Below are 57,671 nucleotides of genomic sequence, written 5' to 3'. Positions count from 1 at the left end.
CAGCGCCACGACCCATCTTGCCGACTTCTGACGCGAAACTGGACATCAAAAGTTCCCGTTGAGGAGGGATCAAGGGCCAGTTTGATGGCTTTGTCAACCCGCTCCTGGTCTTCCTGGCTCACTAACTGCCGCCAATGCTGATAGCTCACCACGGGGCCTCCTGCTGAGCCGTAGAGTTCCTGACACCGCTGGTCCCACCACACTTGTTGCCCATTAACGTCCAGATTCCAGGTGCCCACCTGAGCCGCCTGGATCGCATAGCGCAGGCGTTCCTGCTCGGCCAGGCTACCTGAGCGGAAGGGAAATGGCATCGACTGATCGGTCATAGAGTCACGGCACACGGGTGTATAAAAACCAAACAAATTTACGTGCCGTTTGAATCCCAATCGGGCTTAATGCGGGGAATAAATCGACCAGTTGGTAGGCTTAAGGAGTCCGGTGAAGGCTATTGAGCTCAAAGAAACCCTTGAGCATCCGGACAATAACGGGTTGTTCGGTATCCCCGGCAGCCGCCGATTGGGCATCGATTGGAATAAGGGAACGTACTTCCTCATACTGACGAGTGCTTAGGATCTCGTAACCCATATGCCAGCGGTCGAATAACCGTTGCGAAATGGGTTGGCGAATAACCGTTCGAACGTCAGTGTGACGGGGGTCGGCCTGAATGCTCTTGTATACCTCCTCAACCAGGTCCTGCTGGCCTTCGAGCACCTGCACAATATGACCATTGATGTAGAGTAACACGCCGGTAATACCCAGACGGGCATTTTTCTGCCGGCTTACGTTGATAATGTCTAGAACAACCTGTTCAGTCGTCGAGCTGACGGCTGAACTGAAGTAGGTGATGCAATACTCCATTGGCAAAAAAACGGTTTCTTGGCAAAGATAAACCAGGGCTAGCTGATTGAACAACGATTTGGCTCAGAAGTTGCTTAATCAGCCATGCCGGTAACGGTCCGTGACGAGGCATCCCGTCTTAAGCTGATGGGTGGCTTCTGGCAAACGCGCCTTGAGTCTCAGCCACAGCCCTTATTGACAACCGGTTTGGTCCGGCTTCATTTGACCCGATGTCAGGCTCGAAGGGGAGACCCTTGCCGATTTAACTCTTTTTAGATTACCAATCAAAAGTCTTTAGGCAGCATTCGTCACGGATGAGTGAGCGTGCCAATGAATAGGGGCCGAAAACGATAATTTTGCCCAGGTGTGTTTATTCTTACTCACTCAATGATCCTACTTGGGACGAAGGAGCGTTATGGCATTTAATAACTGACCAACCCTATCCGTCCCCTACGACTCCGTATGCTACGAACTGAAATTGACAGTTATTAAGATATCTAACTGCAATCCTAAAACAAACAGTTGCAAAAAAGGCTCCTAAATGAGACGTAAGTTATTTCTTTTTTCCTATTTGCATACAGGAAAAGGCATGTATACAGGTCAATGGAATGAAGCAAGTTTCTTTACAATAATTGCATTATTCCTGTGAACCAATCTGATCGCATTACTTGTAAAGTAGAGCCATAAGTAGCCTAAAGTAATTAACTTTCAAAATGCAGCGTACCAGTCAGTTTTTTAGTTCTATTTTATTGTAGAGTTAGGTCGTTCTCTTTACTTTATTAAACCATAACACTTTAGCCATACAAGGAACCTAGTTATCGAATAACACTTAATCTGCTTCACATCTATGCAAGTCCTCACTCATTTTCTAAATAGTCTACTCACCATTAGTCTGCTAAGTCAGACATTAAGTTGGGCGCAATCCGGTACGCGCTCAAGTGCTTACAATGGGGGAATGCGTTTTACTTTAGCTCATGGACGTGATGTCCGTCAGGACAGTACTGGCCAAGTATATACTCTATTCAACTTGGGTAAAAAAAACCAGCAAATTATGAAGGGCACTCCTTACTGGGCTTATCCCACTTGGCAGCATGGTAGTATTCAGCTAAAAACAGGCATGGCCGAAACCCCTTGTCAGATCGCTTATAATGTGGCTACGAATGAAATTTTGTGCCGCTTTAATCAAGATACAACCACTTATCAATTGGAGCCAGTTGCTTTTAAGATTTGGGACGCCAAATTTGTTCGCTTGACCCAACATGGTTACCCAACCTATTACCAAATTCTTTACCAGGGGGATGCCCAGTTGTTTAGCAGTTACAAGCGGCAGATGAAGTTACTACTACCTCAACCCTACGGGAGCGCCTACCTAATTGGTTACTTTTTGGGCCTAGAACGCTATTACTACCTCAAGCTACCAAACGGCTTATTTCACACTTTTCAGCTAACTCGTAAATCGTTTTTGCAAGCAATGGGTGACAATGTGAATCGAAGCCTTATACCCCCCGGCGAGACACTAACTGTTGACGATGTCGTACGAGTTCTCACTGATTATGATGCTCACTAATTTTGTTACATGAGTGGCGTGGCTGTTGCAAAAGTCTGGAATGGGATAAAAGAGCCCGGTTTATCAATTAAATCGCAAGCCATTCGACGGCCAGAAACTGCCTGACTAAGGAGCCCTTGTGAATAAGTGGCGACTTTTGCAACAGCCACTGGAATTATGTCATGAAATTACTGTCAACTTATGCCCGTATATTACATATAAGACGGACTATGAAAAATAGTATATAACTCTTAGCAGTTCACCATCGTCAAAGCCTGTAGTTACTGCTTTAGCTTTGCTCAAAAAGGAGTCAAGGTAGTCCGGGGTAGATTGGTACGTCTTTATCATTTCTACTACTTTATCCTGTACCTGCTTCCAGTCTTCTTCGTGAGATTTTACACACAAGGTGAAGTACCTCTCTTGCGGAATATAATCTTCTTCAGTAGCCCAGTCATTATCTTCTGAATCATAAACTTTTAATCCAGCGATGTACAATTTATAACCCACTTGCTGGTCCTCAAAAATTCCAAAATTGAACGCTATTACGTCTGCACCTGGCATATCAGACAGTGTTATTCGGTTCAGCCATTGATTAAAAGCCTCTTGAGTTCTCATGTTGTATAAGTGGTAATTATGTTAAGAGGCTTATGATATAAAGGCTATTCAGCAAAACCTGCCCCCTCTACTGTGTAACTATCTAGGTAGCTCAAGATCGCTTTTAAGTCAGACTCTTTGAGCTTGGGAAAGCCAGGCATGACAACCGGAGCATAATCCTTCACTAACTGGTTCGCGTAGGCATCTCCCGATTGAAGCACCTCTGAAGGATTCTGAATCCATCTCATAAGCCACGCTGGACTGGGTGCTCGTACAGTAACGCCTAGTAAACCCGGGCCAATCCGTTTCGTACTGGTCATCTCATGACAAGACTGACAATGATTGATAAAGAGCGATTGACCTCTCTTTAATGTAGGCGTTGAAATGGGAGCTGACTTAATTCTAAAAGTAGGTTGATCGCCACACTGGGACTGAACTGCGTGACTAGGTGGCTCCACCCCGTCTAGCCAAGCCCAGCTACCTACTAGTAGTATTAGGCTTAACAGGATCAAACCAGTTAACCACTGTAAAGGCTTAATCAGTAAATGAAGCTTCGAGGAAGTGAATAGCATACGAGACAGATTTTGTTATATAATCCTTGCGGCTGTTGCAAAAGTAACTCATTGAGGAATAGATAGGTTGTTAGCGTATGCTAGGCTATCCATCCATCGAATACCTCGCTGGTTAAACTTGTGCCAGCCCATCACTTTTACCAGCTTTTTTTACAGGACGTGGACTTTGGCTTTGTCAGACCCCTATTTGAGCCTTTCTACAGCCTGATTGGGGCAGACAAACGGCACCTCGCCTAACAGCTTCCGTTGGTCGCCTACAGCACATTCAACGCTTTCATAAAAATATCAAGAAGCGTATGCTACTTATTTGGGTATACGCTGATCTATTGGTATACTCACATATATTAAACTCTTTGTCAAACGTTTAGCACTAAAAGAGCCGATTATTACTACAATTTAGTTTAGTTCTAACCCCTTCACTTATATGCAACGCTTCTTGCTCATTGGTTTTCTAGCCTGTAGTTTAACCAGCTTCGCTCAAAATTCTCAAGATGAGGAGGCAATCAAAAAGTCGATAGTTCGATTCAACTTTGCAGCCAAAAACAGCAATCATAACCGCCTAATTTCTTTTATTTCTCCTCTACCCTACACACGGATCTTATTTTTCCAAGAGACAAAGGATGGCATGAAAGCTATAGCCTATGAGGGTTGGGCCCAAATAGAAAAGTTTATTCAAACCAACCCTGATTCTGTATTGAAACGGGCGGATCGAGTCGAGTATGGGAATTGGCAATTCACACCAATGAGCAGCGACTACTACACCGTTACTTGCTCGGTCAAGTATAGCGCCAGACTAGATATGTGGGCTCAAAAAACCCGGCAAACCCTACTGATGCAGCGAATGGGGGACTCTTGGAAACTTATTTCTTTAACGAGTGTACCGCTCTCAAATCAAAGTTAATAAGACTACTATGTGCCGATCTTGCCAGAGTCATTTATGAGGATAGTGATTCATCATTGCATAAAGTTGTACCTAGGGCATGAGCTGTAGCACAGGTCTGAGGATAATGCAAATGACAATCATAAAATCGTTTGCATTATCCTCAGACCTGTTGTATAACTAGAGTGGCTGTTGCAAAAGTCGGAACAAATCTCGTTCGGCTTGTAAAACGAGTAATGATTGGTCATTACTAGAGCCTTCCATAGCTTACAGTCGTTATCCATAAAAGCCATTCCAGACTTTTGCAACAGCCACATTAGTTATACAACTACTATCAAACGAGTACCACTTTTTGCTCAACGACTTAGTTTTATTTTTACTTTAAGTGTTATGTAATAGACGAACGTCTAATTTCAACAACTTACTCAACTTTTATGAAAAACAAGATTACTTTTTTGAGCATTCTTATAATCAGTTGGTTGTTGCCGCTTGGTGTAAAAGCTCAGGGTCGAATTACATATGCATTGACGTTTTCGCCAACCTGGCATCACCGTGATATAACTATTAAACCATCAGCTTTACAGAACCCATCAAATCCGGCAGTTGGATCCCATCAAGGCTACTCCATTGGATTAACTACTAACTATGCCTTTACTGCAAAGTGGTCAATATCCGCTGGTTTATTGTTTAACAACTCTTCAGGTTCCTTCTATCTTGGCCCAGCAGAAAGCTACTCGGAAAAGTTTCGTAGGTTTCAACTACCCCTTTTAGTCAATTATATCCCCTCTACTCGTCGTTTATCCCCCTATATTTCGGCAGGTCTATTGCTTGATTACGCTTATTACGTCAAACGAATGACTGTTCAAGGAGCCAGGCCGGGCTTTGTTTATGAAGAGAATATAAAACTTGATGATCTGTCGGCTATAAAGCCTTATGTGATGCTCGGCTTAGGGGTAAAATACCAAGTAATGCCTAAACTAACTATCATTGTTCAGCCTGTGGCAGCTTATAGTGTGCAAAAAGTTTCTGACCATGTCAGCAGTGACCATGAATATCAACTAGGGATCCAGACACAAATTAAGTTCTCTTTCTAAATCAATATCACTGTTTTCTTATAAAAGTATCATCCAGTTATCAAGCAAAAAGTGGTATTCGTTTGATAGTAGTTGTATAACTACGAATATGTAAAGGGAAATAAAGTATTAACAATGCAAGCGAAGGTATAAGCTGTCAAAAGATAAATCCAATATTCACTGATGCCAAGCCAACTATATCCCCAACCTGCCAACTGTTGTCGGCTGAAAATCCTCCGGTAGCAACGGTTTGTGACGTTGAAGGGAAAAAGGTGTAGTCCGTTCTCTCAGACCTCGAACGGAAAAAGGAATAACTCAATTTGCTCTCAGCACCAATTGTTAAATGCTTACCTACAAGGTACTTACAGCCAAATAATCCGCTGAAGCCTAATACTCTATCATGGCTGTACTGTTGAAACATCTGATTTACTTTATAGGACCCCGTATCTGTGTATTGGTAAAAATAAGAGACTTCGGGCCCATAATAGAATAAGAATTTGTCAACAGGTTTATACCACTCATAACCTAAATTAATTTGTCCATAAACGTAGTCAGAGGCTACAGTAAATTCGCTTGATTTAGATCCTCCTCTAAGTTGTAATCGTAGAGCTGTAGTGCCTTTTGAATTAGTTATAAATCGCCTTAGCGTCAGGTTCTGTGCTGTTGTTTCTTTATTAATAAGGGGCAATGCATCATAGGAAATTTCCCATTTATAGGACTGAAGGATAGATGATTGGGCTTGTGAAGTAGTAATTCCAATAATTGCCAAAAACGTAGAAAAAAGTGTAAAAAGAGAAAAGGTGCGCAGCATAAAAATTTTGTTTTATAAGTGGCATTATGGTAAGCAAAGTCGACTTGATAATCTACGCTTCGTTTATCGATGAATATGAGTAACCTGACGAAGATCGACTCATTAGCAAATAATAATCGTTTTAATAAGCTCATTAACTTGGTTTAAAATGAATTTGACATTAAAAAAGCAGATTATAGTATATCTCAATTACTTTATATAAGCAACTACAATGAGATGTAAGTACTTAATGTTAACGCTTGAGTTCGTAGCGTTTCTTCGCCAGTATATTGCTTAGCTATTGGAGGGCGAATATCAAGAATACCTTGCTGAAATAATAGCCCGATGCCTAACCGATTGCGCTGATTAACCTTTGTGCTAGCAGTAGCTCCAACTACTAATCCGTAATTAATGTCCATTGTACTGTTAATTGACTTTGATCGGCTGATTAGGAATTCTATTGATAGTAACATCGTCTAATTTCTTTGCTCCAAAAATCCCCCCTTGTAATTCAAAACGGTGAGGGTTAGTTATTTTCGACACTAAATAACTCACCGTTACTTGTATTGATAAATAAGGAACTTGTCTAATAGCTGTAGCTTCTCCGACAGGAAGGCTATACTTGCTTTTTGATCCGAATACTTGATAGTTAATTGTTGGAACAAGTCTTGCTCGGATATCAAGTGGAATTGATACCCCTAACTCTGCATAGGGACTTATCAATGGTTTAGTACGAGCGTATTTATTCAAGTGAGAAATGCTAGCCCCAAGCGAAACCTCTAACCGCACTTTTTCTAGCACAACGGGTCTAATATTCCCCTTTTGAAGAGTAGAAGCTATTTCAACAGTTTGTGCCTTTAAGCTCAAAGAAAACAAAATTAGAAGTAGTACAATTCTCATAAATCATCAATATGCAAGCCCACTTACAATGTTATAATTTGCATTTATGTAAGTCAATTTAAATTATGTTAATTGTAAAGAGAATGTAGTATATAGGGTGTGGCTGTTGCAAAAATCGGAAAGGGGGTTGGATAAGCCGTTATAAGAGCCGATTTCGGCACTGTCTTGGCTAGAAAACAGGAGGTCAAAAAAGAGAATCTAATCAATGTCGCCTTTTACAACAGCAACTTACTTTATGTTAACCCCTTGAGTTATGAAAGTACTCATAAGCATAACCCTCAATGTTGCCTGAGCCTGTAATCTCCTTCCCTTCCTCACTATAAAGTTTGTACATTTCTTGACAGTTTCCGATGGATGCTCACCGTCTAAACCTAGGAGAATCGTATACATAGTATCAGTAATGGCAGCATCTAACACGTTGTACAAAGTTACCGAATCATTTGGGGCTAGATTCAATTGTCGAATCATGTCTGCCACCATAGTCTTATCATGTTGGGGCTCAAAATAACTAGCAAGTAGTTCTTGCTTTAGTTGGAAAAAGCCTTTTACAAAGTCTTCTGTAGACATTTACTTGTATGGTTAATCCTGTTTCAGAGTTATTTTACTTACAATTGATCAGGCCAATCTACTGATATTCCATCAACACAATAATGTTCTTCTCCTTTTCAACGTACAATCCGATCTGTTTTCATTGCTTCTGTGGGGTGGGTGATCTTAGAATAGTTTATTAATATAATGACCCTCATGCAACGTAACTGAGAATAATGCAACTATCTTCAAGACGTTTGCTTCATTCAATTCGCCTACAGACACGCCTTTAGCTGAATAAAAATAGAAAAATGAACCCCTCGTCATCTCAGAATATGGAGCGTTCAAATGAGAATTTAAATACATTGGTACTAGGATGTCTATTTATAAAACTGCGTGATGCAAAGCCTGACAAATAATAGTATGGCTGAAGCGGCTATATGTCGTGTGAATCTACTTACTGCCCTAAGCCGACCTCTTTGGGGATCAATGAACTGCACCCAAATGCTCCAGCATTGTCGGCAGGTAAATCAAGCGATTCTAATGGGGCAAGTCAGCAATCGTCGACCTACGCTGAACGAGCGAATGCTAAAGTTTGTAATTTTAGGAGTCTTAGGTCGTCTCCCTAATGGTGGCTCTTTGTGCTGGCGGGTTTGCTGGCGATAGGTATTGCGCTGCTGACGGTGAGTTTTCAAAGTGTAAAGGCCGCTTTGACGAACCCGGCTAAAAGCTTGCGTAGCAAGTAACCTATAAGCAAACAGGAACAATCTATCGACCCACAAGATTGTTCCTGTTTGCTTATAGATAACTGATTAGGCGTTCTACGCTTATTTCTTGATCGGATCATCATTATGGGAAGACTACCTGAAATCCTTCCCATTCATAGGCCAATCCTCTACGTAAGAAATGTAACGAACTCAATTAAGAACAAGAAGTTACTACCATCCGTCAGACACCTACATTAGCTAACCTGAATACGGCTGGTTAAGTCTAAGCAAAAACGACGTTGTCCCGATCAACTAAAGCTGTTTACGTGCTTCTGGAAGATGGCTTCGTACCGGCTAACCGCAGCGGACTGATTGGCTCGTCGGCACGCGTCGACAATTGCCTGTAGAATGTATAGATCGGAACTGGGGTTACCAAACTGACCTTTGCCACTTTTCGCGTAGGTTAGATTCTGATCGGCCCGGGTAGCCATCGTATCAGCAATGGTTAGTGCTTTTTTTGCCTCGTTCAGACTGAACAGAAGCGATACGTAATGGGACGAGATGTAGTCGTACGGAATACTTTTATCAGGCATTACCTTTAAGGAGTAGTCCAGGACTTGCCGGGCTTTAGCAGGTTTTCCCTCTCGTAGCAAATGTTCGCCTAACCGCAAAAAAGCAATCCGGGCTGAAATGACGGGTGGCCCGGTGTACGTTTCATCGTAGTACACCGCCGGGTTGTCGAGTTCACGCCATTGCGCTTTATGGAGTAGGGTATCGTACATTTTATCCGAATTTACGTAGCCGTCGGTGGCATCGGGCACCGCTACGGGCATGAGCCGGTAGGCGTACCCTTCCAGTTGCATGTAGTTTTTCAGATTCAGATAATGTTCACTGGCTAACGTACTGGAAAAATAGAGTGGCCGCTGCCAGTTGTTGGTAGCAATTACGTCCAGCATAATCAGATCAGGTTTATACAGATCCTTCTTGCCAATTGTCCATTGCAGCGTGTCGCTCAGGAAAGGACGTAATGAAGCGGGAACGAATCTGGCTGCGTCAACGGCCTTTTTATCAATGGGTAAAAACAGAACGGACGCGGGTAGAATGTTGGTCATTTCACCCGTCGTCAGGGGCACCTGAATCGCTGGACTGTTCGCCTTGACCAGGCTCAGGTACTGTTTGAGGTCGATACCGTTTTTGACCCCGGCCACTTCGTAAAACGGGACGATATCATTCTTACCCTTGTCAAACTGATCGAACTCCAGCGACATGGGCACCGCATCCGACTCGTAGGTTTTGCGCTTCATTTGCTGAATGTACCACTCGGTGCCCAGCAGGCTCAGATTACAGACGCGCACGTCCCGCCGGAAACCCTCCACTTCCTGCACGTACCAGAGTGGAAACGTATCATTATCCCCTTCGGTAAACAGAATGCCATTATAGGCGCAGGAGCTAAGCATATTTTTGGCGAAATCGACGGAATGAAACCGGTGATCCCGGTTATGATTATCCCAGCTTTTGACGCACAACATAATGGGGATCAGCAGGCACAGCCCCAGCACAACCTCGTGACGGAAGGCAACGGATTTAAACCGCCCCAGAAAAGAACGGGCAAAATTTACTAAGGCCATTACCCCCAGTCCCAGCCAGATGGCAAAGAAATAGTAAGACCCCACGTAAATATAATCCCGTTCCCGCGGTTCGGAAGGGGGCGAATTAAGAAACACCTGAAGGGCTACACCCGTCAGCAGAAAGAGCACGCCAACCACCAGAAAGTCATGCCGTCGATGGCGGTACTGGAAGACGATGCCCAACAGCGCCAGCAGAAACGGCAGCATATAAAAGTTATCACGGGCTTTGTTCGCCTTCAATAAATCCGGCACACCCTGATTCGACGACCAGGGCAGCAGATACCCCGCCCCCTCCTGATCGCTTTCCCGACCCGAGAAGTTCCACATCAGGTAACGCCACCACATATGGCTCAACTGGTAGCCAAACAGGAATTTAAGGTTATCACCCATGGTTGGTTTCTGCCCTTCCGCCAGACCCAGTATCTGGCGGTAGAGCTGGGGATGATTAAGGTGACGACTATAGATGCGGGGAAACAGAATCTCGTCCCCCGGCGCATAGACGTACTCCGGATAATAGTCGGCGATCACGTAGGTATCCTTACCCCGTTTCCAGATCGGCGCTCCTCGCTTCTGATCGATGGGTTGAGCGGTGAATACCGGTCCATACAGCAGCGAGCGACTTTCGTACTGTTCCCGGTTCTGGTAAGCGCGAAACTTTAGGATGTCGCTGGGATTGTTTTCGTTCAGCGGAGGATTGAAATTAGCCCGCACCAGGACCTGGATGTACGATCCATAGCCAATCAGCAGGAAAGACACCGCCAGCAGAGCGGTATTCCAGCCTGCCCGCTGCTGACGAATTGACCAGACGATGCCATAACCAAGAGCACTGAGTAAGGCTACGACAAAGAAAATCGTCCCGGAGTTGAAGGGTAAACCAACCGAGTTGACAAACAGCCGCTCCACCACGAAGGCCAGCGCCGGTAAACTCGGAATAGCCGCGTTAATAATGCCTAACAGGACAAACCCAATACCCAGGGCCAGGCTGCCTCCCCAGAAAGTGGGTTTTGTAGATTTGTGGAAATAATAGACCAGCGTGAGGGCCGGGATGATTACCAGGTTCAACAGGTGGACCCCAATGGATAAGCCCGTCAAATAAGCAATCAGGATAAGCCAGCGATTGGCCGCTGCATCATCCTCGATACGTTCCCATTTGAAGGCGGCCCAGACAACGATCGCAGTAAAAAAAGAGGACGTTCCGTACACTTCGGCTTCAACGGCCGAAAACCAGAAGGTGTCCGAGAAGGTGTAGGTCAGAGCACCCACCGCACTGGTGCCCACGATGAGCCAGCTGTCGGTTGGGGTATACGCGTGTTCTGGCTTACCGAGTAACTTCTGAGCCAACAGGCTGATGGTCCAGCATAAAAACAGAATCGTGAACGCACTAGCCACGACCGAACCCATGTTCACCCAGTAAGCAACCCGGGTTAAGTCGCCCAGAGACAGCATGGACAGTAGCCGACCAATCAGGAGAAAGAAGGGTGCACCCGGGGGGTGCGGAATCTGGAGCTTAAACGAGGAAGCGATAAACTCACCACAGTCCCAGAAACTGGCCGTTCGCTCGACGGTCATCGAGTACGTAACGAGTGCAATGATGAAGACCAGCCAGCCGACCAGCCGATTGAGTAGTTTAAACGAAGTCATAAGCGGTAAAGTTAGTCGCATGTGTTTTGTGTAAGGAATTGCCAAAACTACAGGACATGGCCGCTATACTAGGGTGTTATACCTGTTAAGATATGTTAACCAACCGACTGTTTTATAGATATTTAACGTAACGGTTGACTCGGCAGTATGAGCCTTTTATAACCGCGACGTTTTAACTAATCAATCAAGGGGCACCCAGCTCATGCGGAAGCAGGCATCGATTCGACTTTCTTTAGGGCAGAATCAAATACGCTGGGTCGTTGATGATTGCCTTTAACCGACTCCCTAGTTGGCTCTGCTGAAGTTGTTTCGACATTGCACCCAACAGGTTGAGCGTTTGCTGTCTGCCTAATTCTTTGTGATGAGTCAATAAGAGAAAGAGAGCGGCCCACGACTCGTTTTGTGCCTGCATAAAAGCCAAAAAAGAAGTGTGTTGCTTAACCCGGATCGTGTAATAATCCTGGTAATTCTGCTTCACCCTGAGCGTATCATTCTGCGCTCGGCCCTGAGAAAGCGCCTGACTAATTTCATTGAGTCGCTTATCATAGATCATCGTCACGGTATCAGAAAAGCTTTTCAGGGCTTCATTAACGGGTGACTCCTCGACGAGTGACTGGTTGAGATCATCCGATCGAAGAGAGATAACGACATTCGTATCCCAAATAAAATAGAATTGCCCGGGTGCGTTGCTCAAGGCGAGAATATAACCAGCGGGTTCCTTTAATTCTCTTTGGAAGGAAAAGAACGAGCTCTTCAGGCAAACCGAGTCAACAAGTTTGGCCGCCTGATTAAGCACCCTAGATTCGTAGAGGTAAACCGTACCTCTCGGTCGGCCGATAACTTGTCCCCGAATCGTACAAGTGTTTTGGGCCAGGCTTGACGACCAGCAGAAAAGTAAGGTCAGGAGCACCACCGTTAATTTCCTATCAATCATAGTCTTTTTGCAATTAATGCCTCTTGATACGATTAACTACTAAAAAAGCAGGATAAAAGACCCGCTCATTGACAACTGACCAACGGTTATTTTACCCACAGCAGGTGGCCCGAAAAGGATTACTAATTTCATAAGTAAAACTACAAAACAGAATGTCTACCCAAACGCGCCGAGTAAGGACTCAAGATATGGATTGTCCCCTCGTCTCAGGTGGGAGCATTATCTGAGAATATCTAGTTGGTAATGCTATTCGCTTCGTAAGGACTTCACTGGATTTATCAAAGCCGCTTTGATACTCTGGTAACTCACCGTTACTAACGCAAGCAGTAACGCCCCCACCCCCGAGCCCACAAAAATCCACCCCGAGATCGGCGTACGATAGCTGTAGCTTTGCAACCAATCATGCAGAAAATACCAGGCAATGGGCGGCGCCAGAAAACAACCCAATACGACCAGTCCCACAAAGTCCTTGGCCAGCAAAGCCCATACTGTCAGCACCGTTGCCCCCAGTACTTTGCGAATACCAATTTCTTTGCGACGTTGTTCGGCCGTGAATGAGGCTAGACCAAACATGCCCAAGCAAGAGATGAAAATGGCCAAGCTGGCAAACAACGTGGCTAGTTTACCAATCCGCTCTTCAGCGCTAAACTTTTTACTATACTCCTCATCCACAAATTTGTAGACGAAGGGCGTACTGGGATCATACTGATGGAAGATGCCCGCAATTTTAGTTAGCGCCACGCTGGTGGCTATCGTAGGGGAGAGTTTGAGCGTCAGCACCCCCGCCGACGCATCGTATAAGACAAAGAGCGAGGGCGTAACCTGCCCAAAGGGGCTGTCCTTAATCAGGTCATTGACTATGCCAATAATGGGTAAATCGCGACCGTTCCAATTGATCATCGTATGCAGGGGGTCTTTCAGGCCCATCAATTTTAAGGCAGACTGGTTCAGCACCACCCCCGCCGAATCGCCCCTGAAAGCCCTGGAAAAGTCACGGCCTGCGCTTAGTTGCCAGCCGATGGTCTTACCAAATTGCTGGGAGATTTGATTGGTCATGAATAAGGGATGTAAATCGGGCGATTTACCGGGCCAGGAGACATTGGTTACCCCCGTCTGATCCACCGTCACGGACCCGTTGGAAACGGCTATTTCTTGAACGGCCCCTGTAGCCAGCAAGTCGGTTCGCAACGCGTCGAAATGACCCATTAGGGCCGGCGTACGCATGTTGACCTCGATGAGCCCCTGACGACTATAGCCCGTAGGCCGGTCTTTGGCATAATTGATCTGGCGGAGCACAATGACCGTACCAATGATGAGCGTTACGGAGACGGTAAACTGAAAAACAACGAGTGCTTTACGGGGGAGGCTACTCCGCCCACCAGTGCTGAAACTGCCTTTCAGGACCCGGATGGGCTGAAACGAGGATAAGAAGAGCGCGGGGTAACTGGCAGCAACCAGGCCAGTTAGCAAACTAAAGCTGACGCCGATCCCCCAGAAGTAAGGATTGGCCCAAGGAAGATAAATTTGTTTGTCGGCCAGTTGATTGAAGAAGGACAAGCTCAGCTGCACTCCTACGAGCGCCAAGAGGAAAGCCAGACTGGTAATCAACAGGGATTCGCCCACAAACTGGGCAATCAGTTGGCCTCGCAAGGAACCGACTACTTTGCGCAAACCCACTTCTTTAGCCCGCTGCTGGGAGCGGGCCGTGGAGAGGTTCATAAAATTGACGCAGGCCAGCAGCAGCACAAATCCTCCAATCAAACTAAACAGCCACACAAATTGAATCAGTCCCCCGATATTGACTCCATTGTCAAAGTCGGAATACAGGTGCCATTTGGTCATCGGATGCAGGAAGAATTCGGGCTTATAAGGCGGTGGGTTGTCGCGTTTGATCCGCACATCTTTGATCTTCGTCGAAGCCTGTTCCAGGGAAGCCCCCGGCTTCAGTTGGGCGAAGACTTGATAGGAGTTTTCATCCCAATTATCCTGGGCTTTCTTCGCCCCTGGATTAATTCCCAGGAATAAGGACCAGGGGGCCAGGTAGTGCACGGCACTCCATGTACTGTTGGGGGGAAAATCCTGGTAAATGCCCGTCACCCGCAGGCTCACTTTACTATCGAGCTGAACCAGCTGATTGAGTGGATTGGTAGCGCCGAAGAGCGTTCGGGCGAGCGAACTGGACAAGATGATCGTGTTGACATCCGCTAAGTTCTGGGGTGGTCCCTGTAGCATCTGAACCCCCATCATGGGCAAAAAATCAGCCTCTACGAATCGACCCGTTGGTGTGAACTGGTTTTCTCCCGTCGTCAACGCCACCTCCCGGTCAGCAGTCGCCAGGGCTACACGAGTAAAGTCAGGATAGTTCTGGCGCAGTTCTTCCGCCAGCGGAATGGATGCTACGTTGTAGGCCGCCTTTTCGCCATCAAATTGGACGATCTGCCAAACTTGGGCAATGCGATCTGCGTTCGGATTCTGTCGATCAAAGGAGAGTTCGTCGTAGACCCAAAGCCCAATCAGGATGGTGACAGCCATGCCCGTGGCTAATCCAACGATATTGATGACCGAGAATGCTTTATAACGGGCCAGGTTTCGCCAGGCGATTTTGACGTAACTGCGTACCATAGTCGTTCTTTAGTAAGCGTTCTGATTGGTCATTGAGAAGTCATGGTCAATTATTGTACCACTCTGCTTAACAGGCCTATCAGGCACAGATACGCCAATTCGTCAAAATTGCCTGTCCATTTTTGGACATTGACCGTTCAGAAATGGACACTATAAAGCGTCTGTTTAAACGCCCCATTTAAGACGCAGTTGCGTGAAGTTTCCTTCATCTCAGGGGGAGCGTTTTTTTCGAGATTCAACACCTAAGAGAGGTAGGGGATACCCAAGGAATGGAATCCCCAAAAGCCCTAACCCCACTGGCAACCATGAATCAAAGCCCGTCTTATAAGGCTAAATCTTGCCACAAAGAATCAGGACCTCACTTTATAACCGGTTTGTGAGTCCCCTTTAACGGACTGATTCCAGAATAGCCGCGCAGATCTCGTCAGGTGCGTTTTCTTGGATAAAGTGCTTCGCATTGGGCAGAAGCTGGACCCGATGATTGGGAAAGTAACCAAGCAGCCGAAGTCGTTCCGATTGACCGAAAGCCCCGTCGGCTTCGCCCCATACCACTAGCGCTGGTTTGTCTCGTAACCGAGCTAAGCCCGCTTCGACTTCGGTCAGATACGCCTTACTGGCTCGAATTTGCTTTGGAAATACCCACGTAGGCAGCCGAGAAGCCGGCGTCGAAAAGGGGGCCATATACGCGCAACGTTCCGCTTTGGTAAGTTGACGATTTGTGCCCGCTGGAATGAGCCACTTCGCCAGAATATTGTAGCGGGTAATCAAGAAACGAGCCAATAAATTGCCAAATACCAGCGAGAAACCCACCATCCCGCCCTTGGCGGGCCAGGCCCAGGTGTTGCCTATAATTAAGGAGCGGACTAAGTCGGGGCGACGACCGGCAAAGCCCAGGCCAATAGGCCCACCCCAGTCTTGGACCATAATACACAGATCCCGGAGCCTGAGTTGATCGACCAATGCCTCCACCACCCCTGAATGCTCACGGGGCGTAAAGCCGTAGCCTGCTTTAGCTGTACTCAGTCCAAACCCGGGATAATCCAGGGCAATACACCGGAAGTAAGGAGCAAGCTGTCGAATCATATGCCGATACAGAAATGACCAGGTGGGATTACCATGCAGTAGTAACAAAGTGGGGCCCTCTCCTTCATCCACGTAATGGACCAAATTACCATCAATGCTCAAGTAATGACTGGTAAAAGGAAACAAGTTGCGGTCAAGCTCCTGTTTGCGACGCGTCCACTTGAGCGGATTTACTAACGGGAACGGATAGGTAACGCCCAGTTCAACGCCCCAACTAGCCAGATCCTGAGCACTGTTGAGCGATAGCAGGTGCAGCTTATCCGCCGGTACCTGCGCCAGTTCGGGACACCAACGCTTGACGTATTCACCCTGAGGGTCATAGCGGGTAGCCTGGGTATAAATATTAAAGTACCGGTCGCCATGGGCATCCGCCCCGACTTCAGCCACCATGTTCCAGTTGCCCCAATTGCTGGCCGGATCGTAGTCAATCAGCTGACTCTCCAAGTAAGCCGCCCCCCACGGCCACCATACGCTCAGATCTGGCTTTTCACCCCGATGGAGCAGTAGACTGGCCACGTTCTGACGACCCCGATTGGACATAAAGCCTGTAGCGTTGAGCTCCCGCATATTGGCGTCGACGAACGGGATACCGGTTTGACCAGCAGCCCATTTCGCAAATCGATCGTAATCTTTTTTCCAACCTCTGGTTGGAACGTTCCGAGGGCCACTGGCCAGGAAGATACGGAACCCCTGCCGAGCGGCCTGAAACCGAAGATAATCCCGCCAGATTAGTTCAAAGATGAGCCAGTAGGTCGATATGTTCTTTTTCCGTTCCGCTTCGTAGCGCCTGACTTCCCAGTAAACCCGACGCGGTGATAGACACCCGTTGGCTAACCAGACCGAAAACTTACTCGAATAATCCTCGCCAAGTAGCTGATTACGGGTGTACTTATAATTTCGAAGCTGATCGCGTTCCCAGAAATAGGTCGCTACCCGATGCAGAGCAGAGGTTTCTCCCCCGACAAAATGAATGACGGCTCGCCGGTCAGTCTTGGGGGGCTTTAAGCCCATAACTTTTAGGGTGGGCAGCCGGCCCACTGCGATTTGCGGCAAAGTGGGTAAGCTAGGCATGGGCACTTCGTCCCGTACTGTGGCCTGCTTTTCACAACCCTTCCGAAAATCCCGGTAGGCATCCGGGAGCTCCGATACGTCGAAGGGCAAATCGTCCAGATGGTATAGCGAGAGCATCCAGAATAATTTCAGTGGCACACCAAGGGGTTGCAATGCCTGTTGGACCCGCTCTTCGAGTTGGATCTCCTCGGAAGTGGCTTCCTGACCAGCGTAAATGGCGCTGACTTGATGCTGACGGACCAGCTCGGCCAGCACCTGACCTGGGTCGCCCAAGCGAATCACTAAGTCGGAGCCCTGGAGTCGCAGACTACGGCGTAGATCGGCTAAACTTTCCAACAAGAAGCGCGTCCGGTGACTCCCAGCCTTGGGCACGTTAATATCCGGTAGGACTTCTATCGAAGCGGGATCAAAAATAAAGACGGGCAGCACGCGTTGAGCATCCTGACAGGCTTGATACAAAGCTGCATTATCGTGCAGCCGCAGGTCATTGCGAAACCAATGAATGATGGTTGTTTGCATACGCATGTTAGCTTATAAAACGATTAGCCCCTTAATCTTCCGCCTTTTTACGGACCGATTTCGCTTTTTTTGTGTTGGACACAACTTGCTCGCCCTTTTTGGAGCCTGCCTGTTTTTTGTCATTGGTTGCTTTTTGCTCAGCCGGTGAGAGTTTCGCCCAGGCTTCCTTGGGTAAATACCGCGTGGTGCCGCCTGCCCGCTGGGCGGGTTTGCCATCGGCGGTCTGCCATGCTTGATCGGTCCACTCAGCGAGGTGTTGCTGCTGGTCGGTACGCTCCTCGCTGAGATACCCACCCCCCGCTTTCTCGTACTCGTGGGTCAGCAGTTGAGCCTTACGGGCGCTCCATTGACCGGGTTTCCCCCCCTTGTCGTCGGCAGTGATTTGCTGCTTGAGTTGCTGGCGTAGGTCAGGCTTATCATAGTTGTCAGCCTGTTTTTGGGGACGTCTGGTTTTAGGTTTGTCGGGCGACGGATCGGTTTTCGTTGCCATGCGTGCATAGGTTTAGAGGATGATACGCTAACGCCTTGTAGGGTTAAAGGTTATGGGTTAGTCAGTAATAGCTTGATAAATCGGTTCAATAAACGGTTGGTCGAATGGCCGCTATTTATTGGGCAGTGAACTAGTCTTCCTATTTCTACAAGTCCTTAAAAGCATTCACAAGAAGGTTACCTTCGCGGAACGGTTACTATGAAAAATACAAAACGCTGGAAAGGGGTCGAAGGCTGCGTAATCAATGTGTTCATTGAATTTCGCTTGCAGTAGATGAGTCTATTATTAATTAGCTCTTAGTTACGTTCTCGTTCTACGGTCAAAACAGACTGTTGTCGAAGACGTTTACCCATCACCACGGGTGCACGTATCAATACGGATGGGGCGAAACACTGTTTTTTAGCTGGCTATCCGTAGGTTTCTGCCTGACGGTGATGGTATCCGATTGGTCGATCTGTATCAGGCCCAAGTCTGCAAATGCGTTCAACCAGCGCTGCATGGGCAACACATGCCATTTTTGCTTATACCGGGTTGCGTTCTCAATAATCGACTCAAAATGGTTTACCGGCGGATCGTGCTTGTCGTGATATTGGTGTAATACGTAGTCGTGTACAAAGATCAGCTCGACACCCGCCCGATAAAACAGCATGGCAAAATCGGTATCTTCGGCCCCATACCCTGTAAAGGATTCGTCAAAGCCACCAATCGTGTCGAACGTTTGCTTTTGAATCGCGAATATCAACGACCAGAATTGAAGATGATCAACCGGCTGGCCGACCGGTATGCGCTCCCGGGCGGGATGCGGTACCGCCTGGTCCTGTAAATCACCATAATTGCCCGTATCCGGCACGATTGGCAAATACAAGGGGTACGCTGCAAGTATCGTTTCAGGTTCCAGACTCATCAGCATCGTGGCAAACAGGGTTGGCGAAACAATGCAGTCTACATCGATAAAAATGACGTTGTCCGTTTTTGTCGCGGCAATCCCCCTGTTCCGGGCGGCAGCCAGTGGTAACTCATGGGTTTCTTTACTGACATGGATGCTCACGGGCAAACCTTTGGGAATTGTAATTCCGTCCGGGTCGTCCATACAAACGATTTGTATATCGTAGGGGAGGATCGTCGAGGCTTTTACCGCGTACAAAAGATTGGCTAACTGCTTTCGCCTTCCTTTAACAATCGTTACCACACTGAATTCAGGCATACCAGTCTCTTAGTTGATGCGCTATGGCTTCGGGTGCTGACGCATTCACCAGATTTTCGTACGAAGGGGTCAATACGTTCGCTTTTTGCCGTATGTTTTGCCACTGCTCAGGGCTGAACGTTTCCTGCGCTAACAGGGCAATATGCTGATTCGCCAACACCGTTGCATGGACCGCTTGCTCGTCATAGGGTCTGGGCTCCGGAAGCAGGATCAACCGTTTGTTAAGCGACAACAGTTCGGCAATGGTATTTTGACCGGCGGCCGAAATCACGATGTCTCCGGTAATCGCTTCGCTGATGTCTTTAACCGGGCCGAGCAGTACACAGTTTTCAGCTAAATCGTAATCCAGCTTATTGCCGATAATCGTAAACGGTGTGTGCTGATCGTTCGTCATCGCTTGTAGCACCGATCTATCGTAATTATCGTAGCCTAGTAAAATTGTTACGTTGTTGATAGCCAATCGATTGTCTGGCTTCAATCCACGGCCAGCGTACTGTGACATGTAGCCGCTGTAGTACGTTTTGGCCGCAAATGGGTAGTTTGCCTGTTCCAGCGAAGCCGGAAAATGAGCGACGATATGATCCGCCAGTTCATGCGCAAAGACCTGTGTCGGATCGTTCATGACATGCCCGGGCAGGTGGACCAACACGACAGGGACGCCCATGCCCCGAACCATGATGGCCAATTCAGGAACACCGTCGCAGTAGAAAGCTCTTGGCCGGTAGCGCTCGATCGCTTCGGCCAGTGCTTTGGCCCGCCCGGCCGGTTCAATCGCGTACGGGGTCACTTCAAACGCTTTCGTAAACGTATGCGCTGGTATGGCGTAGCCAGCCGGGTATTTTGGCGGCAGCTCTAGCACGTCAACGTCGTGTTTTTGACGCAAATACTCCGTGACTTCGTTGTTCGTCGTTAGCGCGATAACCTCAAAAAAGACGGACAATGCCGGGTACAGCAGATTGAAGGTTGCCCGATGACCGTTCCCGTGCGCATGGACGAAATAGAATATTGTTGGCTTTTTCATCAGATCCTGGCTGGTTGTATCACGCGTTCGTAAACGGTTACATACGCTGCCGACATGCTTGCCATATCGAATGTGGCTGCAAATTCCCGACACGCTTCCGGTTCCGACTGTTTAGCAATAGCCAACGGCCCTATCAGATCCCGCCAGTCCTGGGAGTCAACGGCTATGGATACGTTTTTGTGGCGCATTTCCGGAGGGATGGCGGTCGTAAACCCGACCACGGGTAAACCGCTGGCCAGCATTTCCACCGTACTCAGGCCGAAAGGCTCCTCCCAGCTAGCGGTTGCCAGATAGGCCGAAGCGCCTGCCGCCAGTTTACTTAATTGCTGCTGGGTGGCATGTGGTATATAGTCAATATGTTCGTTTAGCTGCGGCTGCACGTGGTCACGGAAATAGGGTTTGTCAAACACGGGGCCGACAATCTTGAGTGGCTGTTTTAAATAAGTAGCCAGCTGGATCGCGGCTTCCACGTTCTTTTCTCTGGCAATTCGCCCGCTCCACAACAAATACCCGTCAGCCTTTCTTGCGTGCAATGGCCACTTGTGGAGTACGATTCCATTTAAGATGACGTCTACATCACTGCCGAGGGCAGCCATCCATTGTTCGCCCATTCGATTTGAAATACCGATCGGTACGACTGGCGCATGCTTCATGAAAAATGTATACATCAGGACAAATTTCTCGGTTGGCGGCAAGTGCAGTGTGAGTACGCTTGGCGTTTTAACGAGTGCACCGACGGCATAGATTTCGGGTATAAATGAATTGTAGTGGATGACGTCGTACCGACTAACGTCGAACAGTCCGTACTGTAGCGTCTGATAGTGCTGCTGTCCAAGTAATTCCGGAGTTGGTCGGTACGAATCATCTTTCATGCTGAGCGGGCTTTCGCGAAATTCAATTACCTGAAACAGATTTCTTTCGTCGGCATCTTTGGCTATGACATCAACGGTATGCCCCAGGCGTACTAATTCGTTGGCGAGCTCAACAATGAATGCTTCCGTGCCGCCATTATAGGGCTCACGTAGCGAGATGAACGGACCGGCAACCAGGAGTATTTTCATCGTACGTTCTCAAAATACGTTGTGTAGCGCTCAGCCATTATTTTCAGCGAAAATGTTTCGGCGTGGCGCCTTACGTTGGCGCTCTCCAGGGGTATCGCAGCGACGATTGCTTTAGCGAGCGATTTCACGTTTTTCTGCTCGGCCACAACCCCGCTTTCCGCATTTACCAGTTCCCGAAAAGCACCGCGGTCGAACCCGGCTACCGGCACGCCCGACGACATGGCTTCGATGGTCGTGAGGCCAAACGGCTCTTCCCAGCGGACAGCATTGACCATAGCGGCTGCCCCTTCCAGATGCATCCGTAGTTCAGCCTGGTTTAAATGACCAAGGTAGGTATCGGTTTCCGTCATGCGTGGCCTGATCTGTTCCTCAAAATACGTTTTATCATCGAGCGGTCCGGCAAACTTTACCGGCATGTTCAGCTCGTGGGCCGCGTCGATCACGATGTCCAGCCCTTTTGCGTGCACGATCCGGCCAAACCAGAACAGGTAGTGCCGGTTTTTGCGGACCAGCGGCCACTCTGCCAGGTCGACACCGTTAGGAATGATGGTAGAGCCATTATGCAGGTAGGGCTGCCACGTAGCATCAAACGATTGTGAAGGCACAACGAAATGAAGATTTTTGGAACCCGAGCAAAGCGTAATCGCTGCTTTTAATTTACTGATGGGGGGCGTATGGATGGTTGTGACTACCGGCATCTGGGCCTTCATTCCCCATAGTATGGGTAATTCATGCGTCGAATTGTTATGAACGACATCAAAATCATGTTGCTCAATATCCGCCAGTATGGATAGGTATTCGTCGGTCTCATAGAGGTCGAATAGTTTGCTTTCCCGGTGCGCATCGCCATAAAATCCTTTCACATTCAGCTCAGGGTCGCTATCGGCATGGGCATACAGCGTGATGTGGTGACCGAGACGTATGTACGCTGTGCACAGTGCGTGGGTGAACGCTTCCAGGCCTCCTCGAAATGGCTCCGCTATCGCCAGTCTCGTTTTAGCTATAACCGCAATGTTCATAGGCCTACGTTAAGGGTTGCGGTTGGTGAGCGGCCCCTGGTAATCCACGTTCTTCCACAAGAATAGCTTTTTCGCCAGTCTCTTGTTGCTGCAATACGGCTCTGTAGAGCTTCACGTAGTTCGACGTCATGTGTTGGATATTCATGTTCGAGGCAAAGGCGGCACAAGTACCCGGGCTGATCGCATGACTTTTTTCGACCAGCTCTACTAAGTCTTGCCAACGGAGCGACGACGTTGTGGATACACTTTCATGCGCCCAACTGGGCGGAACAGCCGTATCAAATCCTACGACGGGCACACCGCTTGCCAGCATCTCCAGAGCCGCTAACCCAAACGGCTCCTGCCAGGTTGCCGTTGCCAGGTAAGCAGACGCTTTTTTGGCCAGGCTGCTCAGTTCACGCTGCGTTACGTGCCCGACATACTCAATTTGATTGTCCAGATGCGGTTTAACCCGCTTATCAAAGTAATGCTGGTCCGCAATTCGGCCAGCGATCTTCAGCGGCAGCTGCATGTGTTTTGCTAGGCGAATGGCCGCTGCAACATTTTTCTCTTCGTTGATTCGGGCCGACCACAGCAGGTACTCACGGCCCCTGGAGCTGCTCGTCGGCCAAAGGTTCATGTCTATACCGTTGTGTATGAGTGGTATGTCTATGCCGAGCGCCTGGTCCCATTCCCGTTTGACCCTGTCCGATATGGCAACGAATGTCATATTGCTTCGCCGGGAAAGTTCTTTATACACAGCTATTCGGTTTTTGTCAGCCGGTGAATGCAGCGTCAGAAACAAAGGTTTATTGAATGACAAGCCTGCCCTTAACAGATGCGGGTAAAACATATTATAGTGAATCACGTCATAGGAGTCGACATCCAGCTTTTTGAACTGACGCTTTTCCCTGAAGCGTTCAAAAAAATTAGGTTTATCGGTAGCCGATCCGGGAAACGGATTGATAAGTGTAAATTCAGCGCCGGATGCTGCCTCGCCTGCAACAACATCTACCACATGCCCTTCATTAACCAGTTGGCTGGCCAGTGAAACGATAAACGCTTCTATACCGCTGTTATAAGGTTCTTTGAGTGATATACCAGGACCTGAAACAAGTAAAATAGTCATAATAAAAACAGCACTGTAGGAACACCACATTTAATACGAGTTAAGAGCGTGTTGGGGGATTATGTTTGGTAGCGGGTTGTGTATCGGAGTCATGACCGTAGCGAAATAGCCTGATCCAGTCATGGCGTTTTGCTGCCGGTACGTGTGGGGTAATAGTCTGTGTAGGCATTCTACATCAAATAAGGGGCTCTTTGTGCAAACGTGGGGCGGCAGCCGCGGCTGACCGTCCGTGCCGACGTTTTTACACATTAGCTCGCTAATAAATTAGTTAGTGCCGGTTAGCTGTTGGGTATCAAATTGGAGTTACTTCGCTTCCGCGATCCGACTTGATCAATTAAAATATTTCTTCCAATTGAATGGATTCAGCCTTTTCCGGCCAATTTTTACACACCATACGGCCTTTAGGTTTGAGGGCTGGTAAGAAACCAAGATTGGGTAGCGCAGTGCTCCACTAACTTTCGGTCAGAGGTAATGTTCTGAAGGTAGCTGATGAGCATGAATTTGAAGAAGACCACCGAGTCAATCGAGGGATTGCCTGTTGAGCGATAACAGACTTTGGTATGTTCATAAAGGAAAGCCAAATGGAGCGTATCCTTCAGCCGATGGTAGAAATTATCCTTCGGAATGCGGCTGGAAAGTTGGAAATGAGTGAGGAGTTTTTGGGGGTCTCGTTTTCTGCCTTGCAGGGATGAAGATATAAAACTCAACCCATTTAACGACTTTGTGCACAAGCGGAGTTGTGCAACAGCCACGCCCCATTTGAGGAACAGATTTCGCCAGGTTATGAGTCAATAGTTTCGTAGCATGGTCGTCAAGGTTTACTCGGATCGCAGTGATTTGACGGGGTTGACCAGGGCAGCCCGGATACTTTGAAAACTCACCGTTAGCAGGGCAATACCAACCGCTAGTAGACCGGCCAGCCCGAATAGCCACCACGATAGAGTTACCCGATAGGCGAAGTCCTGGAGCCAGCGACTCATGGCCCACCAGGCAATAGGGGAGGCTATGAGAATGGCAACGACTACCAGTTTCAAAAAGTCCTGGGCAAGCAGAGCGACAATACTGGGGACGGATGCGCCAAGCACTTTTCGGACACCAATTTCTTTGGTACGCTGCTCAGCCGTGAAGGTGACCAGCCCAAACAGACCCAGACAGGCGATAAAGATGGCCATGCCGGAGAAAGCCAGAAACAGGTTGCCTTTCCGCTCGTCGGCGCGATACTGATCGGCGAACGTCTGGTCTAAGAACGTGTACTCGAAGGGTTGATCTGGGTTGATTGTTTTGTACGTTTTCTCAATGTACGCTAAGGCGGTTGCGACGTTCTGCGGCTTTATCCGAATCAGCAGCTTATCACCCTGGTCTTCGTGTAGCACCAGGACTAACGGCTCAATCTGACTCCGTAGCGAGCGCAAATGAAAATCACGAATGACACCTGCAACGGGTATGCGTTTGTCGTTGAACTCCACTAAACCGGCGGTTCGGTCTTTCCAGCCCAGCCGCTTGAGCATCGCTTCATTGACCAGCACCGCTCCCGTCGAATCACTACCTAATTTGGGAGAGAAGTTGCGCCCCTCTCTCAGGCCGATCTGTAAGACGTCGAGAAAACTATGATCTACCGAAAAATATTCGGTGTTAATGGGCTGTTCTTTACCACGGGCCGAGTAAAAACTAAACGTGGTTTTATTATTCATGTCGCCACCAACCGATCCGCTCGTTAAGCTGACCCGTTCGATGGCAGAGTTCTGGCTTAATGTCGCTTTCAGCACACCCACTGACCGTTGAACAGCGGGGGATTTAAGCGGTAGCGCAATGACCTGTTCCTGATTAAAACCCAACTGCGTATGCTGCATGTACTGCAACTGGCGATAAACAACCAGTGTCCCTACAATCATGATGATCGACACCGTGAACTGCAAAACGACCAGCGACTTTCGTAAGAAAAGTCCGCTGCTGCCCGTTGAGAATGTGCCCTTTAGCACCAGTACCGGATTGAATCGAGCCAGTACGAAAGCGGGGTAAAGACCGCTAACCAAGCCAATCAGTAAGCCGAACCCAGCAAGCAGGCCACTAAGTTGGGGATTCCAAAGATTGAGGGATAACGACTTGGCGGCTGCGGCATTGAAGAACGGCAAAATGAGTTGCAGTAGAAGCAGACTAAGGAGAAGAGCCAGCATCGTCAACAGGGTCGATTCGGCCAGAAACTGCCCAACCAACTGGCGACGTAAGGACCCCACTGCCTTTCGGACGCCAATTTCCCGGGCGCGACCCGCCGACCGGGCCGTGGCCAGATTGACGTAATTGACAATAGCGATCAGCAGAATAAACAGACCAATGATCGAGAACGTATACACGTACGCAATGTTTCCCCCGTTTCCGGCACCAACGCCCAGCAAGTGAGACGAGTGCAGGTGCATACTGGCCAGTGGTTGAAAGCTCATCAGGAATGTAACCCCTTTCCCCGTATCATCCCCAATGGCCCGGGCAATGTACTTCCGGTAGAAAGCCGGCATCTTGCTTTCCAGCTGCCGCGCATCGCTGTTAGGATGGAGCAGGACGTAGGTAGCTGAACCAAAATTATCCCACTTGTCCAGCTTGATGGCGTTGAGCTGCGTATTGCTGTAGGGAATAATAGCCTCGAAATTCAGATGATGGTTGGCCGGCACGTCGCCGATCACACCAGCCACTGTTAGTACTTGCTCGTCTTTTACGCGAACGGGTTTCCCCAGTAGCTCTGTGGTTCGCCCAAACAGGGCCATCGCCAATTTACGGGTCAGCACGATGCTATTGGGCGTCAATGTGGAGGTCCGTGGATTTCCCTCGATGAAGGCATAGTCAAAAAAGGAGAACAGGCTCGAATCGGCGTAAATGACATTATTGGCATACAAAGCTTTCGTGCCGACCCGAACCAGTAATCCGTTGTCGGTTTTGATCCGCAGGACGTTCCTGATCTCGGGGTATTCCTGGCGAAGGGCAGGTCCCATCGGGGCTGAACCGATGGCCATATTCATGTCATTATCATCCCACTTGACCTGTACGTTCAGCCGGTAGATGTTGGCCGCATTGGTATGGTACTGGTCGAAAGTTAGCTCATCATAAACATAAAGCCCCAGCAGAAGAGAACAGGTCATGCCACTAGCCAGCCCTAACAGCGTCAGGAGGCTGTAGGTCTTCTGGCGAATCAGATTCCGCCAGGCGATCTTGATGTAGTTACTGATCATGGATAGGCCCGGTTAAAACAATGCTACTCATCGGCCAAATATCATACCAAGTCGAAGAAAAACCGCTGATGAGTAGCAGGGGCCTGTTAACCAAAACAGTACTGTACGATTTCGGACACGATTGTCCGGTTTAGGCGTATCTGTTACGATGTAGACTAGGGCAATACCTGTAACTTAGTGGAATGCCGTAATTTTATCCAAATGTGTCATCACGAACGATTACTGAAGACGTCATAAAGCCTGTTTTTCGTTTCGATAGGGGTATACACCAGTTAAACGCTGTTTTATGAAACGCTCCAATTGAGGAGCAGATGCATGAATTTGTAACGGTTGCCGGTCTAACGTTGGCCTGCCTCACCTTAAACTGTAGTGCCGGATGCTTTGGCCCAGCTAAACCCACTAGCCTTTGTTTTGGTGGCGTACCAGTCAACTTACAGGGCTGAAAATTTCTTGGGCTTAATTCCCATGTGCTCGGTAAACACTCTCGAAAAATGACTCAGGTTGGTAAACCCCAATTGATGACCTACTTCGGACACGGACCGCTTTTCCGCTGTTAACAAACGAGCGGCCTCATTGATCCGCAACGCCTGATAGTAGCTAAAGATACTGTTGCCGAATATTTGCCTGAATAACCGTTTCAGTTTCGTGGGGCTCATGTGAGCGCTTTGGGCTAATTCGCTGATCACCGGCGGAGTGTCCAGCCGTTCAAGCATCCGTTCCTTTAGCTGGTAAATTGTCTGAATGTCCTGACCGTTTAACGCATAGAGCTGCTGCTTATCCCGCCTTTCCAAAGCCATTAACAACCGGCAAATCAGTTCCTCGGCCTTTACTCGTCGAAAGAACAGGGCAAACGTTTCATCAACCGCTTCGTTCACCAAATCATCGACCAGGATCTGCAACGAGGGAAAGATCATTTCTTCGAAAAACAAAGGCTGCGTATTGTCTAACAGGCTCTGTAAGACGGGCGATTTCCTGGTTGAGCTAAAGAGCCCTTTTAGGTACGTAGCCTCTACCTCAATATTGATCATGGCCCTACGGCGTTGGATCGGAATAAGCAGATTAGGATTTATCCGACTGGTTACAATCAAAACAGATGGGCTTTCCCGGCCTTCAGAGAGGGTGTTTGGTGTAGCGATCACGTTCTGAAACTTAAACAGGACCCTTCCCCCCCAGGTATCAACATCTGGATTGTCGATGACCAGATCGTGCTTGAGTTCATAATTGAAGATCATCAACCGGATCGACTCATTGAACACAAAGCCGGTGCAGTAACCGGTCCCGAATTGTTCGGGGATGTCCAACCGCCAGTTTTTTACGTCTGTCCCTAATCGGTGAGCCAGCTTAATCAGTACACTCGGTACGGTTGATCGGTTGTCTTCGCTCATGGAAAGTCTTTTATGACTATTTATGAGTCTAAGATAGCTATTTTATCGCAAAGAGACCCCGTAGTTTTGTGTCACACTTAATCAACGCACACGCATGATACTTAACCACAAACGAGTTGCCATCATCGGGGCAGGACCCGTTGGCCTGACGCTGGCCCGCTTACTACAACAAGAAGGCATTCACGTAACGGTCTACGAGCGGGACCAAAACGCCCAGGCCAGAATTTGGGGCGGTACGCTTGACCTGCACAAGGAGTCGGGGCAGGTCGCCCTGAAAAAGGCGGGCCTGTTGGCGAATTATTTTGCCCGGGCAAAACCGATGGGAAGAACGGTAGCGGACCAGCACGGTACTGTGTTATTGACCAACAGACCGACCCTTGAGAACCAGTACGATAATCCTGAAATCAGCCGAAACGATTTACGAACACTGCTCGTGGATAGTTTAGCCAGCGATACCGTTGTCTGGGATCGAAAACTGACAGGACTTGACCAACAGAGCGGGTTGTGGCGGCTGCACTTCGATGGCAAGCCGGATGCGACAGCGGACGTAGTGATTGGGGCCAATGGCGGAATGTCCAAGGTAAGATCCTACGTAACGGATACACCGGTCGAAGATACGGGCACCTTTATTATCCAGGGCGAAGTACGCCAGCCCGAACTGAAATGCCCCGCCTTTTACCACTTGTGCCAGGACACTATTTTGATGAGTTCGTACAACGGCAACTTACTCGTGGCAAACCCCAATAATCACGGGGCATTGGCGTATGGCGTAACGTTTCGAAGGCCCGACGAATGGGCCGATGGTCCTGGACTGGATTTTCAGAATCCGGAACGCATCCGCCTATTTCTTTCCGAGCGATTCGTGGATTGGGATGAGCGTTACCATCAACTATTCGACGCTACTTCAGGCTTTATAGGTTTGCCCACCCGAAAGCTACCGTTGAATAAGCCCTGGAAAGCGGATCGACCGTTGCCTATTACCCTGATTGGTGATGCCGCTCACTTGATGCCGCCCTTTGCTGGTCAGGGCGTAAATACCGGCCTGATGGATGCCTTTGTTCTGGCGGGCAACCTGACGGTAGGGAACTATGAAACGATAGAGGCCGCTATTCAGGCTTACGAGCAGACCATGTTTTCCTACGCGCGGGAAGCACAACGGGCATCCAGTGACAACGAGCTGGCGATGCGTCATCCCGACTTTACATTCCAACGATTCATTCACTAAACGCTGTTCTGGTTTGCGTACCCAGTCACTAACCGGGCTGTTAATCAGGGTGATCTCAACTTACGTCTGAACGAATTAATTGGCTTATATTGACGGTGCCATGTAACGGTGCAGAAATTTAGTTTTGGGCCATTGAACAAACTCAAGAATTGATCCGCCTGCATCAACACGATCGAGTAGCGATCAGACGTATGGCTAAGTAGTTCAATCAATACGACTTTAATACTCGGTTAGGTAAATTATTTCGGTTCAAGACCGTCAGCCGAGTAGTGGCCAGTAAAACGATTGACCAGCTGCGGTGAATCTGGTAGGTACGTCATATTTACAACGAGATCGAGTCAACTTGCTTTTCTTTTAACTCAATTCTTGTTGAGGGAGTTATCTAATCATACAGCTCAGAAGGCAAGCCTAGTTACAGGTACGTATGATGGATACTTTCGACCAATTTCACCAAGCCCTATTGGCGCTTAATCCACGCATCACGCCCCAGGAGTGGAACTACTTCCGGCAGGGACTAACCCAACATAGTCTGGTACCCAAAGCCTTCTTTATTGAAGCGGGTAAGCCTAATCAACTCATTGGATTCCTAACCAGTGGGCTCATTCGAGGCTACTACCTCAACCAGGCAGGGGAGGAGATAACGACCGCCTTCGTACCTGAGAACAGTTGGGTCACCGACTATCCCTCCTTACTGATGGGCAAGCCTAGCCGCTATTATTTCCAGTGTCTGGAACCGACCACGCTCATTACGGTCACCTACCAACACATTCAGCAGGGCTATGATCAATTTATGGGCTTTGAGCGCAATGGACGACTGATTGCCGAAGCGATTCTTCATGAACAACAGCGTCGTATTGAAAGCTTTCAGTTCGATTCCGCTGAGCAACGTTATCTGGACTTCATTCAGGAGAACCCCAGCCTGTTCAATCGCATCTCGCTAACCCACCTCTCGTCTTACCTGGGCGTTGAGCGGCCTTCGCTGAGTCGTATCCGGCGAAAAATCGTAGGCTTGTAGCGCTTTGTAACATAGGTTACAGAGGAAGGGCAGTGACCAAAATACCTTTGTGCATCACCTAAACGAAACGGTCATGTACAACTACATTGTGAAACAACTGGTAAAGAAATCATTTGCGCTGGTCAATGAACGACGGTTTGATGAGCTGGTCAATAGCATGGTGCTCAACGTGCGTCATAGCTTTGCGGGCGACCACGCACTGGGGGGTGTTCGCCACGATCAGGCGGCTGTACGGGCCTGGTTAGGTCGCCTGGCTCGTATAATGCCTACGCTGCACATTACCGTCAATGACATCATTGTGAAAGGCTGGCCCCATCATACGCTGGCTATTGTCCGTTGGACGGCTACGGCTACGCTGCTGAATGGGGATTCATACGTGAACAAGGGAGTACACTTCATCACGTTGACATGGGGGAAGGTCACCGAGCTGGACGTCTATGAGGACACGCTGGCAGTTTATAATGGGCTGGAGAAACAGTATGCTGCCGGTATTGAGGAAGCGCACGCCCCTCAGATTATTAGCTAGTTATAACGCTTAGTAAGGCCGATAATCCTCATACTCCCACCAGGCAATTCGGCTTAATTTTTCAGTCAACTTTTCCCATGAATCCTCTTCCAGGGAGCGTACATACTGGTCAACTGCATTGTAAATCTGAATAAAGTCGTACTCGAATACTAGCAGCGTATGGCGTAACAGAATTGCCGATTGATAAGGATGCTGTTGTTGAAGGAAGGCAGGCGTTGCTACCTGCAATTGAAAATTATTACTCCATTCTTCTCCTTGCTGGCCAATGGTGAAGTTCATCCAGAACCCAAAATTGGTTGGATTCGCCGGGACATAACTATACAGGTCCTCAATGTCGGCACAGTCAAAACCTCTGATAAACGCTTTCATTATGCGTTACTAAATTGACGACTAAAGAGTTAAACCAAGCGTTTTTTTATTATTTTCAGCAACGTATTTTTAGTCATAAAATACGGCTTCCTAAAGTACAACGCTAACCCATCAAGTAGCTTGGTCTGGCGTTGTACTTTGGGGGAAAATCTATTTGTTGGGATTACCTGTTTTCCTCGCGTCTCTTATCAGCAGGAAGATTGCGGCTACGAATACTACTGCGTATAAACTATCCAGCGCTGGCTTTTCGAATTGTAACGTTTTAGAGTCGAAGTGTCTGAATAGGGATACCCCTAGTATGACAGCGATAATGATCAAAAAGAATCTCATAGGCTTGTTGTATAGGTGCGATTTGATAAGAGTTAAAATGCGGTTGTGTGGCCTCTGCCAGGCAACGTGGCGTAACCTGATTGGTGCGTTATATGATTATTGATGCCGTTTATGCAGTAAATCTACGGATTGTTGTCTGCTTTCAGATCGACAGGTTGATTGGATACCACGAAAAAAGTCTATCACGGAACGGGGCAATAACGCGAATAGAACCCAGGCCAGCTGTAAACGTAGCCTGATTAAAAAAGACAAGCGCAGACAGAAGTTTAGCGAGTGAAAGAAAACTAGTGCTAAGTTTAAGGTACCTGAACCGAATAACCTAAACCGTTTATAGTTGCTTACTTATAGCTATGAAGCTTGGAATCAGATTCGCTCAATCTATACTTTTCGTCCTTCTTTGGGTACCATCATTAGCCCAATCGAGGCTTAATCAACTTCAGAACGCATTACCATCCATGATGGACAGCACGGGTATACCTGGCTTGTCCATCGCTCTGATCGAAAATGGCAAAGTAGCCTGGAGTGGTGGAGTAGGCGTTAAAAACAAGGGCACAAAAGAACCCGTTTCTACCCAGACACTATTTCGGGGGGCTTCCTTGGGAAAGCCCCTGTTTGCCTATGCTGTTCTCAAACTTAGTGAGCAAAAGAAAATTGCGTTAGATACCCCATTAATAAGCTACGTTCCGCCCTCGTACGTAGACACTCACTTTTTGAAAAGTCCAATGGGCGACGAGCGAATAAAGCTCATTACAGCGCGTATGGTCTTGAACCATACCACCGGCTTACCCAATTGGCGTTCCGAGGGCAAACCGCTAACGACTATGTTCGTACCGGGTAGTCGGTACAGCTACTCAGGTGAAGGCTATTATCTGTTGCAAACGGTAGTTGAATACCTGGTAAAAGAACCAATCGAATCGTTCATGCAACGAACGGTATTCAAGCCAATGGGCATGACACATACCAGTTACCTATATCAAGCGGCTGACTCCCTCCAGTACGCCCGATCTTATGACATGGCCGGTACGCTTGTTGCCGATAAACAGGAGATGGTAAACGTAGCACACACCTTGCGAACGACTGCCGATGACTATGCCCGGTTCATCGTTGCGGCCATGATGAAACCGGGGTCTGAAGAGCAAACGGCAAAGGCGTTACTAAGCTCACAGGTCAAGACGGATATATGTCAGCCGGAGCAGGTTTCGTGGGGATTAGGCTTTGCCGTGCAACATACGGCAACTGGAGACTTATTTTGTCAATGGGCCAAAAGCCCGACCGCCAGTGGTTACGTCATTGGTTCAACCGACCAAAAAACAGCGGTAGTTTACTTCGTCAACGTAGCGAATCAAGGGTTACGAATTGCCGAACGGATCGTTAAATTAGGACTGAATTACAATGATCCTTTATTCGCCTGCTTTGGGGTTCGCCCGTATAATGCCCGACAGTAGTAAACTATTGATCTTGCACTTTTGGGGGGTATGCATAACGACCTTTCTTTTCGATTTCGATGCTATGTCTATTAATAGAGTCACAGCTATAAAACGAGTCTGGAAAATGTGAAAACGTATACTTTCAGCCCTGGTCTTTACAATTGTACGTCTATGATAAAAGCGATGTCAATAACGGATTGGTTACGGTTATTCTTTGCGCTAACCATGACGGGCTTATTACTTTATTACGGATCCGAAATTACGAAAGAAGTAGCTAACCTGTTGAACGTAAGTAGCCCATTGAGCTATCAGTACAAAGGTTTACGATGGATAGTACTGTTTGTGTCTGTTTCGTTCTTAGGCATCGCTCTACCTAAAAAACGGTTCATCGAAACCATGACCCTAGCTGGATATACAATTGGTATTCAATTTCTTATGGAATTTGTATTTTCTAGATAGCCAAATGAAACGGTAATGGCAGTCAACCAATACCCGCTCTATAGCTAGATTGATGTAAAGGGATTATTTTTAGAAGAAACTCGAAGACTTACGTTATAGCATGCTTGAATCCGCACAAGTTAGTTTTCGTAGACTGTACTTTGTTGCTCAGACCTGTTTGCTAGCCAATCGTTCAGTTACATAAGCTACGTGGCTGTTGCAAAAGTCTGGAAGCGGTCAACTATGAACCGGAAGTCCTGGTTTTTGTCGGGAAAATCAGCGCAATCAAACGCGTTTACGTGATGAAGCTATCCCATAACCCATTTTTGTAACAGCCACCTACCTTATAAGAGGCTAAGATGAGCAGTCATTTTATCTGTCCGGACAAGCTAGCACTCCATCTGCTGGTTATCCTAAAAGCTATGCCCGATTGATAGACCTACCCAAGGATTAAAACGATTAGAAAAATCAGTTTGTCCTAAAGGTATCAAAGGCGTAAACCCAATTCGGGCCATTAATCCTCCGGTTGGCTTTTGGTACCGATAGCCTATTCGGGGTACTAGTGCGTATGTGCTTTTGAATCGTTGGTTATTATCCTCGCCAGTCAGGGGCGTAGTACTGGTCAAGCCGATACCAAAATCAGCGTGCAGATTGTCTTCGCCAATTAGAGCAAATAACTCCCCAATTAGCACTAAACTACCGGAACGGCCTCCTAGGTAAGCCGTGCCTGCCCGAATGCCATAGGCAAGCTCTTCTTTGAGTCCTAACAGGCGCTCGTAGTTAATCGAATACACTAATCCTGATCCTAAGGCTTCGACATACACGCTGTTACGTGCTGTAAAGGGACTTACCCTTTTGATTGGTTGAGCCAGTGCGGAAAAAGAGAGGCATAAGCAGAGAAAAGCTAAAGCGTGTTTCATCGGTAGTTGGCTTATTCGCAACTATTTGTTATTGCTCAGACAAACTACGCTATAAGTAACTAAAGTATGAATACGTTAACATTATTTAACGAAAAGGAATAGTCACCAACCTGTTATATAGGTAGCAATATATGAACTGCTTACGCTAATGGGGTCAATCTACGTCTTTTTCAAAGTATAAATAGATGTAAATGGCCGATCCGAAACTGACTGTATTGGTTGATGCAAGCTGGTAGCCCTGCTGAGCGTACTCATCGAGTTTGGCTTGCACGTCAACCTGGGAATCGGTCAAAATGTGCTTGGAATCGAGCGTAAGTTTGGAGTAATAGATTAGGCCTTCTACCTTGTAACGTTTCATACCTAATGGTTTTATTTATCGATCAAGGCTCAAAAGAACAACTTAACGAGTAATCTCACAAGCGGGCTGGATTACTTGCTAACAATAGGGTCGTGCACCAATGGTTTACAGCGGAATAGGACAGGCTTGGATACGGAATTGGGTTGATGACTTCTCCGCACCAAAAGCCGTATCAGGAGGAAAAGTTATGAAACGTTCCTTTGTCTTAATCAGGATCGTTCTTTGAGAAAAAGAACTCGTGGCTTCAGATCAGGGAAACGTTCAACTGGTTGATGAATGTGCAACAAACACCAGTGACTTCACTGACTAATCAATCTTATGTTTGGGTGGTCGGCCAGGATGCTCAGTATCGTGTCAAAATACGTTTCGCCAGTGCCGTTCTCCAAAGCGATCAACTTTTCTTCAAACAGTCTCTTGTTGTAAGGTGATTTAGGCTTAAGCTTATCCAAGTAGTAATTGCGGGTCGTTTGATAGCCTAGCGCGTTGCGGCTATGGTCCATATCGTGCCAGACAAGGTCAATTGATTGGGCGCTTTGCAGGGCGCCATAGCCTCCATACAATAAATCATCGAGCGCGTCGAGACTAGGACCGATCGTCCAGCTTTCTCCAACCATAAATACCCTGTTGATCTCCGCATAAAAAGAGGCAATGTCGTTGATAGCGTTTCCCTCAATCTCTATTCGTTTAACCATCGTTCAACGCTGGGCCCGTACCATGCAGGCCGTATTATTCTTCGTCTAAAATAACTTGTTTTCTCTGCCATTCATCCCGCCAAACTGACGCGAAAGACTCCGACTGCTCGTGTTGACATCGAGAAAATAAACGGCGTACTTTCTGGCGATTGCCTGAGTAAAACCTACTTTACTATCATCGTTAACCCGCAACTAAAAATCAAGACTAACGGCATTATTGGTCAGCAACTACTAAACTGAACGAATCAATGCCCAGATCGTAACATGATAGATGTAGGTAAGTTCGTCAGGAGCCTGACTAGCCGAGAAAATCACAAATGAATCCAACCGTTTCAACGGGTCTCTCTTCCTGCACAAAATGGCCTGCTCCCGTTACTTCTTTTACGTCCAGTTGGTCAATGTAAGGGGGTAACGCATACGAAAGCATCTGGTAGCCAGCGGGACCCGCTATGCCCAGCGTTGGTGCGTCAACTTTCTTGCCCTTTATAGCCTGGATGTCTTCCGCAAAGGTCTGATACCAGCCATTGGAGGCCCGTATGGCGTCCCGACTGTTATACGCCTGAGCATAGACTTGCCGGTCGAAGGCGCTGATGGCTGTCTTATCTTCCAGCAGTTGGTCGAAAAGCCAGTCTTGCAGTAAGTGGAACCGGTCTTCCAGTATTTGTTCCGGCAAGTTCCTGACCTGGTTAAACGCGACCCACCACGGATGAACACCCGCGCCCGTCGGGAGCATGGGAAGCTTGTACAGGTTCTCGTCCGGATGGGGTGTATCCAGCAAAACCAGCTTTTCGGTCTTTTGAGGATAATGGGCCGCGAAGCTAAACGCCACAGCAGCCCCGATGTCATGACCGGCGATGCTGGTTCGTTCGATGCCCAACTTGTCGAGTAAAGCGGCCACATCACCCGCCATCTCTTTTTTCGAATAACCCGCCATCGGTTTATCCGAGCTTCCCATGCCGCGCAGCTCAACCACGATGACCTGATATCGGTCAGCCAGCAACGGCATGATTTTGTGATAGCTCCACCAGGTTTGGGGCCAACCGGGTAACAAGACCAGCGGCTTACCCTGACCGCCCAGGATGTAGTGCAACCGAACGTCATTGACCATTAAGTAGTTGCTGGTAAAGCCGGGCAGCCGTTTGACTAATTCACTATCGACATAGGTGTCGGCTGTGTTGGGTGATTGCATCTGTTCGATTATTGGTTATTGAAGGCCAATGCTTCCTTTAAATGATGTCCATGCAAATTTCCTGATGTCATTACGCGCAACGTCGCCTGCCTGCTGGGCTTCAATAGCGATGTCCACCATACCCCCAAACAGATTATAGATCCAGGGAATAGACAGCGTTCTATTGATAGCTCCCTGCTGTTGAAGAAGGTCGATGAGCTTAAACCAGTCGGCTTTGACATTATCGTAGGCCAGTTCATGGTTGTTCATCAAATCCGTGTACTGATTGCGTTTGACCAGTTTTTTGACGAACGAATACTGAATACCGACTTCCAAGGCCGCGTAGAACATGTTTTCGAGCTGGACGGCAGGTTGCTCACTGCTGTGATAGGCTCCCGTCATGTTGAGATTGCAAACTCGGAGCATGGTTTCCTTACATTCTTGCACTAACGTATTTCGGTCGTTGAAATAACGGTGTACGGTTCGTCGGGTCACTCCGGCAACGTTGGCGATCTGTTCTATGGTGGCCGATTCATCGCTGTTCAGCGCGACAACCGCAGCGTCAATTAGTTTTTCCTTCGTCACTTTCATGTCACAAAGCTAATACAAATTACTCATTAGTGTGACATTTTCTTGCTAGTTAAAAAAAAGTGTCTCATAAAGGAGGGGTTTGTCAGACGACCACTAGTCGGGGATGGGCAATGTTCAGTGTTCACAAGCTTTAATCCTGTGGAGTGGTGTCACAAAATCAGTTCATTCCTGGTTTACCGTTAAATGAGCCGTAGAAGAAACTAACGTCCGTCATACGGGTTGATCTTTGCGTTATGAAAAACAGCACAAAAATTCAGTTGGGTCAACAGGGCCCGTTCGTTTCCAAACTTGGTCTAGGCTGTATGCGCATGTCGTCGATCTGGGGCGGGGCTACACCTGACGAAACAGAAAGTATCGCTACCATCCAGGAAGCTTTAGATCAGGGTATCAATTTTTTGAACACCGGAGACTTTTACGGCGCGGGTCATAATGAACTGCTGGTCGGCAAAGCCATCAAAGGAAGGCGCGACGATGCCTTCGTCAGCGTAAAGTTTGGGGCTATCTTTCACAACGGTCAGCCGATCGGCATGGATCTGCGCCCCATTGCGATCAAGAATTTTATCAACTACTCGCTGACCCGTCTGGGTATTGATACCATTGACCTCTACCAGCCCAGCCGAATGGATAACAGTGTGCCGGTGGAAGACATCATTGGCACAGTCGCCGACCTGATTAACGAAGGTAAAGTGCGTTACATTGGCGTGTCGGAAATTACGGCGGACCAACTGCGTCAGGCCAACGACATTCACCCCATCAGCGCCCTGGAGATCGGCTATTCGCTGGCCGACCGTCAAATCGAACGCGACCTGCTGCCAACCGCTAGGGAACTAGGTATTGGCATCGTAGCCTTCGCTACTACGGCGGAAGGCTTGTTGACCGGAGACCTGAACGCACCCCTCGCCGAAGACGATTACCGGAATCATTTCTCTCGTTTTCAGGGTGAGAATCTAATTCATAACCTGGAAAAAGTCGACGTCTTAACGCAACTAGCCAGTCAGAAAGGGTATACGCCAACACAGGTTGCCATCGCCTGGGTGAAGGAGCAAGGCGATCAGATTATGCCGTTGGTAAGTATGAGTCGTCGGTCGCGTATACCGGAAAACAGGACAGCGATGGATCTCGTATTTACGCCGGAAGAAATGAATACCCTGAACACTACGTTTGCCCCAGGCGCTATATGGGGCGGCACTTACTTACAACGCTAAATGATCAGTCCAGCAGAAATTCTCCCCGGCGTGATCTTCTATTCGTACCTCTCCGCTGAGCGTAAAGAGAAGGTATGCTTCTGGAACCATCATACCTTGATCTTGCAGGTGTCGGGGCAGTTGACCCTGGAAACCGCCGGGCAGACCATTTCGATGACGGGAGGAGAACTGCTGCTGATCGGCCGAAACCAGGTAGGGACGCTCACCAAAACTCCGCTACCCGGAGCGAACTATGAAACCATCGTCATATCCCTGCAGGATGATCTGTTGCGCAAGATCGCATTAGAAGAAAAGCTCGAAGCAGATCGGAACTATATTGGGCCACCCAATATGCTGATTCCTGTCAACGAATTCCTGCAGGGCTATTTTCGTTCGATCGTTCCCTACGCCCGTAGTTCGGGCGCGACAATGACCGACGAAATGGGCATTTTGAAAGTGAAAGAAGGCGTTAAATTAGTACTCCTTGTCCTGCCGGGGCTCCGCCACTTCTTGTTCGATTTTTCAGCCCCTCACAAGATCGACCTGGAGAGGTTTATGCGTAGGAACTTTCATTTCAACGTTCCCATTGAAAAATTTGCGCAGCTGACCGGCCGTAGTTTGGCCGCTTTTAAACGCGATTTCCTGAAAACTTTCGGTACTCCGCCCCGGCATTGGTTACAGGACAAACGGCTGACCGAAGCCAAATACCTCATCGAAACGAAACATCAAAAACCGTCCGCCATTTACCTCGAACTGGGGTTTGAGAGCCTGTCCCACTTCTCCTACTCCTTCAAGAAAAAGTTCGGTATGGCCCCAACGGCCCTGAAGAATAGTCTTTCGTCAACGTGATGTAGTAGCCTCCCGGAATGCCCGCCACAGTAGCACCAATCAATGACTCTTTTTTGCTATTGTTCCTGCGTATGTGGGATACGACACGGCCCTTTTAAATGACGAACGAATCACGTTCAGCAGAATTACCCGATTTAACTAGCTACATAGGCATCCTACAATGGGTTGTACGGAATCTGGTTTGTAAACTGGTCAGAAATTCAGATTAGGTAGCTTACTGGTAGCTAGTCTGAATGGCATAACCTAACAGGCGCGGAGGAGAATTACGTGTACTGGCTACGCAGCGATGAGAGAGCGATCTGACTGACAAAACCAGCCAAGCGATCGCAATAAATTAGCTAAGAAAAACGTCTTAGATTTACCACGCCAGACATGACTTTCTATCGATCAAACTATGTTCGTCATGACATTCCCTGTTCTTCAACGCCTACTTTGGCGTTTAATTATTCTAACGGTCGTAGCGGCTTGTCAGAATAAACAAAAGGCGATTGTGCCTAGCTCAGCTTTCAGTTACAATCTCGTTGAGACGGAAATAAAGGACTACGTGTCTGGCTATCCGGTTGGCTTTGCCATCAAGTTCACTAATCGCAGTACAGAGGGAACGACTTATAGTTGGGACTTTGGCAACGGATCCACATCAGTAGATAAAGATCCCATAATTACGTACGCTCAGTCAGGCACTTACACGGTTCAGCTGACAACAACCAGTTCGACTGGTAGTCAGCAGGTAACCCGCCAACCGATTACTATACAAGACTGCGTACTCAAGAGGATCACGATTGCTGACTTCCAGTGGAACGCTATTGGGCAGGTACCCACCTGGGACAACACGAAACGGGCTGATTTAACCCTGGAATTAGGCCAGCGATCGACTACCAGTTCACCCATTGTTATCAGCAATTCCTTGTATCGGGCCGAGCCAGTGAAAGGTATTATTAACACAACGGTGCCGTTTACGATCCCGGTCACTCGACCTGTCATTCTTAATCAAGCCGTATTGGCCAACTTCATCATTAACCTTTACGGCAATGATGGAGGAGGTAACCAGTTAGTCTACTCGTCAGGAGCATCCGGTATTGGCTTCTCCGCTGGTTTCTCGACACTCACCCGCTTATACACGATCAGCAGTGGCCCCATCACGCTAGAATGCTCGTATCAGTAATTTTCCATCGCTGCTCATAATACCTGGCTCGGTGTTCCATTTTTGGATACGCTTTATCTCCAGTTTGATACGTTCCGCAACAGAATGGAAAATTGGGTAGATCCACGTTCTAAATCGATCGCCCTCGGTACACCTCACGTTGCCATTCTCGAAAGAGTTGAGATCAGGTGACTTCACCGGTACACTAGACTAAGTCAAAAGCCGCGTTCAACGTATACCGGGGCCGCTTTTCACATGTCCGAAATACTAGTGATGGAGTTACGGCACTAGTGGTTACCCTTACGCGTGTTCTTAATGATTGCTCGAATGCCAAGTATTACAGCTACCGGGATCGCCACGTAGCTTAAAAGTTTCAGGACGACAACTAACCAATAGAGTACGTAATTCATACCAGTACAGGAGGGGTTGGTCAATGCTTGTTGCAACGGATACAAGGTAGCATAAACTGCTTGTACGTTGAATAGCCCCTGACTGCGCACGTTGGTACAGTCAGGGGCGGCTATATAGTCCGGAAGTCCAGACCAATTAAGAAACAGCTACACGAAAACTACTGCATTTGATGCATGGGGTGACCGGGAATTAATACGCTGCTTATCGGTTCAGCGTAGTCGTATAAATCAGCTCGATCAAACAGATGCCAATGGGTGAATACTCCCGTATGTGGACGATAAGTTGCGCACAGAAGAAGTACGAAGCAAACTGGTTTCGTTGCAAGAAGGTAACAAGTCCACTGGTTCCAACTACGTTTCGCTACTCACCGTGCAGGGCTGAAAATTTCTTAGGCTTGCGGCCCATATGCTCCTCAAACACTCGGGAAAAGTGGCTCAGGTTTATAAAGCCTAACTGGTAGCCTACCTCCGAGACCGTCAACCCTTTTCCGTTCAGCAACCGGGCGGCTTCCTGCATCCGCATGGACTGATAGTACTCGAAAACTCCTTTCCCGAACGTTTGCTTGAAAAGCTTCCGAAGTTTCGGTTGGCTCATGGACGCTTCGCGGGCCAGCGAAGCAATATCCGGTGCTTCGTTCAAATGCGATTGCAACTGCTGTTTGATGGCATAAATAGCCTTCAGGTCGTCAATGTGCATCGTACGCATGGGTGTGGTTTCTCGCTGCATCAGGGAGGCAACGACATAACACAGCAGTTCTTCACATTTTAGTTTATAATAGCGATTCTCCAACCCTTCGGGAACGGGCTGATGCAGCATGTCGCCAGCGGTTTTGACTAGTTCGGGTGAGATATCGGTTTCAAAGGCAAAATGGCTCTTCGCTTGCAGCAGGCTGGCCACCACGGGATGGTCAATTTCCCCGAATAAGTGACGCAGATAGGACCGGGAAACGGCGATGGTCACACTGCCGAAAAGCGTGTTTGACGGCATGTCCATGAGCGAAGAAAGTGCCTGTACACAGATAAACACGTAAGCCCGTTCCGGGGCTAAGTTCTTTTCGGCCTGTAAGGAGGAATAAACTCCGCTCAGCAAAAAAATAACGTCGTCCTGCTCATCTGCCAGCTCATTGGTGCGCTCAATAACCGTGTCTTCTTTGAGGTAATAATGACGCACCATCATCCGCAGATCACTCCCCCAGGAGAAGCCGGTAAGGTAGCCTCCGCCCTTACTTTCCGGAATATGAACGAAACGTCCGCTGATGGTTGCACCGATAGCCTGAGCAAATGCCCGGATGATGCCCGACCCATTCTTATCGGTGATAGGAATTTTCATTTATGACTAGTATAAGAGCGATTAAGGCTATTTTGTGCCTAAAGGTAGCCCTAATTTTGCTGTGGCAAATGAGCATTATCCATTGACAAAAAAAGACATGGTAGTAGAAGGCAAACAAGTAGCGATCATAGGCGGTGGGCCAGGCGGGTTAACACTAGCCACACTGTTACAAAAAAAAGGCGTTGCTGTAACCGTGTACGAACGGGATAGCAACCGAACAAAACGAATTCAAGGGGGTACCTTAGACCTTCATACCGAATCCGGTTTGGCAGCTTTGGCCAAAACGGACTTGATGGATGCCTTCAAAGCCAATTATCGGCCCGGTGCCGATAATGTGCGGGTCGTCGATAAGCAGGCCCAAATTTTGTATGACGAACACACCCAAAACAGACCAACCAGTTTCGGAGACGAACACCACAGACCTGAAATTGATCGGGGCGCACTACGAGCTCTCTTGCTGGATTCGTTACAACCTGACACGGTTGTTTGGGACAGTCATGTTCTCTCGCTTGAACCAATCGGTAACCGCTGGCAACTGAATTTCCAAAACGGTACGACTGGTATCGCTGACGTAATCGTTGGGGCTGATGGGGCCAATTCTAAAATCCGGCCTTTTGTTACACCCATCAATCCTTTTTACGCTGGGGTCACCATCATAGAAGGCAATGTATTTGATTCTGCGATGAATGCTCCTCAAATTCACACCTTGCTGAAAGGGGGAAAAATCATGGCACTCAGCGATTCAAAAACAATAAGCATCAGCGCTAAAGGTGACGGGAGTTTAGACTTTTATCTGGGTTGGAAAGCCGCGGTCAACTGGGCCAACGAAAGCGGTATTGATTTCAAGGATCGGGAGCAGGTGCTGGCCTGGTTTAAACGCGATTATACCGGTTGGGACACCCTATGGCTTGAGTTGTTTGAACACGCCAGTTTACCGCTCGTGGTACGTCCGCAATATTGCATGCCCTTAGACCAATCCTGGGAAGCGAAATCCAACATAACGCTGCTCGGTGATGCGGCCCACGTGATGCCACCCTACGCGGGTGAAGGCGTCAACATGGCCATGCTGGATGCCTTACAGTTGAGTGACTGTCTAACCAGTGACCAGTTCGTGGATATAAAATCGGCTATTGCTTACTATGAAAAGCAGCTGTTTGTCCGATTTGCCGAAGTAGGCAAAGACACGATGGACAACACCGCCTGGATGCATTCCCCTGAAGGCTTAGAGAAACTGTTAATCCTGTTTACTTCACTTGGATGAGCACCAGCCAAGACTTTCTCAATCCATCCATTCACCTGCTCATTGGCAATATCCAGGACGTAGAATCACCCAATCCTGTAATACCTCAGGACCGATTTTCTACCTGGTCACCAACCCCTTTCCCTGACCAGCAGGAGCAATAGGGTAAGGATTACGTGTCTCATCGACCAAAAACAGGCCCTTGCAGTTGCTAAATTACACGTTTTACAATTCGTTAACACTTTTTTACAAGCGATTGACCCGTTTAACATCGTCACCCGCTAGGTTTGAGCCGGGCTGGAAATAAATGGATACAGAAGCCGCTACTAAAAAAGAAAAATGAAGAACCACTCCTGTGTATATACTTTGTTCTCACTGGCTGTTTTTCTCACTTCCTGTGGACAAAACCAGAAAGAAGTACACAATCACAGAGCCAAGGCCGAAACCAAAGACACGGTCACTTCCTATGGGCCTAACACAATGGTTCGCAATATAAAGCAGGGCAGAAAGGGTACCATCTTGATCGCTGCATCACGAGGTGGTGTTCTTCGGTACGATGGAAAATCGTTTACTAATCTCACAAGTAGTAAACTAGGTCCACGCCGATTCTGGGATGTTCTGGAAGATCAACGCGGAAACCTTTGGTTTACTACTACCGATTCAGGGGTTTATCAGTACGTTGGAAAATCCGTTCACCAGTTTACAACCAGGAATGGACTTGCCAGTAACGGGGTTGGGCCTATTTATGAAGATAAAGCCGGTATAATTTGGTTCGGTACCGGAGGAGGAGTAAGCCGTTATGATCCCAGACAGAGAGTTGGGCAATCGTTCCGAACTTTTACGACCAAAGACGGACTGCCCAATAATGATATCAACACGATTATGGAAGACAAGACCGGAAAATTCTGGTTTGGTACAAGGGGTTATTTAAGCGTTTACGATGGAACAACATTTACCACGCTCACCAATAAAGACGGTAAAGCCTTCTACAACGTTTGGTCGATCATCGAAGACAGAAAGAGTAACGTTTGGTTTGGGGGGTCAATAATCAACGCTAGAAAAGGCAACGTTTTGTTCACTGAAGAGGGTCTCTGGCGCTATGATGGCAGCACATTTACTAGAGTATCGAAGCGAGGTGCCTCGTTCATAATCGAAGATAAAAAAGGAAACATCTGGACTACTGGCAGCATAAATCCGCCTAATGGAAAGGTTTGGGCTCTTTCCCGTTATGACCAAAAGTCTCTGTATACTAAAAAGCCCACTGTAACCGAGATAATGACGATCAAAGGACCGGGAATGCTTTGTGGGATTTTGGAAGCTACCGATGGACGTATTTGGTTTGGCGCTTTGGGATCTGAGAGTGGCGTGTATCGGTATGACGGAAAGACCATTACGGACTTTAAACGTGTAGCCGGCCAGCCATAACGTGCATAGCTGCATCTTGAAACGCCCATTTTGCCGAAAAAGGCGTTTTTTATTATACTCATCAGTAAAGAATATAGTGAACGTGTCTCGAAATGATAGCTCATGCATCACTATCTCGCTCTGGCTCGTGACTTGTCTACAGGCGATCGTTTTACAAATGTAGAACCAACATTCGGTAGACGTAAAATCTACAGAGCAACCTGTCCCTTGCCTTATAAAATACGCTAACCTATTCGCGGGACTCGTTGTACCCCCTTCCATAAGCAAAATTCTTGCGCACGTTGTGTAGTTCAGCACTCATAACGTACTCGTTGACGCAACAGGGCCAGTTTGACTCGTCTGTACCATCTGCCGCTTAGTGAGCCTGACGCTGGGTACTGCACCGGTAGCCAGATTGACCCTCGGTTTGATCGCGTGACAGTAGCCATTACGCCACTCCGTAGCTATTGCCGCTCGTACGGCAGTAAAGTCCTGTTAGAGCCAACCTCCAAACTGTTGCGTCAATCCAGCTCTACCCGGTGCTGGTAAACCATAGCCGTAAAGTTCTTTGCTGGTTGGTAAAATTGGTGATTAATAGGGGTTGGACTAAGCTGGAGCATGGCTCAGCCAAACCGGAAACTTGGGATCTCGATGACGAACGTAAGCAGTTTACGGCAGTATATGGTGTAAATTCGGTACGACCAACATCAGTAGTTTGACGAGTCTAAAAGCACGCTACAGTTTCGGTAGGGCACCACCGCCATTCTAAACGGTAATGCTATCGATAGATACGCTCTTTACCTCAAAAAACTTAGGGTGGAAGCTTTCGATCGATAATGGTTCATTTGTCGTTTTGAAGCAGGGCCCTGAAAGTCTGACTCGGTTGAGTTTGTCGTGAATCGACAAGGTGGGCTGGATTGGAGCTCTTTATGAAGAGCCGAAAACTGGGCGTGTCATTGGTTAGGTAAGCTTGCCGCCCTGGCACTGAGGTTCGCTAGGCTCAGCAAGGGAGCCAACAAAAATGTAATGAACATGAGCGTTAAATGAACAGTTTATTTTCCTGTCCGTTCTACCATTGTCAGTTCAGTCACTATGGGAAGACACCATTAGGAAGGACGATGAAACAGATGAATCAAGCCAGGGCTCGCTATTACGTACTTTACCTGCACGACGGAAACTATCTGTACCACGCTGCGGAAGATAAGCTAGATGCGCAACAAGTGTTAGCCTACTACACGACCCGGACCGATATACTGGTTTTGGGGACTTATGACCCACATAACTGGTACTTCGACTGGGCAATCGGAGAAGATGACCAGCACGCGCATTTGATCCACGTCAACACAATCACCGATAAGCTGAGACAACAGCACGAACGGTGGCTACGTTAGACTACTATAACCACTGACGCTTGATAGCCAGCACCAACTGGTTCATCTGCTGCGTGTTGCCAGGCTTCACCAGATAGTCCGTTGCCTGCAATCGTTGGGCTTGCTGACGGTCCTGACTGCTGTCCGACGTGGTTAAAATAATAATTGGTAAATGCTCATACGCTTCGTTGGCCCGAATATGGCCTAGAGCTTCCAGGCCACCCATGCGAGGCATGTTTAGATCCAGCAAGACCAGATCCGGCAAACGTGGCGATTGCTCAAGCGCATCGAGCAGTTGTTCACCATCACCCAACACGTCAATTGAGGAGTCTGGGCTGTACTGCTTAATGACCTGTTGAACTAAAAACTGGTCGTCCTCATCGTCGTCGACCAGTAATATGTGGTTAGCTTTCGTCTGATTCATCATGAAGTGTACTTCAACTAAAACAGATTACCACCCGTCAGGGTTCGCATCTACCACACTTATTGTATAACTATAATGCAGATTTAACCTTTTTGGGGTGGTGGCAGGCCGTCCAGTACGCAATAATGTCGCGCAGCTGCGTTTTCCAGTCCTCGTACGCCAGTTTTTTCTCAAACAATCCCTGAATAGTCAGATCATACGCCTGCTCAACTAAATTGTCATGAATGGGATAGGACAGAAAAACGAAGGGGATCAACTGTTTTTTCAGCGTTGGATTCTTATCGATCTGCTGCCGCAGTTCCAACCCGTTCATGCCGGGCATGGAAATTTCGGAAAGAATCAGGAAAGGGGCTTGATCTACGGAAACTAAATAATCCAGCGCGGTCTCGCCGTTGCTGAACACTACAGGAGGGTGAGAAGACGATAGATCGGCTAGTGCCTGTTTGAACATAAGTTGGTCATCTTCATCGGCATCAATGAAGATGATCGGGGCTTCTTCCATTACTTTTCTGGTTATATAATCAGTGAGTAAACGGTCCAGCCGACGAATAGTTATTAATCCGATAATAAGGGCTAAATCTGGCTCTATATCGTTAGACGTCAACCCGAATGAGATCGTAGCGCTTACCAAACCAGCCGTACGAAATCATGACGGTAATTCCGTAGCCTGGGGATCTGGCCTGTCCGCTGAAGCACCCACCGTTACCGGAAGGGACAGTGCCAGTAGTGAGAATGAGCCCGTAGTCAAAAACTTCCATCGAATACAGAACCCGTTTTTAGGTCGTTCAGCGAAAAGGAGTCGACGGTACCTACGCCGGCAAAACGGATTTTGACGCCATAAATCCGGTGGAGGGGCTTTGTATAGCTTGTTTTATAGACTTGCTGGTTGTTGATGAAGATAGCGGCCTGTTTGTCGATGACCCGCAGCGTCAACATGCCACCCGATCGTAAATCGGCACCCATAAAACTCAAATCATCCCGCTGGCCGCTTTTCTGAACATCAGAATTCTGTAATAGAATCCAGTGGGCGCAACCGGGTCGCATCACCTCGAACATATGCTGCGATGATTCGCCCCAGACCGTGATACCGATCTGCGAACAGCGAACTCCCGCCCGGTCCGGAGAGGTTCTCAGGTGGGTCGTCAGTTCGAAATTATCGCCATTAATCCGGGTCGGGTGGCTATTGATAAACTCCATAAAGAACGTACGGTTCGTGTCGATACCCGCTCGGGCGGCTTCAGGCGCGCTAACGCTCCGGCGTCCTCCAGTGAACAGATGCGCGACCTCAATGGGATAAACCCGGCTGGTATCGTGCATCATGTTGGCCGTAACGGTCCAGCCTTTCGTCTGCAAATAAACCGTCGATGTATCGATGTTCATACCATCTCGTTGCAGAACGGCAAAATAGCGGCCCGGCCGTTCATAGTAATGCGTGGCAAGACTGTCATTGGCGTTAAGACGTTCCCGTTTGCCATCGCCAAACAGAATCGAATATGCACCTGATCTAACCGGCGAATTTGGGTACTTGAGTTGAAACACGGCTGAGTGCGGGTTTTCGCCCAATGGATTTCGACAAATGAGCTGTGCCAAATCACTGCTCGAGCGTCGCTGCTGGACAAACAGCATGGCAACGATCAGCAAGAGTGCACCCGCAATCAATACGGGCAACCAACGGTTACGCTTCGTTTTTTTTGGCGAAGAATGGATTGGCAGATGGGTCGTGGTTGGTAACGTTGGCATGGTCTCTTCCGGCACAAGCTTATCCGGTAGCCGCACGGCCCGCCTGACCGTCCATTCCTGCACTTTCACAAAATGGTCCCAGTCTGGATGGCCAATGTAAGCCGCCAGTGCATCACGAGTGGCTTTCTGGGGGTAGTAGCGGGAGTCGGTTTTGATCTTGCCAAAAATGCGTTTCAACGTATTCGGGCTGATCCGTACGTGTGTTTGCCTGAAAAGTATGTGACTCAGGCTGACGTAATCGCTGTTCGTCCAGGTGTCCCAATCGGGCTTGCCGTACGTTTCGCTGACTTGTCGACAGCTGATGTCTAAAAGCGCGAAGACTTCCGCCTTGTGGGCTTGTCCATTTTCCGTGATCATTTAAGGTAAGTATCTGTTAATCAGAAGATTATATTGTCCATAATTTTGACTGGCAAAATGGTCAAGCGTAACACGCTTTCGTCGTATAATGCAAATTTACCTTTGCATACTTTAATTCAGAGCGAGCACTGCTCAGAGACAGTACCTCTATACTTTATAAATATCTAAATAATATGCGACAAAAGCTTTTACTGTATTACGTCGTCTTGGTAAGTGCTCTGGTCCCTTTGTCGGTGCAGAGTCGGCAGCGGAGTGGTGACAGTCCGGATAAGTCGTCAAAAGGTCTTTTTAGCACACGCGCCGACATTGATGGTACAAAACCGGTTTTCCCAGAAAGGCCACCTCAATTCGTAAAGACCAGCCAGGATCAGGCTGACGATCGCCTGATAGCGGGAACGGTTACCGACGAAAAAGGAGTCACGCTTCCGGGTGTGAGTGTACTGCTCAAAAGCAGCGGTTCGGCGGGGCGCGGTCCGACGGTTCAGCAACGCGGAGTGGTTACGGACGCCAAAGGCACGTTCCAGCTAACCGTGCCGGACGGAGCTACACTGGTGGTCAGCTTTGTGGGGTATTTGACGCAGGAAGTAACGGTCGGTAATCGGCAGACCCTAACTGTTCAGCTTGCCCCCGATACGAAAGCGCTGGAGGAAGTAGTGGTAGTGGGCTACGGAACCCAGCGGAAAGTTGAAACAACGGGAGCCATTGCGTCGGTTAAAGCCGCTGATTTGTTGCAGACCCCCGTGGCCAACGTAGCGCAGGGATTGCAGGCGCGGGTGGCGGGTGTACAGATCACGCAGAATTCAGGCGCTCCGGGCGGTAACGTCAGCGTTCGTATCCGGGGCACCAACTCGATCAATGGCAGTTCCGAACCGCTGTACGTCATCGACGGCATTCAGATTGCGAACACGGGGGGCATCACCGACGTGAGTCCGCTTTCCCAGATCAATCCGAACGACATTGAATCGATAGAAGTGTTGAAAGATGCCTCATCGACGGCTATTTATGGCGCAAGAGCCGCCAACGGTGTTGTGCTGATCACCACTAAGCGGGGTAAAGATGGAGCAACGCGCGTTAGTTACGATGGCTACGGCGGAGTACAGCAAGTCAACAAAACGCTGGATGTACTGAACGCCCGCCAGTTTGCCCAGCTCGAAAACGAGGTTTACAAACGCGCCATTTACGCCGACCCTGCGAGTGTGGGGGAAGGCACCGACTGGCAGAACCTGATTTTCCGCAAAGCACCCATCCAGAGCCACCAGCTTTCGGTTACGGGTGGTAATCAGAAGACCCAGCTGGCGCTTTCGCTGAACTACTTCAATCAGGATGGGATCATCAAGAACTCCAGCTTCGACCGCTACTCGTTCCGCTCCAACATCGACCATCGACTGAGTGACCGGGTGAAGATTGGTACCAGTTTGTACTACGGATATTCCATCAATAGGGGGGTAAGTATGGGCGGTACGGGTTCCGACGTGACCAGCAGCCGGGCGGGTGTCCTCGGAGCGGCTGTAGCGGCTCCCCCAACGCTGGTGCCTTACCGAGCCGATGGCAGTGTGTACCCGTTTCAGGATCAGATGAATGGCCAATACCAGGAAGTGACGAACCCACTGAATTTCATCACGCCCCTCAACCGGCAGACGAGCCAGCGAATTTTAGCGAACGTGTACATTGACTTCGCCCTGTTCAAAGGGTTCACCTATCGCCCTAGCTTCAACGTCGATCTGGGCAATACGTTATCGGAATTTTACTCACCTTTGTCGCTCCTGAGTCAGTCGCAGTTGGCGTCGGGTGGGGGTAGTGCATCGAATATTACGTCGTATGGCCGGACGCTCCTGCATGAAAGTATCTTCACGTACCGGACCCGCCTGGCGGAGCACCACACGCTGGCCGCTACCGCGGTTTTAGCCACTCAGGCCAACGTGAATCAGAGCTATACGCAAACCGCGTCGAACTTCCCGAACGATATAACCGAGAATAATTCCATTGGCCTGGCGGTGAATCAGCGCCTGAGCAGCGACAAAAACAAATCCAGACTGGACTCGTATTTGGGCCGGATCAATTATGGCTACAAAGACAAATATTTTCTGGATCTGACGGCGCGGTCCGATGGGTCCAGCAAGTTTGGCGAGAACAATAAGTACGGCTTTTTTCCCGCCGTCGCAGGGGCGTGGCGCATTGTGGAAGAGCCATTTATGAAATCGGTTTCGGTCATTTCTGATCTGAAATTACGCGGAAGTTGGGGCATCACCGGAAACGCGGGCGCTATCGATCCCTACCAGTCTCTGGCCACGGTTGGGGCATCGGGATTGAACTACAATTACAACCATAACCCCGTAACCGGTATCAATCCCAGCGCCATCCCGAACCCGGATCTGAAATGGGAACGCTCTACGCAGGTCGATGTGGGCCTTGATGTCAGCTTGTTCAATAACCGCCTGTCCGTCGTGGCTGATTACTACAACAAACGAACCGATAACCTACTGTTTCAGAAAGTATTGCCAATGTCGTCAGGCTACACGTTCATCACGGGCAACTTCGGATCGATACAAAACCGGGGTGTTGAGCTAGCCGTCAATGGCCGGATTTTGCCCGGTGGTAACAGAAAGCTTCAGTGGGATGCGTCGGCGAATATTACGTTCAACAAAAACGAGGTGCTCGCGCTCGATGGTATTCTGGACGAACTCCCCCGGTCGGCGTTCGCACTGCTCAAAGTCGGCTATCCGATGGGCCTGTACCGAACTTACATCTTCGACGGAATCAGCCAGACGGGAGAGACGATTCTGCCGGGTTATGACGGTCGTATTGGTGGCCAGAAGGTGAAAGACGTCAACGGGGATGGTACGATCACGGCGGCCGATCAGCTCATCGTGGGTAACTCGCAACCAACATACACGTTTGGTGTCTCCTCTTCATTTCGCTACCGGGGCTTCGATCTGAACCTGTTCGTGCAGGGCGTGCAGGGGAATAAGCTCATGAACCTGTTCCGATACACGTTCGAAACGGCCCTGGGTCAGCAGAATGTACTGGCGGGGCTGGCCAATCGCTGGTCGGCAACGAACCCCAACAATGAGTATGCCAGTGGCTTTCAGGGTGGACGGTTACCCATTTCGGATCGGTACGTTGAGGATGCGTCGTTCATTCGGCTGAAAAATGTGTCGCTGGGCTACACGCTCCCGAAGATCAAAGGCATCAACCAGATCCGCCTTTATGTCAGCGCCAACAACGCGTTTACGATCACGAAGTACACGGGTTTCGATCCGGAGGTAAACAACTTCGGAAACGCCACGACGCAGTTCGTTGATAACGGTACGTATCCAATTGCCCGGTCGTATCTGGGCGGACTTCAAATCACTCTATAGAAAGCGAAAGAGTGAATGAGTGAAAGGCTTATGCAAAATCACTCATTCGCGCTTTCACTCTATCGCTCAGTCACTCATTCGCTTTTTCACCCATGAAGAAACACATCCTGCTGCTAATGGCTTTGTCGGGCCTGACGATTTCGTGCAGTAAACTCGATGAAACAGTGTATTCATCCATTTTTACGACCAACTTCTACAAAACGGCCTCCGATGCCGAATCGGGCATTGCGGCTGCGGCTGGTTCACTCATCAACCTGTATGGGTTCCCACTGGTAGCCGTATCCGATTTTGCGGCTGATCAGGCGTATCCGCGGGCCGTGGTGGGTCGAAACACCATTACGCTGTTCTCGTATGATCCGTATTTTACCGCCCAGCGCAACTCGGGCCGTCACGAGACCGAGGGTCCGCAGGGTGTTTGGCGGTTCAGTTACAAAGGAATCGAAAACGCCAACTGGGTCATCGAGAAGGTTCCTGTTATTCCAATGGATGTCACGCGCCGGACGGAGATCGTGGCCGAAGCCTATGCGTTGCGGGCGCTGTATCACTGGACACTTACCAAAACGTTTAACGAAGTTCCCGTCAAGACCCGAGCCAGCTCTAACGAAGCCGAAGCCCTGATAACCAAGAGCGCACGGGCCGATATCTACAAACAGATCTACAGCGATCTGGATCAGGCCGTTGCCGGATTGCCTTCTTACTCCACCAGTTTGGTAAAAGGTCGGCCTTCCAAAGAAGCCATTCAGGGCCTATACGCCAAAGTAGCGTTGTACAACGAAGATTGGGCCAAGGCGCTGCAGCTGGCACAGGCGACGATTAATTCGGGCAAATATGCGCTGATGCCAAGCGTACTGGACGTGTTCGATGTGGACAAAGAAGATGCCGCCCGCGTTGAGAACATGTGGGCCGTTGAAGCCGACCGGGTAACGCCCAGCCGCTGGTTGACCGTTATGGGTATTGCCGGTCCCCGCAACAGCTCCGGCCCGGATTACGCCAAAGTGTCCTACGGGTCGTGGTTTGCCTACCAGAATTTCTTTAACTCGTTCTCGCCCAGCGACAAACGACGGCAGTTGCTGGACACGACCTACCGGGATGTGTCGGGAAAGATCGTGCCGCAGAAAGACATCACGCCTGTTACGCCGAAAGGGGTTTTGATTCGCAAATACCGCGATCCGAACTCCATTGCCGAAGCCAACAATTGCAACTTTCCGATCATCCGACTGGCCGACGTGTACCTGGTTGCTGCCGAAGCCGAAGCGCGTCAGAATGGTGCGACAGCCACCGCCTATGGGTACATCAACACGGTTCGGAAACGGGCGGGGCTGGGTGATCTGACACCGGGCCTGGGCAAGGACGCCTTTGTTGACGCGGTCCTGCAAGAGCGTTCGTGGGAGTTGTTTGCCGAAGCGGACCGCTGGTTCGACCTGACCCGAACAAACACCTTCCTGACCGTCATTCCGAAAGCAGTGAACGATGTGTATCCCACGCGCACGCCACAGGCTAAGCATCGGTACTATCCCATTCCACTGGAAGAGATTCAGGCGAATCCAACCTTAACGCAGAGTCCTGGCTGGTAATCGATAAACACCAGCTACTAGCTAATAATCAACTTATCAGTAACGCAATGAAACGATTTTTTCTCTCGGTTGGCCTGTTAGGATGGCTACTAACACAAGGTAACGTATCCGTCGCTCAGTCCAAAAAGGGGCTGTCTTACAGCGGAATTTATCCAAAGCTGGCCATGTATAACAACGAAGGCGAATGCGGTACGGGAGCCGTTGTTCCCTGGGCGGGCAAGCTCTGGGTTGTTACGTACGGACCGCATTTGCCGTTTGGGTCGTCCGACAAATTATACGAAATAACCCCCGATCTCAAGCAGATTGTCCGGTCCGAAAGTATCGGTGGTACGCCCGCCAACCGGATGATCCACCCCGAAAGTAACCAGCTGTTCATCGGCCCCTACGCCATCGATAGCAAGGCACACGTCCGAGTCATTCCCTACAAGCTAATGCCGGGGCGTCATACCGGAAATGCCCGCCATCTGACCGATCCGAAAGGGAAAATTTATTATGGAACAATGGAAGAAGGATTTTATGAGGTAGACGTCAATACCCTGACGCCGACGATGCTTTACGAGGATGGTAATGTACACCGGAAGAAAGAGTCGGACGAATCGAATAACCTGGAAAACACCTTATTGCCCGGTGCGCATGGCAAGGGCGTCTATTCGGGCCAGGGCGTTATGGTCTATTCGAATAACGGCGAACCAGGGGCTAAAGCGCTGGCGCAGTTCGACGTGGATGCGGGTTCCCTCTCGGAATGGAACGGCAAAGACTGGAAGGTGGTCCGGCGAAATCAATTCGTGGAGGTGACGGGTCCGGGCGGTATCTACGGCAACAAAAATCAGGAAACGGACCCTATCTGGGCCACCGGCTGGGATCATAAATCCGTGCTGCTGGGCGTGCGGGACAAAGCGACGGGCTGGCATTTTTTCCGACTTCCCAAAGCCAGCCATTCGTACGATGGCGCTCATGGCTGGAATACCGAGTGGCCCCGCATCCGGGATGTCGGTACGGCGCAGCAGTCGGATTATCTGATGACGATGCACGGAATGTTCTGGCGGTTTCCCGGTGATTTCACGGCCGCCAATACGGCTGGTATCAGACCGCGCTCAGCCTATTTGAAAGTGATTGGTGATTACGCCCGCTGGAACGATCAATTGGTGTTCGGCTGTGATGATTCGGCTCAAAAAGAATTTCTGAATAAACGAAAAGTCAAGGGTAACCTCGAAGGACCCGGCCAATCGAACTCGAATCTGTGGTTTACCGCCCTGAGTGCCCCCGATCAATTGGGTCCGAACACCGCCGAAGGGGCAGTCTGGCTAGACGAGCCGGTGAAAGCGAATCAACCCTCCGAACCGTTTCTGTTTGCTGGTTGGGCCAATCGCTCGGCCTGGGTCCAGAACAACAGCGACACCGATGTTCAGCTTACGTTCGAGGTGGATAAAACCGGGAAGGGTAACTGGGTTTCTCAGCAAACCGTGACCGTTGCTGCGCACAAAGCCACCCATGTACCTTTTAGTGCAGAAGCCCCCGGCGAATGGATTCGGATTACGTCGGACAAGGCTGCCAATTTATCGGCTCATTTCTCGTATGCAGCGAATGATACCCGGAATACGACCGCTAGTTCCCTGTTTGCCGGGTTGAGCACGGTCTCAACCGCCAACACATCGGGCGGGTTGATGTATGGCTTGGGCGCGAACAGTCGGGCGCTGGGCCTGGCCGTATCGACTTATAACGGTGGACAAGCCACCGATGTGGGTTATTACGAACTGAACGCCGATATGCAACTCGTTCGCAAGGAGGATGCCGGAACGGTGAATATTATCAAAACCAAGTTTGCCATTCCGCAGAAGGTAGTGACCATTGATGAAACGAGCGTTCTGATTGTGGACGACAAAGGACGGCGCTGGCGGCTGCCACTTGGCAGCAATGCCTATACCGACCTGACCAATCAGGCCGCCCTCCGAATCTGTCGGGAAGTAGCTACGGAAAGGGACCTGCTCAATTGCCACGGAACGTTTTACGAACTGCCCGCCGAAAATGCCGATGGTTACGCTAAAATACGCCCTGTTTCATCGCATAATCTGCGCGTCAACGATTATGCGTCTTACCGTGGACTGCTGGTCATGACCGGCATCGATATGAACTCGGCCGGAAAAAATGAGCACATCATTGTTTCGGATGATAAGAAAGCGGCCCTTTGGGCGGGCACCATCGATGACCTCTGGAAACTGGGCAAACCAACGGGGCATGGTGGACCCTGGAAAAACGCATCAGTGAAAGCCAATGAAGCGTCTGATCCGTACCTGATCGGTTTCTACGACCAGCGTAGCCTGAAACTTTCGCATAACGCTTCCCAGCCCGTAACGGTCACTATCGAAGCCGATCCGGTCGGTTCGGGCGTCTGGATGACGTATAAGTCATTTATGGTCGCTCCCGGAAAAACGATCGACTATGCTTTCCCGAAGGATTTTCAGGCCCGATGGATTCGCTTCAAAACAGACAAAGCGTGCGAAGCGACGACTACGCTTACGTATAACTAAGCGTTGCCTGATCAACTGAAAGAGGACGATTACAACCGAATACGTTATGGCCTGAAAAGTCTCGCTTGGATTCAATGAGCAAGATTTTTCAGGCTAACTAGTTTTCCTCGTGCACGCCTACCAGTACCCTGTTCAGGTCGAACAAGTTAAATCAGATTCGTTACGACGAAACCGGAACCAAGTTGATTCCCGTAAACAATCGGGAACTCAACCGGGTTGTTCTTCCACTTAATAGACAAATAAACGCAATGAGCAAAGGAGCCCCTCAACCAACCGTCCGTGAGACAGCCGACGACACGAAGAAGTACGAATTAGATAACAACTTGCCCGATGAAGCCCAGGGTAAAACCTCACGGGGCAAGCATAAAAGCAAGCAGAGCACCGAGGACGAGCACGATGCGACGGGTTCGGTCGAGAACAAGGACAGTCACAAGAACTAGCACGGACGGTCAGATCATCTTGGGCGTATCAGTACAACGAGTGATCAATTCTGTGCTTGACAAAACCAGAATACAACAGGCGTTGATGAATAGACTGGTGCGGTCGATCATCAACGCCTGTTGTGATTTTTAAGGTATCATTGTAACGGCTATGCGCTATAATTCGCCGGTCGTTTCTAATCGGAAGGGATTAAGGGTGGGCAGTTAAAAGCTGTTCGGTGCTGCACACCGTTTCCAGTAATCCATGATCACCTGAATCGTTTTCTCCAACTCGGCCTGACTCGTCTGTTTGATGAAGAATCCCTGCACCGATAAGCTGTACGCATCAATGACCATTTTCTGACTCACTCCCGTAGAGAAGAACAGATAGGGAATGCACTTTACCTGAAGCTGCGCGTCCACGTGAATCTTCTGACGCAAGGCGAAACCGTCCAGTTTAGGCATGTTGATGTCGGACAGAATCAAAAAGGGAGACTCCGTGGTGGTTTCTAAAAATTCCAGCGCTTGCTGGCCATCGGGGAAATAAACGATTTTATTGGGGTAACCGAGTTTCTGGAAAACCAGGCTCAGTAGCAATTGATCGTCCTCATCGTCTTCGATGACGATAACGGGTCCATCCTTATTCATAAAAAAAGTAGCTGCCGAAAGGATTGTGTCTTGAACCCCCAAACCGGATCACAACAACCGGTTGTCACGGGTCCGTCAACAAGGGCTCATCCCAACCGGGGCACCTGGGCGAATAAGAAGAACGCTTTACGAAAGTATCCCGCCTGCATACCTAACCGGCTGGGATGGTTTTTGTTGTGAGTTGACTACCGGCAATAGCAAAGG

General features: G+C 48.8%; 48 protein-coding genes (1 of these 48 running past the window's edge). 17 read left to right on the top strand and 31 right to left on the bottom strand.

The genetic code is table 11. The features are described 5' to 3' along the window. Together GK091_RS25400 and GK091_RS25395 are read right to left on the bottom strand one after the other, a co-directional pair. Nucleotides 1-326, bottom strand: the start of a protein-coding gene (locus tag GK091_RS25400; RefSeq protein ID WP_164043539.1) for a sensor histidine kinase. Its footprint begins 1,318 nt before the window's first position; the window shows 326 of its 1,644 coding nt (coding positions 1-326); its start codon is at nt 324-326; its stop codon lies off the left edge, out of view. 100 nt (nt 327-426) lie between these two features. Continuing rightward, the gene (locus GK091_RS25395) at nt 427-858 is read right to left on the bottom strand and encodes a BLUF domain-containing protein (RefSeq protein ID WP_164043538.1); all 432 of its coding nucleotides are present in this window, start codon (nt 856-858) and stop codon (nt 427-429) included. Nucleotides 859-1,684: 826 nt separating this feature from the next. On the opposite strand from GK091_RS25395, the gene GK091_RS25390 reads away from it, so the two are divergent. Then, entirely contained in the window at nt 1,685-2,404 is a 720-nt protein-coding gene (locus GK091_RS25390; RefSeq protein WP_164043537.1) for a hypothetical protein, read from the top strand. A 207-nt stretch (nt 2,405-2,611) separates the two neighbouring features. Here GK091_RS25390 and GK091_RS25385 read toward each other — a convergent pair whose 3' ends face one another. Both GK091_RS25385 and GK091_RS30130 read right to left on the bottom strand, forming a co-directional pair. Next, the gene (locus tag GK091_RS25385; protein WP_164043536.1) at nt 2,612-2,998 is read right to left on the bottom strand and encodes a hypothetical protein; all 387 of its coding nucleotides are present in this window, start codon (nt 2,996-2,998) and stop codon (nt 2,612-2,614) included. 44 nt (nt 2,999-3,042) lie between these two features. Continuing rightward, a complete protein-coding gene (locus GK091_RS30130) occupies nt 3,043-3,549 on the bottom strand; it encodes a c-type cytochrome (RefSeq protein WP_164043535.1) in 507 nt (168 codons plus the stop codon). A 424-nt stretch (nt 3,550-3,973) separates the two neighbouring features. On the opposite strand from GK091_RS30130, the gene GK091_RS25375 reads away from it, so the two are divergent. Both GK091_RS25375 and GK091_RS25370 read left to right on the top strand, forming a co-directional pair. Then, the gene (locus tag GK091_RS25375) at nt 3,974-4,450 is read left to right on the top strand and encodes a hypothetical protein (RefSeq protein ID WP_164043534.1); all 477 of its coding nucleotides are present in this window, start codon (nt 3,974-3,976) and stop codon (nt 4,448-4,450) included. 413 nt (nt 4,451-4,863) lie between these two features. Then, nucleotides 4,864-5,523, top strand: a complete 660-nt coding sequence (locus GK091_RS25370; protein ID WP_164043533.1) for an outer membrane beta-barrel protein — start codon at nt 4,864-4,866, stop codon at nt 5,521-5,523. A gap of 136 nt (nt 5,524-5,659) precedes the next feature. Here the strand turns inward: GK091_RS25370 and GK091_RS25365 are convergent, their stop codons facing one another. From GK091_RS25365 to GK091_RS25290, 16 genes are all read right to left on the bottom strand, one after another. Next, a complete protein-coding gene (locus GK091_RS25365) occupies nt 5,660-6,313 on the bottom strand; it encodes a hypothetical protein (protein WP_164043532.1) in 654 nt (217 codons plus the stop codon). Between the two features lie 405 nt (nt 6,314-6,718). Next, nucleotides 6,719-7,192, bottom strand: a complete 474-nt coding sequence (locus GK091_RS25360; protein ID WP_164043531.1) for a hypothetical protein — start codon at nt 7,190-7,192, stop codon at nt 6,719-6,721. 228 nt (nt 7,193-7,420) lie between these two features. Then, the gene (locus GK091_RS25355; protein WP_164043530.1) at nt 7,421-7,759 is read right to left on the bottom strand and encodes a hypothetical protein; all 339 of its coding nucleotides are present in this window, start codon (nt 7,757-7,759) and stop codon (nt 7,421-7,423) included. Between the two features lie 976 nt (nt 7,760-8,735). Continuing rightward, complete coding sequence (locus GK091_RS25350) at nt 8,736-11,696, bottom strand: glycosyltransferase family 117 protein (protein ID WP_164043529.1); 2,961 nt, start codon at nt 11,694-11,696, stop codon at nt 8,736-8,738. 232 nt (nt 11,697-11,928) lie between these two features. Then, complete coding sequence (locus GK091_RS25345) at nt 11,929-12,630, bottom strand: DUF4369 domain-containing protein (RefSeq protein ID WP_164043528.1); 702 nt, start codon at nt 12,628-12,630, stop codon at nt 11,929-11,931. A gap of 246 nt (nt 12,631-12,876) precedes the next feature. Continuing rightward, a complete protein-coding gene (locus GK091_RS25340; RefSeq protein WP_164043527.1) occupies nt 12,877-15,252 on the bottom strand; it encodes an ABC transporter permease in 2,376 nt (791 codons plus the stop codon). Between the two features lie 387 nt (nt 15,253-15,639). After that, entirely contained in the window at nt 15,640-17,925 is a 2,286-nt protein-coding gene (locus GK091_RS29980) for a DASH family cryptochrome (protein ID WP_164043526.1), read from the bottom strand. Nucleotides 17,926-17,956: 31 nt separating this feature from the next. Continuing rightward, the gene (locus tag GK091_RS25330) at nt 17,957-18,415 is read right to left on the bottom strand and encodes a hypothetical protein (RefSeq protein ID WP_164043525.1); all 459 of its coding nucleotides are present in this window, start codon (nt 18,413-18,415) and stop codon (nt 17,957-17,959) included. Nucleotides 18,416-18,785: 370 nt separating this feature from the next. Then, nucleotides 18,786-19,619: a glycosyltransferase family 2 protein gene (locus tag GK091_RS25325; protein WP_164043524.1), complete on the bottom strand. Its 834-nt coding sequence runs from the start codon at nt 19,617-19,619 to the stop codon at nt 18,786-18,788. Then, nucleotides 19,612-20,640, bottom strand: coding sequence for a glycosyltransferase (locus GK091_RS25320; protein WP_164043523.1), 1,029 nt, complete (start codon nt 20,638-20,640; stop codon nt 19,612-19,614). Before GK091_RS25320 ends, GK091_RS25325 begins: the two co-directional genes overlap by 8 nt. Further along, nucleotides 20,640-21,701, bottom strand: a complete 1,062-nt coding sequence (locus tag GK091_RS25315) for a glycosyltransferase (RefSeq protein ID WP_164043522.1) — start codon at nt 21,699-21,701, stop codon at nt 20,640-20,642. The genes GK091_RS25320 and GK091_RS25315 overlap by 1 nt, the downstream gene beginning before the upstream one ends. Beyond that, nucleotides 21,698-22,720 (bottom strand): glycosyltransferase, encoded by a 1,023-nt coding sequence (locus GK091_RS25310; RefSeq protein ID WP_164043521.1) that lies wholly within the window; start codon nt 22,718-22,720, stop codon nt 21,698-21,700. The genes GK091_RS25315 and GK091_RS25310 overlap by 4 nt, the downstream gene beginning before the upstream one ends. Before the next feature lie 4 nt (nt 22,721-22,724). Then, entirely contained in the window at nt 22,725-23,828 is a 1,104-nt protein-coding gene (locus tag GK091_RS25305) for a glycosyltransferase (RefSeq protein ID WP_164043520.1), read from the bottom strand. 401 nt (nt 23,829-24,229) lie between these two features. After that, nucleotides 24,230-24,580, bottom strand: coding sequence for a transposase (locus GK091_RS29975; protein WP_317166351.1), 351 nt, complete (start codon nt 24,578-24,580; stop codon nt 24,230-24,232). 66 nt (nt 24,581-24,646) lie between these two features. After that, nucleotides 24,647-27,046, bottom strand: coding sequence for an ABC transporter permease (locus GK091_RS25295; RefSeq protein WP_164043518.1), 2,400 nt, complete (start codon nt 27,044-27,046; stop codon nt 24,647-24,649). 431 nt (nt 27,047-27,477) lie between these two features. Continuing rightward, nucleotides 27,478-28,431, bottom strand: coding sequence for a helix-turn-helix transcriptional regulator (locus GK091_RS25290; protein WP_164043517.1), 954 nt, complete (start codon nt 28,429-28,431; stop codon nt 27,478-27,480). A 94-nt stretch (nt 28,432-28,525) separates the two neighbouring features. Here GK091_RS25290 and GK091_RS25285 point away from each other — a divergent pair, with 94 nt between their 5' ends. The 3 genes from GK091_RS25285 to GK091_RS25275 all read left to right on the top strand — a co-directional run bounded on the left by GK091_RS25285 (nt 28,526) and on the right by GK091_RS25275 (nt 31,197). Next, nucleotides 28,526-29,656 (top strand): FAD-dependent oxidoreductase, encoded by a 1,131-nt coding sequence (locus tag GK091_RS25285; protein ID WP_164043516.1) that lies wholly within the window; start codon nt 28,526-28,528, stop codon nt 29,654-29,656. A 424-nt stretch (nt 29,657-30,080) separates the two neighbouring features. After that, nucleotides 30,081-30,671, top strand: coding sequence for a Crp/Fnr family transcriptional regulator (locus GK091_RS25280; protein ID WP_164043515.1), 591 nt, complete (start codon nt 30,081-30,083; stop codon nt 30,669-30,671). A gap of 73 nt (nt 30,672-30,744) precedes the next feature. Then, nucleotides 30,745-31,197: a nuclear transport factor 2 family protein gene (locus tag GK091_RS25275; RefSeq protein WP_164043514.1), complete on the top strand. Its 453-nt coding sequence runs from the start codon at nt 30,745-30,747 to the stop codon at nt 31,195-31,197. A 9-nt stretch (nt 31,198-31,206) separates the two neighbouring features. Here the strand turns inward: GK091_RS25275 and GK091_RS25270 are convergent, their stop codons facing one another. Continuing rightward, nucleotides 31,207-31,566 (bottom strand): immunity 8 family protein, encoded by a 360-nt coding sequence (locus GK091_RS25270; RefSeq protein ID WP_164043513.1) that lies wholly within the window; start codon nt 31,564-31,566, stop codon nt 31,207-31,209. 680 nt (nt 31,567-32,246) lie between these two features. Between GK091_RS25270 and GK091_RS25265 the strand changes: the two genes are divergently transcribed. Next, nucleotides 32,247-33,341: a serine hydrolase domain-containing protein gene (locus GK091_RS25265; RefSeq protein ID WP_394351892.1), complete on the top strand. Its 1,095-nt coding sequence runs from the start codon at nt 32,247-32,249 to the stop codon at nt 33,339-33,341. Between the two features lie 833 nt (nt 33,342-34,174). Here the strand turns inward: GK091_RS25265 and GK091_RS25260 are convergent. The 5 genes from GK091_RS25260 to GK091_RS25240 form a co-directional block, all read right to left on the bottom strand. Further along, nucleotides 34,175-34,681, bottom strand: coding sequence for a hypothetical protein (locus GK091_RS25260; RefSeq protein WP_164043511.1), 507 nt, complete (start codon nt 34,679-34,681; stop codon nt 34,175-34,177). A gap of 154 nt (nt 34,682-34,835) precedes the next feature. Further along, nucleotides 34,836-35,039 (bottom strand): DUF4177 domain-containing protein, encoded by a 204-nt coding sequence (locus tag GK091_RS25255; protein ID WP_164043510.1) that lies wholly within the window; start codon nt 35,037-35,039, stop codon nt 34,836-34,838. A 299-nt stretch (nt 35,040-35,338) separates the two neighbouring features. After that, on the bottom strand, nt 35,339-35,731 hold the full coding sequence (locus GK091_RS25250; protein WP_164043509.1) for a barstar family protein: 393 nt from the start codon (nt 35,729-35,731) through the stop codon (nt 35,339-35,341). A gap of 298 nt (nt 35,732-36,029) precedes the next feature. Continuing rightward, nucleotides 36,030-36,920, bottom strand: coding sequence for an alpha/beta fold hydrolase (locus GK091_RS25245; RefSeq protein WP_164043508.1), 891 nt, complete (start codon nt 36,918-36,920; stop codon nt 36,030-36,032). 15 nt (nt 36,921-36,935) lie between these two features. Next, nucleotides 36,936-37,490, bottom strand: a complete 555-nt coding sequence (locus tag GK091_RS25240; protein ID WP_164043507.1) for a TetR/AcrR family transcriptional regulator — start codon at nt 37,488-37,490, stop codon at nt 36,936-36,938. Between the two features lie 233 nt (nt 37,491-37,723). Here GK091_RS25240 and GK091_RS25235 point away from each other — a divergent pair, with 233 nt between their 5' ends. The 3 genes from GK091_RS25235 (at nt 37,724) to GK091_RS25225 (ending at nt 40,685) form a co-directional block, all read left to right on the top strand. After that, nucleotides 37,724-38,695, top strand: a complete 972-nt coding sequence (locus GK091_RS25235) for an aldo/keto reductase (RefSeq protein WP_164043506.1) — start codon at nt 37,724-37,726, stop codon at nt 38,693-38,695. Beyond that, nucleotides 38,696-39,523: a helix-turn-helix domain-containing protein gene (locus GK091_RS25230; RefSeq protein ID WP_164043505.1), complete on the top strand. Its 828-nt coding sequence runs from the start codon at nt 38,696-38,698 to the stop codon at nt 39,521-39,523. Nucleotides 39,524-39,926: 403 nt separating this feature from the next. Continuing rightward, entirely contained in the window at nt 39,927-40,685 is a 759-nt protein-coding gene (locus GK091_RS25225) for a PKD domain-containing protein (protein WP_164043504.1), read from the top strand. A gap of 750 nt (nt 40,686-41,435) precedes the next feature. Here GK091_RS25225 and GK091_RS25220 read toward each other — a convergent pair. Next, entirely contained in the window at nt 41,436-42,404 is a 969-nt protein-coding gene (locus tag GK091_RS25220; protein WP_164043503.1) for a helix-turn-helix domain-containing protein, read from the bottom strand. A 97-nt stretch (nt 42,405-42,501) separates the two neighbouring features. Between GK091_RS25220 and GK091_RS25215 the strand changes: the two genes are divergently transcribed. From GK091_RS25215 to GK091_RS25205, 3 genes are all read left to right on the top strand, one after another. Continuing rightward, complete coding sequence (locus tag GK091_RS25215) at nt 42,502-43,665, top strand: FAD-dependent oxidoreductase (protein ID WP_164043501.1); 1,164 nt, start codon at nt 42,502-42,504, stop codon at nt 43,663-43,665. 318 nt (nt 43,666-43,983) lie between these two features. Then, nucleotides 43,984-45,069, top strand: a complete 1,086-nt coding sequence (locus GK091_RS25210) for a ligand-binding sensor domain-containing protein (RefSeq protein WP_164043500.1) — start codon at nt 43,984-43,986, stop codon at nt 45,067-45,069. Between the two features lie 1,106 nt (nt 45,070-46,175). Continuing rightward, nucleotides 46,176-46,439: a hypothetical protein gene (locus GK091_RS25205; RefSeq protein ID WP_164043498.1), complete on the top strand. Its 264-nt coding sequence runs from the start codon at nt 46,176-46,178 to the stop codon at nt 46,437-46,439. Between the two features lie 4 nt (nt 46,440-46,443). Here the strand turns inward: GK091_RS25205 and GK091_RS25200 are convergent, their stop codons facing one another. The 3 genes from GK091_RS25200 to GK091_RS25190 all read right to left on the bottom strand — a co-directional run bounded on the left by GK091_RS25200 (nt 46,444) and on the right by GK091_RS25190 (nt 48,939). Beyond that, a complete protein-coding gene (locus GK091_RS25200; protein WP_164043496.1) occupies nt 46,444-46,845 on the bottom strand; it encodes a response regulator in 402 nt (133 codons plus the stop codon). A gap of 67 nt (nt 46,846-46,912) precedes the next feature. Then, nucleotides 46,913-47,344 (bottom strand): response regulator, encoded by a 432-nt coding sequence (locus tag GK091_RS25195; protein ID WP_164043494.1) that lies wholly within the window; start codon nt 47,342-47,344, stop codon nt 46,913-46,915. A 242-nt stretch (nt 47,345-47,586) separates the two neighbouring features. Next, the gene (locus tag GK091_RS25190) at nt 47,587-48,939 is read right to left on the bottom strand and encodes a hypothetical protein (protein WP_164043492.1); all 1,353 of its coding nucleotides are present in this window, start codon (nt 48,937-48,939) and stop codon (nt 47,587-47,589) included. A gap of 173 nt (nt 48,940-49,112) precedes the next feature. On the opposite strand from GK091_RS25190, the gene GK091_RS25185 reads away from it, so the two are divergent. From GK091_RS25185 to GK091_RS25170, 4 genes are all read left to right on the top strand, one after another. Further along, nucleotides 49,113-52,298 carry a SusC/RagA family TonB-linked outer membrane protein gene (locus GK091_RS25185; protein WP_246202406.1) on the top strand — a complete coding sequence of 1,062 codons (3,186 nt, stop codon included), beginning with the start codon at nt 49,113-49,115 and terminating at the stop codon, nt 52,296-52,298. Between the two features lie 92 nt (nt 52,299-52,390). Then, nucleotides 52,391-53,872, top strand: a complete 1,482-nt coding sequence (locus GK091_RS25180; protein WP_164043490.1) for a RagB/SusD family nutrient uptake outer membrane protein — start codon at nt 52,391-52,393, stop codon at nt 53,870-53,872. Nucleotides 53,873-53,919: 47 nt separating this feature from the next. After that, nucleotides 53,920-56,400: a hypothetical protein gene (locus GK091_RS25175; RefSeq protein WP_164043487.1), complete on the top strand. Its 2,481-nt coding sequence runs from the start codon at nt 53,920-53,922 to the stop codon at nt 56,398-56,400. Between the two features lie 248 nt (nt 56,401-56,648). Next, on the top strand, nt 56,649-56,840 hold the full coding sequence (locus GK091_RS25170; RefSeq protein ID WP_164043485.1) for a cupredoxin domain-containing protein: 192 nt from the start codon (nt 56,649-56,651) through the stop codon (nt 56,838-56,840). Between the two features lie 204 nt (nt 56,841-57,044). On the opposite strand, the gene GK091_RS25165 is transcribed toward GK091_RS25170, so the two are convergent. Next, nucleotides 57,045-57,467, bottom strand: coding sequence for a response regulator (locus tag GK091_RS25165; RefSeq protein ID WP_164043483.1), 423 nt, complete (start codon nt 57,465-57,467; stop codon nt 57,045-57,047). Nucleotides 57,468-57,671 lie beyond the last annotated feature (204 nt).

The organism is Spirosoma agri (genome assembly GCF_010747415.1).
Taxonomy (GTDB): Bacteria; Bacteroidota; Bacteroidia; order Cytophagales; family Spirosomataceae; genus Spirosoma; species Spirosoma agri.
Note: the sequence above shows the minus strand (reverse complement) of the source record. Positions and strands in the feature narration are given on the sequence as shown.

Bases quoted from the DNA above. Each gene is read 5' to 3' on its own strand.
- GK091_RS25395 (WP_164043538.1), bottom strand. From the start codon at position 858: ATGGAGTATTGCATCACCTACTTCAGTTCAGCCGTCAGCTCGACGACT.
- GK091_RS25390 (WP_164043537.1), top strand. From the start codon at position 1,685: ATGCAAGTCCTCACTCATTTTCTAAATAGTCTACTCACCATTAGTCTG.
- GK091_RS25385 (WP_164043536.1), bottom strand. From the start codon at position 2,998: ATGAGAACTCAAGAGGCTTTTAATCAATGGCTGAACCGAATAACACTG.
- GK091_RS30130 (WP_164043535.1), bottom strand. From the start codon at position 3,549: ATGCTATTCACTTCCTCGAAGCTTCATTTACTGATTAAGCCTTTACAG.
- GK091_RS25375 (WP_164043534.1), top strand. From the start codon at position 3,974: ATGCAACGCTTCTTGCTCATTGGTTTTCTAGCCTGTAGTTTAACCAGC.
- GK091_RS25370 (WP_164043533.1), top strand. From the start codon at position 4,864: ATGAAAAACAAGATTACTTTTTTGAGCATTCTTATAATCAGTTGGTTG.
- GK091_RS25365 (WP_164043532.1), bottom strand. From the start codon at position 6,313: ATGCTGCGCACCTTTTCTCTTTTTACACTTTTTTCTACGTTTTTGGCA.
- GK091_RS25360 (WP_164043531.1), bottom strand. From the start codon at position 7,192: ATGAGAATTGTACTACTTCTAATTTTGTTTTCTTTGAGCTTAAAGGCA.
- GK091_RS25355 (WP_164043530.1), bottom strand. From the start codon at position 7,759: ATGTCTACAGAAGACTTTGTAAAAGGCTTTTTCCAACTAAAGCAAGAA.
- GK091_RS25350 (WP_164043529.1), bottom strand. From the start codon at position 11,696: ATGACTTCGTTTAAACTACTCAATCGGCTGGTCGGCTGGCTGGTCTTC.
- GK091_RS25345 (WP_164043528.1), bottom strand. From the start codon at position 12,630: ATGATTGATAGGAAATTAACGGTGGTGCTCCTGACCTTACTTTTCTGC.
- GK091_RS25340 (WP_164043527.1), bottom strand. From the start codon at position 15,252: ATGGTACGCAGTTACGTCAAAATCGCCTGGCGAAACCTGGCCCGTTAT.
- GK091_RS29980 (WP_164043526.1), bottom strand. From the start codon at position 17,925: ATGCAAACAACCATCATTCATTGGTTTCGCAATGACCTGCGGCTGCAC.
- GK091_RS25330 (WP_164043525.1), bottom strand. From the start codon at position 18,415: ATGGCAACGAAAACCGATCCGTCGCCCGACAAACCTAAAACCAGACGT.
- GK091_RS25325 (WP_164043524.1), bottom strand. From the start codon at position 19,619: ATGCCTGAATTCAGTGTGGTAACGATTGTTAAAGGAAGGCGAAAGCAG.
- GK091_RS25320 (WP_164043523.1), bottom strand. From the start codon at position 20,640: ATGAAAAAGCCAACAATATTCTATTTCGTCCATGCGCACGGGAACGGT.
- GK091_RS25315 (WP_164043522.1), bottom strand. From the start codon at position 21,701: ATGAAAATACTCCTGGTTGCCGGTCCGTTCATCTCGCTACGTGAGCCC.
- GK091_RS25310 (WP_164043521.1), bottom strand. From the start codon at position 22,720: ATGAACATTGCGGTTATAGCTAAAACGAGACTGGCGATAGCGGAGCCA.
- GK091_RS25305 (WP_164043520.1), bottom strand. From the start codon at position 23,828: ATGACTATTTTACTTGTTTCAGGTCCTGGTATATCACTCAAAGAACCT.
- GK091_RS25295 (WP_164043518.1), bottom strand. From the start codon at position 27,046: ATGATCAGTAACTACATCAAGATCGCCTGGCGGAATCTGATTCGCCAG.
- GK091_RS25290 (WP_164043517.1), bottom strand. From the start codon at position 28,431: ATGAGCGAAGACAACCGATCAACCGTACCGAGTGTACTGATTAAGCTG.
- GK091_RS25285 (WP_164043516.1), top strand. From the start codon at position 28,526: ATGATACTTAACCACAAACGAGTTGCCATCATCGGGGCAGGACCCGTT.
- GK091_RS25280 (WP_164043515.1), top strand. From the start codon at position 30,081: ATGATGGATACTTTCGACCAATTTCACCAAGCCCTATTGGCGCTTAAT.
- GK091_RS25275 (WP_164043514.1), top strand. From the start codon at position 30,745: ATGTACAACTACATTGTGAAACAACTGGTAAAGAAATCATTTGCGCTG.
- GK091_RS25270 (WP_164043513.1), bottom strand. From the start codon at position 31,566: ATGAAAGCGTTTATCAGAGGTTTTGACTGTGCCGACATTGAGGACCTG.
- GK091_RS25265 (WP_394351892.1), top strand. From the start codon at position 32,247: ATGAAGCTTGGAATCAGATTCGCTCAATCTATACTTTTCGTCCTTCTT.
- GK091_RS25260 (WP_164043511.1), bottom strand. From the start codon at position 34,681: ATGAAACACGCTTTAGCTTTTCTCTGCTTATGCCTCTCTTTTTCCGCA.
- GK091_RS25255 (WP_164043510.1), bottom strand. From the start codon at position 35,039: ATGAAACGTTACAAGGTAGAAGGCCTAATCTATTACTCCAAACTTACG.
- GK091_RS25250 (WP_164043509.1), bottom strand. From the start codon at position 35,731: ATGGTTAAACGAATAGAGATTGAGGGAAACGCTATCAACGACATTGCC.
- GK091_RS25245 (WP_164043508.1), bottom strand. From the start codon at position 36,920: ATGCAATCACCCAACACAGCCGACACCTATGTCGATAGTGAATTAGTC.
- GK091_RS25240 (WP_164043507.1), bottom strand. From the start codon at position 37,490: ATGAAAGTGACGAAGGAAAAACTAATTGACGCTGCGGTTGTCGCGCTG.
- GK091_RS25235 (WP_164043506.1), top strand. From the start codon at position 37,724: ATGAAAAACAGCACAAAAATTCAGTTGGGTCAACAGGGCCCGTTCGTT.
- GK091_RS25230 (WP_164043505.1), top strand. From the start codon at position 38,696: ATGATCAGTCCAGCAGAAATTCTCCCCGGCGTGATCTTCTATTCGTAC.
- GK091_RS25225 (WP_164043504.1), top strand. From the start codon at position 39,927: ATGACATTCCCTGTTCTTCAACGCCTACTTTGGCGTTTAATTATTCTA.
- GK091_RS25220 (WP_164043503.1), bottom strand. From the start codon at position 42,404: ATGAAAATTCCTATCACCGATAAGAATGGGTCGGGCATCATCCGGGCA.
- GK091_RS25215 (WP_164043501.1), top strand. From the start codon at position 42,502: ATGGTAGTAGAAGGCAAACAAGTAGCGATCATAGGCGGTGGGCCAGGC.
- GK091_RS25210 (WP_164043500.1), top strand. From the start codon at position 43,984: ATGAAGAACCACTCCTGTGTATATACTTTGTTCTCACTGGCTGTTTTT.
- GK091_RS25205 (WP_164043498.1), top strand. From the start codon at position 46,176: ATGAATCAAGCCAGGGCTCGCTATTACGTACTTTACCTGCACGACGGA.
- GK091_RS25200 (WP_164043496.1), bottom strand. From the start codon at position 46,845: ATGATGAATCAGACGAAAGCTAACCACATATTACTGGTCGACGACGAT.
- GK091_RS25195 (WP_164043494.1), bottom strand. From the start codon at position 47,344: ATGGAAGAAGCCCCGATCATCTTCATTGATGCCGATGAAGATGACCAA.
- GK091_RS25190 (WP_164043492.1), bottom strand. From the start codon at position 48,939: ATGATCACGGAAAATGGACAAGCCCACAAGGCGGAAGTCTTCGCGCTT.
- GK091_RS25185 (WP_246202406.1), top strand. From the start codon at position 49,113: ATGCGACAAAAGCTTTTACTGTATTACGTCGTCTTGGTAAGTGCTCTG.
- GK091_RS25180 (WP_164043490.1), top strand. From the start codon at position 52,391: ATGAAGAAACACATCCTGCTGCTAATGGCTTTGTCGGGCCTGACGATT.
- GK091_RS25175 (WP_164043487.1), top strand. From the start codon at position 53,920: ATGAAACGATTTTTTCTCTCGGTTGGCCTGTTAGGATGGCTACTAACA.
- GK091_RS25170 (WP_164043485.1), top strand. From the start codon at position 56,649: ATGAGCAAAGGAGCCCCTCAACCAACCGTCCGTGAGACAGCCGACGAC.
- GK091_RS25165 (WP_164043483.1), bottom strand. From the start codon at position 57,467: ATGAATAAGGATGGACCCGTTATCGTCATCGAAGACGATGAGGACGAT.